53 protein-coding genes and 1 pseudogene are annotated in these 56103 nt (G+C 73.8%); 39 read left to right on the top strand and 15 right to left on the bottom strand.

Annotation, left to right across the window (positions count from 1 at the left end; all coding sequences use genetic code 11):
* Positions 1-55: 55 nt before the first annotated feature.
* A complete protein-coding gene (locus HOQ23_RS00265) occupies positions 56-1558 on the top strand; it encodes a serine hydrolase (protein WP_172210748.1) in 1503 nt (500 codons plus the stop codon).
* 34 nt (positions 1559-1592) lie between these two features.
* Here HOQ23_RS00265 and HOQ23_RS00260 read toward each other — a convergent pair whose 3' ends face one another.
* Positions 1593-2387 (bottom strand): GNAT family N-acetyltransferase, encoded by a 795-nt coding sequence (locus HOQ23_RS00260; protein WP_172210747.1) that lies wholly within the window; start codon positions 2385-2387, stop codon positions 1593-1595.
* Positions 2388-2411: 24 nt separating this feature from the next.
* Here HOQ23_RS00260 and HOQ23_RS00255 point away from each other — a divergent pair, with 24 nt between their 5' ends.
* Positions 2412-2816, top strand: coding sequence for a secondary thiamine-phosphate synthase enzyme YjbQ (locus HOQ23_RS00255; RefSeq protein WP_172210746.1), 405 nt, complete (start codon positions 2412-2414; stop codon positions 2814-2816).
* On the opposite strand, the gene HOQ23_RS00250 is transcribed toward HOQ23_RS00255, so the two are convergent.
* On the bottom strand, positions 2797-3807 hold the full coding sequence (locus tag HOQ23_RS00250; RefSeq protein WP_172210745.1) for a glycosyl hydrolase family 18 protein: 1011 nt from the start codon (positions 3805-3807) through the stop codon (positions 2797-2799). The two genes, HOQ23_RS00255 and HOQ23_RS00250, sit on opposite strands and share 20 nt — an antisense overlap.
* Before the next feature lie 198 nt (positions 3808-4005).
* Here HOQ23_RS00250 and HOQ23_RS00245 point away from each other — a divergent pair, with 198 nt between their 5' ends.
* Together HOQ23_RS00245 and HOQ23_RS00240 are read left to right on the top strand one after the other, a co-directional pair.
* The gene (locus tag HOQ23_RS00245; protein WP_172210744.1) at positions 4006-4344 is read left to right on the top strand and encodes a GNAT family N-acetyltransferase; all 339 of its coding nucleotides are present in this window, start codon (positions 4006-4008) and stop codon (positions 4342-4344) included.
* Position 4345: 1 nt separating this feature from the next.
* A complete protein-coding gene (locus tag HOQ23_RS00240) occupies positions 4346-5203 on the top strand; it encodes an LLM class flavin-dependent oxidoreductase (RefSeq protein ID WP_172210743.1) in 858 nt (285 codons plus the stop codon).
* 19 nt (positions 5204-5222) lie between these two features.
* Here the strand turns inward: HOQ23_RS00240 and HOQ23_RS00235 are convergent, their stop codons facing one another.
* The 4 genes from HOQ23_RS00235 to HOQ23_RS00220 all read right to left on the bottom strand — a co-directional run bounded on the left by HOQ23_RS00235 (position 5223) and on the right by HOQ23_RS00220 (position 8749).
* Complete coding sequence (locus HOQ23_RS00235) at positions 5223-6062, bottom strand: alpha/beta fold hydrolase (RefSeq protein ID WP_172210742.1); 840 nt, start codon at positions 6060-6062, stop codon at positions 5223-5225.
* Between the two features lie 93 nt (positions 6063-6155).
* On the bottom strand, positions 6156-7118 hold the full coding sequence (locus tag HOQ23_RS00230; RefSeq protein ID WP_172210741.1) for a protein kinase: 963 nt from the start codon (positions 7116-7118) through the stop codon (positions 6156-6158).
* A complete protein-coding gene (locus HOQ23_RS00225) occupies positions 7115-7834 on the bottom strand; it encodes an ABC transporter permease (RefSeq protein ID WP_172210740.1) in 720 nt (239 codons plus the stop codon). Before HOQ23_RS00225 ends, HOQ23_RS00230 begins: the two co-directional genes overlap by 4 nt.
* 36 nt (positions 7835-7870) lie before the next feature.
* On the bottom strand, positions 7871-8749 hold the full coding sequence (locus HOQ23_RS00220) for an ABC transporter ATP-binding protein (RefSeq protein ID WP_172210738.1): 879 nt from the start codon (positions 8747-8749) through the stop codon (positions 7871-7873).
* A 251-nt stretch (positions 8750-9000) separates the two neighbouring features.
* Between HOQ23_RS00220 and HOQ23_RS00215 the strand changes: the two genes are divergently transcribed.
* The gene (locus tag HOQ23_RS00215; RefSeq protein ID WP_172210736.1) at positions 9001-11742 is read left to right on the top strand and encodes an AAA family ATPase; all 2742 of its coding nucleotides are present in this window, start codon (positions 9001-9003) and stop codon (positions 11740-11742) included.
* Positions 11743-11775: 33 nt separating this feature from the next.
* Here the strand turns inward: HOQ23_RS00215 and HOQ23_RS00210 are convergent, their stop codons facing one another.
* From HOQ23_RS00210 to HOQ23_RS00190, 5 genes are all read right to left on the bottom strand, one after another.
* Positions 11776-12591, bottom strand: a complete 816-nt coding sequence (locus tag HOQ23_RS00210) for an ABC transporter ATP-binding protein (protein WP_172210734.1) — start codon at positions 12589-12591, stop codon at positions 11776-11778.
* Entirely contained in the window at positions 12591-13418 is an 828-nt protein-coding gene (locus HOQ23_RS20620; protein WP_216653423.1) for an ABC transporter permease, read from the bottom strand. Before HOQ23_RS20620 ends, HOQ23_RS00210 begins: the two co-directional genes overlap by 1 nt.
* Positions 13415-14407 (bottom strand): ABC transporter substrate-binding protein, encoded by a 993-nt coding sequence (locus HOQ23_RS00200; protein WP_172210732.1) that lies wholly within the window; start codon positions 14405-14407, stop codon positions 13415-13417. Before HOQ23_RS00200 ends, HOQ23_RS20620 begins: the two co-directional genes overlap by 4 nt.
* Positions 14408-14713: 306 nt before the next feature.
* Positions 14714-15112, bottom strand: coding sequence for a VOC family protein (locus tag HOQ23_RS00195; protein WP_172210730.1), 399 nt, complete (start codon positions 15110-15112; stop codon positions 14714-14716).
* 96 nt (positions 15113-15208) lie between these two features.
* Positions 15209-16510 (bottom strand): HNH endonuclease signature motif containing protein, encoded by a 1302-nt coding sequence (locus tag HOQ23_RS00190; protein ID WP_172210728.1) that lies wholly within the window; start codon positions 16508-16510, stop codon positions 15209-15211.
* 151 nt (positions 16511-16661) lie between these two features.
* Here HOQ23_RS00190 and HOQ23_RS00185 point away from each other — a divergent pair, with 151 nt between their 5' ends.
* From HOQ23_RS00185 to nusB, 6 genes are all read left to right on the top strand, one after another.
* Positions 16662-17090 carry an NUDIX domain-containing protein gene (locus tag HOQ23_RS00185; protein ID WP_172210726.1) on the top strand — a complete coding sequence of 143 codons (429 nt, stop codon included), beginning with the start codon at positions 16662-16664 and terminating at the stop codon, positions 17088-17090.
* A gap of 76 nt (positions 17091-17166) precedes the next feature.
* Positions 17167-19104: a 1-deoxy-D-xylulose-5-phosphate synthase gene (gene dxs / locus HOQ23_RS00180; RefSeq protein ID WP_172210724.1), complete on the top strand. Its 1938-nt coding sequence runs from the start codon at positions 17167-17169 to the stop codon at positions 19102-19104.
* Positions 19085-20341, top strand: coding sequence for a hypothetical protein (locus tag HOQ23_RS00175; protein ID WP_172210722.1), 1257 nt, complete (start codon positions 19085-19087; stop codon positions 20339-20341). The genes dxs and HOQ23_RS00175 overlap by 20 nt, the downstream gene beginning before the upstream one ends.
* A 71-nt stretch (positions 20342-20412) precedes the next feature.
* Entirely contained in the window at positions 20413-21924 is a 1512-nt protein-coding gene (locus tag HOQ23_RS00170; protein WP_172210720.1) for an amino acid permease, read from the top strand.
* 187 nt (positions 21925-22111) lie between these two features.
* Positions 22112-22675, top strand: a complete 564-nt coding sequence (efp, locus tag HOQ23_RS00165) for an elongation factor P (RefSeq protein WP_153322950.1) — start codon at positions 22112-22114, stop codon at positions 22673-22675.
* On the top strand, positions 22675-23079 hold the full coding sequence (nusB, locus tag HOQ23_RS00160) for a transcription antitermination factor NusB (RefSeq protein WP_172210719.1): 405 nt from the start codon (positions 22675-22677) through the stop codon (positions 23077-23079). The genes efp and nusB overlap by 1 nt, the downstream gene beginning before the upstream one ends.
* 457 nt (positions 23080-23536) lie before the next feature.
* Here the strand turns inward: nusB and HOQ23_RS00155 are convergent, their stop codons facing one another.
* From HOQ23_RS00155 to HOQ23_RS00145, 3 genes are all read right to left on the bottom strand, one after another.
* Positions 23537-23899 (bottom strand): HNH endonuclease signature motif containing protein, encoded by a 363-nt coding sequence (locus HOQ23_RS00155; protein WP_172210718.1) that lies wholly within the window; start codon positions 23897-23899, stop codon positions 23537-23539.
* Positions 23900-23910: 11 nt separating this feature from the next.
* Complete coding sequence (locus HOQ23_RS00150) at positions 23911-24726, bottom strand: DUF222 domain-containing protein (protein ID WP_172210717.1); 816 nt, start codon at positions 24724-24726, stop codon at positions 23911-23913.
* A 132-nt stretch (positions 24727-24858) separates the two neighbouring features.
* Positions 24859-26574 (bottom strand): AMP-binding protein, encoded by a 1716-nt coding sequence (locus HOQ23_RS00145; RefSeq protein ID WP_172210716.1) that lies wholly within the window; start codon positions 26572-26574, stop codon positions 24859-24861.
* A 65-nt stretch (positions 26575-26639) separates the two neighbouring features.
* Between HOQ23_RS00145 and HOQ23_RS00140 the strand changes: the two genes are divergently transcribed.
* The 23 genes from HOQ23_RS00140 to HOQ23_RS00030 all read left to right on the top strand — a co-directional run bounded on the left by HOQ23_RS00140 (position 26640) and on the right by HOQ23_RS00030 (position 51289).
* Entirely contained in the window at positions 26640-27500 is an 861-nt protein-coding gene (locus HOQ23_RS00140) for a DUF1206 domain-containing protein (RefSeq protein ID WP_172210715.1), read from the top strand.
* A gap of 31 nt (positions 27501-27531) precedes the next feature.
* The gene (locus HOQ23_RS00135) at positions 27532-28944 is read left to right on the top strand and encodes an NAD(P)/FAD-dependent oxidoreductase (protein ID WP_172210714.1); all 1413 of its coding nucleotides are present in this window, start codon (positions 27532-27534) and stop codon (positions 28942-28944) included.
* A gap of 38 nt (positions 28945-28982) precedes the next feature.
* On the top strand, positions 28983-29999 hold the full coding sequence (locus tag HOQ23_RS00130) for an NADPH:quinone reductase (protein ID WP_172210713.1): 1017 nt from the start codon (positions 28983-28985) through the stop codon (positions 29997-29999).
* 198 nt (positions 30000-30197) lie between these two features.
* On the top strand, positions 30198-30809 hold the full coding sequence (pyrR, locus tag HOQ23_RS00125) for a bifunctional pyr operon transcriptional regulator/uracil phosphoribosyltransferase PyrR (RefSeq protein WP_172210711.1): 612 nt from the start codon (positions 30198-30200) through the stop codon (positions 30807-30809).
* Positions 30806-31741 (top strand): aspartate carbamoyltransferase catalytic subunit, encoded by a 936-nt coding sequence (locus HOQ23_RS00120; RefSeq protein WP_172210710.1) that lies wholly within the window; start codon positions 30806-30808, stop codon positions 31739-31741. The genes pyrR and HOQ23_RS00120 overlap by 4 nt, the downstream gene beginning before the upstream one ends.
* Positions 31738-33039: a dihydroorotase gene (locus HOQ23_RS00115; protein ID WP_172210709.1), complete on the top strand. Its 1302-nt coding sequence runs from the start codon at positions 31738-31740 to the stop codon at positions 33037-33039. The genes HOQ23_RS00120 and HOQ23_RS00115 overlap by 4 nt, the downstream gene beginning before the upstream one ends.
* Complete coding sequence (gene carA, locus HOQ23_RS00110) at positions 33036-34157, top strand: glutamine-hydrolyzing carbamoyl-phosphate synthase small subunit (RefSeq protein ID WP_172210708.1); 1122 nt, start codon at positions 33036-33038, stop codon at positions 34155-34157. The genes HOQ23_RS00115 and carA overlap by 4 nt, the downstream gene beginning before the upstream one ends.
* Before the next feature lie 4 nt (positions 34158-34161).
* Positions 34162-37491, top strand: a complete 3330-nt coding sequence (gene carB, locus HOQ23_RS00105) for a carbamoyl-phosphate synthase large subunit (RefSeq protein ID WP_172210707.1) — start codon at positions 34162-34164, stop codon at positions 37489-37491.
* A gap of 7 nt (positions 37492-37498) precedes the next feature.
* Positions 37499-38578, top strand: a complete 1080-nt coding sequence (locus tag HOQ23_RS00100) for a quinone-dependent dihydroorotate dehydrogenase (RefSeq protein WP_367650307.1) — start codon at positions 37499-37501, stop codon at positions 38576-38578.
* Positions 38579-38585: 7 nt separating this feature from the next.
* The gene (locus tag HOQ23_RS21380) at positions 38586-39404 is read left to right on the top strand and encodes a dihydroorotate dehydrogenase electron transfer subunit (protein ID WP_172210706.1); all 819 of its coding nucleotides are present in this window, start codon (positions 38586-38588) and stop codon (positions 39402-39404) included.
* On the top strand, positions 39401-40381 hold the full coding sequence (locus tag HOQ23_RS00090) for a nitronate monooxygenase (RefSeq protein ID WP_172210705.1): 981 nt from the start codon (positions 39401-39403) through the stop codon (positions 40379-40381). The genes HOQ23_RS21380 and HOQ23_RS00090 overlap by 4 nt, the downstream gene beginning before the upstream one ends.
* Positions 40381-41226, top strand: a complete 846-nt coding sequence (pyrF, locus tag HOQ23_RS00085) for an orotidine-5'-phosphate decarboxylase (RefSeq protein WP_172210703.1) — start codon at positions 40381-40383, stop codon at positions 41224-41226. Before HOQ23_RS00090 ends, pyrF begins: the two co-directional genes overlap by 1 nt.
* Positions 41226-41696, top strand: coding sequence for a hypothetical protein (locus HOQ23_RS00080; RefSeq protein WP_172210702.1), 471 nt, complete (start codon positions 41226-41228; stop codon positions 41694-41696). The genes pyrF and HOQ23_RS00080 overlap by 1 nt, the downstream gene beginning before the upstream one ends.
* A 149-nt stretch (positions 41697-41845) precedes the next feature.
* Entirely contained in the window at positions 41846-42169 is a 324-nt protein-coding gene (gene mihF / locus HOQ23_RS00075) for an integration host factor, actinobacterial type (protein WP_172210701.1), read from the top strand.
* Entirely contained in the window at positions 42166-42747 is a 582-nt protein-coding gene (gmk, locus tag HOQ23_RS00070; protein WP_172210700.1) for a guanylate kinase, read from the top strand. The genes mihF and gmk overlap by 4 nt, the downstream gene beginning before the upstream one ends.
* 11 nt (positions 42748-42758) lie before the next feature.
* A complete protein-coding gene (gene rpoZ, locus HOQ23_RS00065) occupies positions 42759-43088 on the top strand; it encodes a DNA-directed RNA polymerase subunit omega (RefSeq protein WP_172210698.1) in 330 nt (109 codons plus the stop codon).
* 52 nt (positions 43089-43140) lie between these two features.
* Positions 43141-44391, top strand: a complete 1251-nt coding sequence (gene coaBC, locus HOQ23_RS00060; protein ID WP_367650337.1) for a bifunctional phosphopantothenoylcysteine decarboxylase/phosphopantothenate--cysteine ligase CoaBC — start codon at positions 43141-43143, stop codon at positions 44389-44391.
* Positions 44392-44560: 169 nt separating this feature from the next.
* Entirely contained in the window at positions 44561-45757 is a 1197-nt protein-coding gene (metK, locus tag HOQ23_RS00055) for a methionine adenosyltransferase (RefSeq protein ID WP_172210694.1), read from the top strand.
* Between the two features lie 101 nt (positions 45758-45858).
* Complete coding sequence (locus tag HOQ23_RS00050; RefSeq protein WP_172210692.1) at positions 45859-47904, top strand: primosomal protein N'; 2046 nt, start codon at positions 45859-45861, stop codon at positions 47902-47904.
* Between the two features lie 66 nt (positions 47905-47970).
* Positions 47971-48516 carry a peptide deformylase gene (def, locus tag HOQ23_RS00045; RefSeq protein WP_172210690.1) on the top strand — a complete coding sequence of 182 codons (546 nt, stop codon included), beginning with the start codon at positions 47971-47973 and terminating at the stop codon, positions 48514-48516.
* 8 nt (positions 48517-48524) lie between these two features.
* Positions 48525-49469 carry a methionyl-tRNA formyltransferase gene (fmt, locus tag HOQ23_RS00040; RefSeq protein WP_172210687.1) on the top strand — a complete coding sequence of 315 codons (945 nt, stop codon included), beginning with the start codon at positions 48525-48527 and terminating at the stop codon, positions 49467-49469.
* Complete coding sequence (locus HOQ23_RS00035; protein WP_172210685.1) at positions 49459-49878, top strand: MmcQ/YjbR family DNA-binding protein; 420 nt, start codon at positions 49459-49461, stop codon at positions 49876-49878. The genes fmt and HOQ23_RS00035 overlap by 11 nt, the downstream gene beginning before the upstream one ends.
* Positions 49871-51289, top strand: coding sequence for an RsmB/NOP family class I SAM-dependent RNA methyltransferase (locus HOQ23_RS00030; RefSeq protein WP_172210683.1), 1419 nt, complete (start codon positions 49871-49873; stop codon positions 51287-51289). Before HOQ23_RS00035 ends, HOQ23_RS00030 begins: the two co-directional genes overlap by 8 nt.
* A gap of 33 nt (positions 51290-51322) precedes the next feature.
* Here HOQ23_RS00030 and HOQ23_RS00025 read toward each other — a convergent pair whose 3' ends face one another.
* Entirely contained in the window at positions 51323-52039 is a 717-nt protein-coding gene (locus HOQ23_RS00025; protein ID WP_367650306.1) for an AAA family ATPase, read from the bottom strand.
* Between the two features lie 43 nt (positions 52040-52082).
* On the opposite strand from HOQ23_RS00025, the gene HOQ23_RS21375 reads away from it, so the two are divergent.
* The 5 genes and pseudogenes from HOQ23_RS21375 (at position 52083) to rpe (ending at position 56101) form a co-directional block, all read left to right on the top strand.
* Positions 52083-52358 carry a hypothetical protein gene (locus HOQ23_RS21375; RefSeq protein WP_367650305.1) on the top strand — a complete coding sequence of 92 codons (276 nt, stop codon included), beginning with the start codon at positions 52083-52085 and terminating at the stop codon, positions 52356-52358.
* A gap of 12 nt (positions 52359-52370) precedes the next feature.
* Positions 52371-52625: pseudogene (locus HOQ23_RS21370) on the top strand (ATP-dependent DNA ligase); the annotation flags it as partial.
* 72 nt (positions 52626-52697) lie between these two features.
* Positions 52698-54311, top strand: a complete 1614-nt coding sequence (locus HOQ23_RS21365) for a RecQ family ATP-dependent DNA helicase (protein ID WP_172210681.1) — start codon at positions 52698-52700, stop codon at positions 54309-54311.
* 100 nt (positions 54312-54411) lie between these two features.
* Positions 54412-55287, top strand: coding sequence for an HNH endonuclease signature motif containing protein (locus HOQ23_RS00010; RefSeq protein ID WP_172210679.1), 876 nt, complete (start codon positions 54412-54414; stop codon positions 55285-55287).
* 148 nt (positions 55288-55435) lie between these two features.
* Entirely contained in the window at positions 55436-56101 is a 666-nt protein-coding gene (gene rpe, locus HOQ23_RS00005; RefSeq protein WP_172210677.1) for a ribulose-phosphate 3-epimerase, read from the top strand.
* The last annotated feature ends 2 nt before the right edge of the window (positions 56102-56103 follow it).

Here is a 56103-nt window from a genome sequence, read left to right as displayed (position 1 = left end):
CGTGCGGTCCCGTCCGGCCCGAGCCTCGTCCCCGCCCAGCCAAAGGGAGCCAGTCATGCGCGCCTCCACCCGCCCCCGCACCCGTCTCGCCGCCGCCGTCACGAGCGGCGTCCTCCTGCTGTCCGGAGCCTTCGTCGGCCAGTCCGCGGCGCAGGCCGCCGAGGCGATCGACCCCGACGACCTCCGCGCGCAGGTCGCCGCCCTCACCACGAAGGCGGACGCCGCCGAGCACCGGGCCGCGGCCGCCGCCACCCGCGCCACCCGCGCCGCCGCCAAGGCGGAGGTGCTCGTCGCACAGGCGACGGCCGCCCGCACGAAGGCCAAGCAGGCACGCACCCGCGCCGTCGCCGCGGCCGAGGACGGTCGTACGGCGCGGGCCGAGGTCCTGCGCCAGCTGGTCGCCGAGCACCGGGCGCGCGCCGAGCGCACCCGGGCGAAGGCCGTCGAGCTGCGCGCGAGCGCCAAGCAGGCGCGCGTCCGGGCGGGTGCCCAGCGGGCCCGTCACGCGCAACTGCTCGAGCGTGCCGCCGAGCTCAGCGCCCGCGCCGACGCGCTCGAGAACCGTGCCGCCAACGAGAGCCTGCTCGCCGAGACCCTCGCCGGGTGGAACATCCCGGGCGCCCAGGTCGTGCACACCAAGGCCGGCGTCTCCGACAGCTACACCTACGGCGTGCAGAGCACCGCGACCGGTGTCGAGGTCGACGAGCACTCGCTGTTCCAGGGCGCGTCGCTGACCAAGGTCGTCGCCTCCTACCTGTTCCTCAAGCGCGTCGACGAAGGCGTCATCGACCTCGACACCCCGCTGTGGGAGTACTTCGAGTCGCCGCGGACGGTCGAGAGCGACCTGGCCAAGAAGATCACGGCGCGGATGGTCCTCAACCACACCACCGGTCTGCCCAACTGGGTCAACGGTGCCGGGCGCGAGGACAACCAGCTGGTGCCGGCGTGGGAGCCGGGCACGAGGTTCGGCTACTCCGGCGAGGGCTTCTTCCTGCTCCAGCGCACCATCGAGCACCTCGACGGCCAGCCGCTCGCGCAGACGCTGGAGGAGGAGGTCTTCGCGCCCCTCGGCATGGCGGACACCACGCTGGCGACCCGTCCCGAGGACGCGCCGCGCACCACGGTGGGCCACGGCGCCGACGGCGCCCCGGTGGCGATGAGCAACTACGTCCCGGGCAACGCGGCGTACACCCTGCAGACGACGGCGCGCGACTACGACCGGTTCATCCAGCGCGCGCTGTTCGCCGGCGAGGGGCTCTCGGCCGAGACCCACGCGCTGTGGACCGAGGTCTCCTCCGACGCCCAGCGCGACGCCAACCCCGCCGACCGGTTCATCGACTGGGGCCTCGGCGTCGGCCTGCAGACCAGCGCGAAGGGCAAGGCGCTGTGGCACTGGGGCGACAACGGCTCGCGCCGGGCGTTCTTCCTCGCCTTCCCCGAGACCGGGGAGAGTGTCGTGATGTTCTTCAACAGCGTCAACGGGCAGAAGGCGGCCGGTTCCGTGCTGTCGCAGTTCCTCGGCCCGCAGGCCCACCACGCGGTGACCTGGGTCGGCTGACCGCCGGCTGGCCGCCACCCGGACCGGGTGGCGGTCAGCGTCGCGGGTGGAGCTCGGCCTGGAGCTGGGTCTCGCTGGGCCGGAAGCCGACGTGGCGGTAGATCCGGATCGCCGGGTAGTCGGGGTCGGCGACGATCACCAGGGTGTGCGCGCCGAGGTTGTCGAAGGCGTGGCGCCCGGCGTGGTGGACCAGGCTGCCGGCGAGGCCGCGCCGCCGGTGCTCAGGGTGGGTCTCGACGCTCTGGAAGCGCGCCAGGCCGTCACCGGTGCGGAAGATCCCGAGCCCGGACAGCATCTGCTCGCCGTCGAAGGCCCCGAACCAGTCGCCGTGGCCGCCGTCGGCCAGCCGCCGCTCGGCCGCGGCACGTCGTACGGCGAACTCCGCGAAGCCCGGACCCTCCTGCGGGTCGCTGCACGCGATCGCGAGCTCGACGCGTGCGGCCCAGTCGGCGTCGCCCTCGAGGCGACGCAGGACGGCGGTGGCGTTGCCGTGCCGGGGCTCGTGGACCTCGTCGGCGGTGAGCACCGTGCAGGTCTCGACCTGGTAGCCCGCCCGGGCGAGCGGCGTCAGCGCGTGGGAGTCGGCCTCGGGGTCGTCGATGCCGAAGGCGCGGTGCCCGGCGTCCGGGAAGGCCGCGTCGAAGATCTCGGCCCAGCGGGGGAGCTCGGCGCGGGTCGGCGCCCTGCGCAGCAGCACGAAGTTGCCCCACCGGAAGGTCGGGTTGGCCGGGGTGCGCACGACCACGTGGGTGTCGAGGTGCTCGACGGTGCTGCCCGAGGCGATGAGCAGGGCCAGGTCCGTGCGCCAGGCGCACGAGAGGATCTCCATGGCGGCAGTCTCTAGCATCGGGGCATGCACTCGGAGACGCGGACGTTCCGGACCGGTGACCGTGAGACGGTGCTCGACCTGACCGAGGACTGTGCCTCGTTCGCGGCCGGGCTCGGGGACGGGCTGCTGCACGTGTTCGTGCCGCACGCGACCGCGGGGATCGCGATCCTCGAGACCGGCGCCGGCAGCGACGACGACCTGCTCGCGGCGCTGGGCGACCTGCTGCCCGCCGACGACCGCTGGCGGCACCGCCACGGCAGCCGCGGGCACGGGCGCTCCCACGTGATGCCGGCGCTGGTGCCGCCCTACGCGACGGTGCCGGTGATCGACGGGCGGCTCGCGCTCGGCACCTGGCAGAGCGTGTGCCTGGTCGACCTCAACGTCGACAACCCCGAGCGGCAGGTGCGGTTCAGCTTCCTGGCCGGGTGAGGGTGTCGGCGGAGCCGAGGCGCCACACGGCGAGCCCGTGCAGGTCGTGCTCCTCGGCCAGCCGCACCCGCGCGGCGTAGGAGCGCCGGTCCGACCACCACAGCCGGGTGCCGTCGGAGAGCCGGGCGCTCCACTCGCCCGCCCGGGGACGCCAGCGGGCGACGGCGCCGTCGCGGCGCACCAGCCGTCGGGCGGCGGCGACGGTGAGGCTGCGCCCGGTGCCGGTGCGCGGCCAGGTGTAGCCGTAGCCCGCGACGCCGAGGTCGAGGCGCTCGGGCGGTACGACGCGCAGCGCCGTGCCGAGCGCGGCGCGCTGCCAGGGCAGCGCCCCGACGGGACCCGGGCCCGACCAGCCGGGTCCGTGCTGGTCGTAGGCCATCAGCTGCACCACGTCCACGACCCCGGCGAGCTCGCCGAGGCGGTAGCCGGCCCGGCGGTAGGCGCGCAGCGAGGTGCGCGCGGAGACGTCGACCGAGACGGTGCGCTCGGAGGGCATCCGGCGCTGCAGCGCGGCGGCCAGGCGCACCAGCCCGGGCGCGTCGGCGCGGCGCAGCCGCTCCAGGTCGAGGTTGACCCCGTCCCAGCCCTGGACGCGCACGACCCGGGCGAGCTGCCCCGCGACCCGGCGGATCCGGGGCGGGGAGGAGAGCAACCGGTGCGCGGCGCGGGGGTCGAAGTCCCCGAGGCGGTCGTTCCAGCCGCTGAGCAGCAGCTCGGCGCGCAGGCCGGCGCGGTGCGCGGCGGCGAGCAGGGCACGCGGCCGGGCGCCCGGCGTACCGACTCGGCCGCCGGAGGGGTGCAGCAGGCTGGCGACCACGGTGACGGTCGTGAGCCCCTCGGCGTTGCGGTCGACCACGCGCGGGGGCGTGCTCTCCAGGGCGTACCCGGTGACGGCCGGCTCCCAGTCGTCCCGCGCGTGCGCCGGGTGCGCCGGCACGGTCGTGACGGCGAGCGCCAGCGTGAGCGACAGGGCGGCGAGGCGGGCGGTCACGGTGCCAGCGTGGCACGCGGGGCCGATCCGGTGGGCCCCGGTGGGCCCCGGTGGGCCCCGGTGGGCCCCGGTGGGCAATGCGGGATCTTCACCGATGCGAAGGCGGCGCCGACGGGGAGACCCTCGAGGTCCACAACGCGCCACGCCGGAGCCGGCGGGGCGCCGATCCGCAGCCACCCACACCGAAGGGCCGACACCATGTCCACCGACGTCACCGTGACCAACAGTCCTGCTCGCAAGCGCTACGAGGCCCTCGCCGAGGGCGAGGCGCTCGCCGGCTTCCTCGACTACCAGGAGACCGGCGAGCTGGTGGTGCTGACCCACACCGAGGTCGACGGCGCGTTCGAGGGCCAGGGGGTCGGGGGCGCGCTGGCCCGCTTCGCGCTCGACGACATCCGCGAGCGCGAGCTGAAGGCGCTGGTGGTCTGCCCCTTCGTCCTCGGCTGGCTGCGCCGGCACCCGGAGTACCGGGACCTGCTCTTCAACGCGCCGCGTCGACCCGACGCCTCGGCGGCCCCTGCGGGCGAGCACAGCTGAGATGGCCGACTACGGACACCCCCTGCGCTTCGGCTCCTTCATCACGCCGGGCGCCGCCCCGCCCCAGCGAGGGGTCGAGCTGGCGGTCCTCAGCGAGGAGCTCGGCTACGACCTCGCGACCTTCCAGGACCACCCGTACCAGCCGTCGTTCCTCGACACCTGGACGCTGATGTCGTACGCCGCCGCCCGCACCGAGCGGATCCACCTCAGCGGCAACGTGCTCAACCTGCCGCTGCGCCCGCCGGCGGTGCTGGCGAAGTCGGTGGCGAGCCTCGACCTGCTCTCCGGCGGCCGGGTCGCGCTGGGCCTGGGCGCAGGAGGGTTCTGGGACGCGATCGAGGCGTACGGCGGGACCCGGCTCGCCCCCGGGGAGTCGGTGGACGCGCTGGCCGAGGCGATCGCGATCATCCGCGGCGTCTGGGACACCTCCGAGCGGTCGGTCCTCGCCGTCGACGGCGCCCACCACCGGGTCCACGGGGCCAAGCGCGGCCCCGCGCCGGCGCACGCCGTACCGATCTGGCTCGGGGCCCTCAAGCCGCGGATGCAGCGCCTGATCGGGCGGGCCGCCGACGGCTGGCTGCCCTCGATGCCCTACCTCCGGCCCGGTGACCTCGCGCGCGGGATGCGCGTGATCGACGACGCGGCCCGCGACGCCGGCCGGGACCCTGCCGAGGTGGTGCGGCTGCTCAACATCGCTCCCGGCACCGGCGCCGACGAGCTGGTGCGCCTGGCCGTCGAGGACGGCGTGAGCACGTTCATCGTGATGGGCGACGACGAGGCGGGGCTGCGGCGCTTCGCCACGCTCGCCGACGAGGTGCGCGACCGGGTCGCCGAGGCCCGCAGCGGCAGCTCCCGCTGACGCGCCTCGGCGAGTCGGCTCAGGCGAGGAAGGCGCGCAGTGCGCTGTTGACCTCCTCGGCGTGCGTCCACAGCAGCCCGTGGGGGGCGCCCTCGACCTCGACGTACTCCGCCTCGGGCAGCGCCTTGTGGAAGCGGCGCGCGGTGGCGTCGATGGGCAGGATGTTGTCGGCGGTGCCGTGCAGGATGAGCACCGGCTTTCCGCTCGCCCGGACCGCCTCGACGTCGGTGCGGAAGTCCTCGATCCACGACGACACGACCGCGTACGCCGCGACCGGCGCGCTGGAGACGGCGACCTGCCAGCTGGCGTCGACGGCCTCCTGGCTGATCCGGGAGCCGAGGTTGTCCTCGAGGTTGTAGAAGTCCGAGAAGAACTGGGTGAACCAGGCGTAGCGATCGCCCCTGGCGGCGGCCTCGATCCCGTCGAAGACCTCCTGCGGCACGCCGTCGGGGTTGTCCTCGCGGGCGGCGAGGAAGGGCTCCAGGGAGGCGAGGAAGGCGAGCTTCGCGACCCGGTCGTGCCCGTGGCGCGAGACGTAGCGAGCGAGCTCGCCGGTGCCCATCGAGAACCCCACCAGGACGACGTCGCGCAGGTCCAGGGTCTCCAGCAGGGTGTCCAGGTCGGCGGCGAAGGTGTCGTAGTCGTAGCCGGCCCCGACCTTCGAGGACTGGCCGAAGCCGCGGCGGTCGTAGGTGATGACGCGGTACCCGGAGGCGAGCAGCTCCCGGGTCTGGCGCTCCCAGCTGTGCCCGTTCAAGGGGTAGCCGTGGATGAGGACGACGGGCTGCCCCGTCCCGTGGTCCTCGTAGTAGAGCTCGACGGGGGTGCTGTTCTCGTTCCCGACGGTGATGTGTCCCATGATCTGCTTCCTCTCCTGGGGCGGGAACCCTCGTTCCCACCGACTGGTCCCGTTGCCGGGAGCCGTCTCGCCCGGGTGGTCGAGACGGTGGATCTAGGCGCAGCGCTTCTGAGGATGGCTGCTCGGGTCGCCGGGGGCCACCCCCGGCGAGCGCGCCGGAGACGACGCCTGCGCGGCTGCCAGCGCCGTGGACCGGAGCGCCGCGCTGAACTCCCGCGCGTCCTGGAACCGGTCCTCCCGGTCCTTGGCGAGGGCCTTCGCGAGCACGGCGTCGAGCGCGGAAGGCAGGTCGGGGCGGTGGGTGCTGGCCCGCGGGGGTTGTTCGTGGACGTGCTGGTAGGCGACGGCGACCGGGTCGTCACCGCTGAAGGGCGGCCGCCCGGTCACCAGCTCGTAGAGCAGGCAGCCCGCGGAGTAGAGGTCGCTGCGGGCGTCCGCGAGCTCACCGCGGGCCTGCTCGGGGGAGAGGTACACGGGCGTTCCGAGGAACGCCTGGACCTGGGTGACGGTCGCGGTCGGAGCGTCCACGCCGCGCGCGATCCCGAAGTCCACGACCTTGACCGCGCCCTGGGGGGTGATCATCACGTTGGCCGGCTTGATGTCGCGGTGGATGACGCCCGCCCGGTGGCTGGAGTCCAGCGCCGAGAGGAGGCCCAGCTGGTGCCGGATCGACACCGCGAGGGTGGGCCGCCCCTCGCGCAGCAGCTCCTTGAGCGACCGGCCGGCGACGTGTTCCATCACGATGAACGGGACGCGGATCCCGTCCGCCGAGCCGTCGTCGAACAGGTGCTGGCCGGTGTCGTGGACGGAGACGATCGCGGGATGGCTGAGGCCGGCCAGGGTCTGCGCCTCGCGCCGGAACCGGTGGCGGAGCTGGGGGTCCCTGGCCAGGTCCTCGCGCAGCACCTTGATGGCGACGGCGTGGCCCGAGTGCAGGTCCCGGCCGCGACGTACCTCGGCCATGCCGCCGCGGCCGATGACCTCGCCCACCAGGTAGCGCCCGTGCAGGACCCGGGGCAGGGGGCCCGGGAGCACGTCGGGCAGTGAGAGGCTCATCGGCTCGGTTCCCAGCGGAACAGCCGCGTGGCGAGCGCCGTCGCTGCGACGACCCACCCGAGCGCCGGCCCGAGCAGCCGCAGCGACTCGCCGAGCGACTCGCTGCCGCTCCAGGCCTGGGCGATCAGCTCGGTGGCCGCGCCCCCGGGCAGCACCCTCTTGAGCACGGTGAGGTCCTCGGTGCCGGTGAGCCCCACCCAGCTCGCCACCGCGATCACCAGCAGGCTCACCGGCAGCGTGGTCACCTGGGCGTGCTCCGGGGAGCTGGTGAGCCCCGCGGTAGCCAGGGCCAGGCCGACCATCATGGCGGTGATGGCGAGGACCGCCACCGCGAGGAGTGGCAGGCGCGCCGGACGGCTCGCGACGACCCCGAGCACGACCAGCATCGCCACGACCTGGAGCACGGCGATGGCGACCACCGGCGCGACCAGCCCGCTGAGGATGTCGCGGTCGCTGGCGGCGGTGGAGCGCAGGCGCTTGAGGAAGAGGTTCTGCCGGCGTGAGGCGAGGGTGGTGACGGCCGTGGTGTAGAGGCCGAAGGCCATCACCGTGAACACCACGATCGCCGCGATGTAGCCGGTCCCGGCGTTCTCGGAGAAGTCGTCGTGCCGGTAGAGGAACAGCGCGCCGACGGCGACCGGGATGATGAGTCCGGTGACCAGGACGAGGCGGTTGCGGAAGATCTGGGCGAGCTCGCTGCGTGCGATCACCAGCATGAGCGCGCCTCCTTTCGAGGTGACGGGTGGGTGGGGTCAGACGCGGCTGAGGGCACGGAAGACGTCGTCGAGGCGGGTGGGGCCGGCTTCCAGGCCGCGCAGCTCCACCCCGGTGTCGTGGGCCCAGCCGAGCAGCCGGTGCAGGTCGGACTGGAGGTTGAAGGTCTCGACGTGGAAGGCGCCGTTGAGCGCTCCGACGATCGGCGGCTCGGGCGCGCCGGGCGGCAGGGCGAAGGTGATCACCGAGGGCAGGGTCTGGGTCAGCTCGAGCACCGTGCCCTCGCGCCGCAGCGTCCCCTCGTGCATCAGCCCGATCCGGTCGGCGCGCTCCTGCGCCTCCTCCAGGTAGTGGGTGGTCAGCACGACGGTGGTCCCGTCCTCGCGGAGCCGGTCCACCGCGGACCACAGCGCGTCGCGGGACTGCACGTCCAGCCCGGTGGTGGGCTCGTCGAGGATGACCAGCTCGGGCCCGCCGTACACGACGGTGGCGAAGTCCAGGCGCCGCCTCTCCCCGCCGGACAGGTGCGCGACCCGGGTGCCCGCCTTGCGGGTCAGGCCGGCGACGCCGAGCACCCGGTCGACGTCGTCGCGCCGTCCGCTCAGCGCGCCGATCAGGCCCACGGACTCGCGCACGGTCAGGTCGGGGGAGAAGCCGCTCTCCTGGAGCATGATGCCCATCCGCGGCCGCACGGCGCGCCGGTCCTGCGGGCTCGCGCCGAAGATCCGCACCGTGCCGGACGCGGCCGGACGGTGGCCCTCGACGACCTCCAGGGTGGAGGTCTTGCCGGCGCCGTTGGTGCCGAGCAGGGCGTAGAGCTCGCCGCGCTCGACCCGGAACGACAGGTCGCGGACGGCGCGGACGTCGCCGTAGGTGACGTTCAGGTGGTCGACGGCGATGACAGGACTGGCGGACATGGAGGTTCCCCTTGCGTCGGGACTTGCGTCGGGACCCGGAGCGGGTGGTGTCCTCAGGCTCGCGGTGGAGGTGGTGTCGCCGCATCGGTGAGAGCCCCGTAGGTGCTCCTCGGTACCTACGGTGCTGCGCCTAGGTGGTCGCGCCTGCTGGACCGGGTCTGGCGGATGTCACCCGGATCGGGGAAAGTGACGCTCGCGCGGTCACCCGCCCGGTCCGGTCCGGAGCGTGGGGCCGGCGGAGGGAGGCCGAGATGACCGACCTTGTGGGCCGGCGCGCCGAGATCGCAGCCGTCGAGGACCTGCTCGCCGGGGCGCGCGCGGGGCGCAGCGGAGCCCTGGTGGTGCGCGGTGAGGCCGGCATCGGGAAGACAGCGGTGCTGGAGCACGCCCGGGACATCGGGCACCGACGGGGGTTCCGGGTCGAGTCCGTGGCCGGGGTGCAATCGGAGGCGCAGTTCGCCTTCGGCGGCCTGCACCAGCTGTGCGGACTGCTGCTGGACCGCCTGGAGGTGCTGCCCGAGCCGCAACAGGCGGCTCTCGAGGTCGCGTTCGGCCTGCGGGTCGGCCCCGCGCCGGACCGGTTCCTGGTCGGCCTGGCCGTCCTCAACCTGTTGGCCGAGGTCGCCGAGGAACGGGGCCTGCTGTGCCTGGTCGACGACGCGCAGTGGCTGGACCCGGCGTCCGCGCAGGTGCTGGCCTTCGTGTCGCGCCGGGTGGCAGCCGAACGGCTGGCGCTGGTGTTCACCGTACGGGACTGCGAGGAGGCCGACCTCCTCCCGTTCTCCGGGCTCCCTGACCTGCGGCTGTGCCCGCTCGGGGAGGGCGACGCCCGCGCGCTGCTGACCGCCGCCGTCCGGACACCCCTCGACGACGCCGTCCGGGACCGGGTCGTGGCCGAGGCGCGCGGCAACCCGCTGGCGCTCCTGGAGCTCCCTCGCAGTGCGCAACCGGCGAGGCTCGCCGGCGGGTTCGAGCTGCCCGACGCGCTCGACGTCCCGCACCGCATCGAGGCGAGCTTCCACCGTCGCTCCAGCAGCCTCCCGGCGGAGACGCAGCTGTTCCTCCTGGTCGCGGCGGCCGAGCCGACCGGCGAGGTGGCCCTGCTGTGCCGAGCGACGGAGGCGCTGGGCATCGCGAGCGACGCCCACGCTCCCGCTGAGGCGGCAGGCCTGCTGGAGCTCGGCACCCAGGTGCGGTTCCGCCACCCCCTGGTGCGCTCGGCGGTGTACCGGGCAGCCCACGCGGCCGATCGTCGCCGCGCTCACGGCGCACTGGCCGTCGCGACCGACCCGGAGGTCGACCCCGACCGCCGGGCCTGGCACCGTGCCCAGGCTGTGCTCGGGGTCGACGAGGCGGCCGCTGCCGACCTGGAACGCTCGGCCGCGCGAGCCCGGGCCCGCGGCGGGTCGGCCGCCGCTGCGGCCTTCCTGCATCGGGCCGTCGAGCTGACCCCCGACCCCGCCGACCGGGCCCGACGGGCGTTGGAGGCGGCGCAGGCCAAGCACGAGGCGGGTGCCTCCGACGTCGCCCTGGACCTGCTGGCCGCCGCGGCGACCGGCCCGGTGGACGACCTGCAGGCAGCCCGGATGGCGCTGCTGCGCGCCCAGATCGCGTTCCACACCACGCGCGGGGGCGACGTACCGGGCTTGCTGCTGGACGCCGCCGAGACGCTCGCGCCGCTGGACCCGGCGCTCGCCCGCGAGACCTACCTGCACGCGCTCGACGCGGCGACCCACGCCGGTCGGCTGGCTCGCGGACGCGGGTTGCCGGAGGCGGCGAAGGCCGCCCACCACGCCCCGCCGCCGTCGGGTCCGCCGGGGCCTGCGGACCTGCTGCTGGATGGCCTGGCCACCAGGTTCACCGACGGCTTCGAGGCGAGCGTCCCGACCTTGCAGCGAGCCCTCGCGGCGCTCGCCGACCGGGACTCCCCAGCGGGCGACGGCGATCGCCGCTGGCTCTGGCTGGCCTCCCACGTCGCGGCGATGCTGTGGGACGACGAGGCCCTCTACTCGGTGGCCTGCCGCGGGGTCCGCCTCGCCCGCGAGGCCGGCGCCCTGGCCACCCTCCCCGCCGCGCTCAACGGGGTGACCTACGTGCTGGTGCTGCGCGGGGAGGTCGCCCGGGCCGCCGAGCTGGCCGCCGAGGAGGCGGCGATCACGGAGGCGACGGGCGCCCCGCCGCTGCTCAACGCCCGCCTGATGCTCTCCGCCTGGGGCGGTCGGGAGCGGGAGACCGTGGAGCTCTACGCGACCATGGTCGAGGAGGCGACGGAGCGCGGCGAGAGCACCAAGATCGACCTCGCCCAGGCCATGCTTGCAACGCTCCACAACGGCCTGGGCAACTACCCGGACGCCCTCGCCGCGGCGATGCCGCCGTGTGAGCACGACGTGGCGTTCAGCAGCCTGGCCCTCCCCGAGCTCGTCGAAGCCGCGTCGCGTGCCGGACAGCCGGAGCGGGCCGCCGCCGCAGCCGACCTGCTCGATCGGCGGGCGCGTGCCAGCGCGACGCCGTACGGGTTGGGGCTGGCGGCATACGCCCGCGCCCTGGTCAGCTCCGGGCCCGCTGCCGAAAAGCACTATCGCGAGGCGATCGAGCGGCTCCGGGGCTGCCGGATCGCCGCCTACCTCGCCCGCGCCCACCTGGTCTACGGCGAGTGGCTGCGCCGCGAGCGCCGACGCCAGGAGGCCCGCGAGCACCTCCGCACCGCCCACGAGATGCTGAAGGCGATGGGAGCGGACGCGTTCGCCGAGCGCGCCGCCCGCGAGCTGCGTGCCACCGGCGAGCACCCGCGCAGCCGGACCGAGCAGCCGACCGACGCGCTCACCGCCCAGGAGCTGCACATCGCGCGGTTCGTGGCCACCGGGGCGACGTCCCGGGAGATCGGCGCGCAGCTGTTCCTCAGCCCGCGCACCATCGAGGCCCACCTGCGCAACATCTTCCGCAAGCTCGGCATCAGCTCGCGCCGCCAGCTCAAGGAGCTGTCGCTTCCCTGACCGGTCCGGGCGGCCTCGCGTGCCACGGCCGACTCAGTGGACGCCGGCGTGCACCCGCTCGGAGATGCGGCGCTCCAGGGCGTTGAAGTCGGGGGCGTTGACGTCCCGCTCGCCGGCGAGGTCGATCCGCACGATCTCGGCGACGTGGCCGGGTACGCCGTGGGAGGCGCCGCCGGCCATGACGACCACCCGGTCGGCGAGGTAGACCGCCTCCTCGATCGAGTGGGTCACGAAGACCACCGTGGTGCCGGTGTCGAGGTGGATGCGGCGCAGCTCGTGCTGCATCTGGGTGCGGGTGAGGGCGTCCAGCGCGCCGAACGGCTCGTCCATCAGCAGCACCGCCGGGTCGGTGGCCAGCACCCGCGCGATCGCGACCCGCTGCTGCATGCCACCGGACAGCTCGCCGGGGAACCGGTTCGCGAAGCGGGTCAGCCCGACCACCTCGATGAACTGCGCCGCGCGCTCCCGGCACACGCCGCGCGGCAGGCGCTGCTGGCGCAGGCCGTAGCGCACGTTCTCCGCCACGGTCAGCCACGGGAACAGTCCGTAGTCCTGGAAGACCACGCCGCGGTCCGGCCCGGGCCGGGTGACCGGCCGGCCGCCGACCTCCACGCGGCCACGGGTCTGGGACTCGAAGCCGGCGAGGATCCGCAGCAGCGTGCTCTTGCCGCAGCCGCTCGCGCCGACGACGGCGACGAACTCGCCGGCCCCGATCTCGAGGGACACCCCGGCGACGGCGTCGACACCGCCGGCGCCGGAGCCGCCGTACCGCTTGCCGAGGTCCTCGATCAGGACCCGGCCGACGTCGGCGGAGCGGGTGAGGTGGGAGAGGGGGCTGGTCGTCGTCATCAGGACCTCACGAGGGGACGGCGACCGAAGAGGCCGCGGAAGCCGTACAGAAGGATGCGGTCGGAGAGGAAGCCGGCCATGCCGATCACGATCATCCCGACCACGACGCGGTCGGTGCGGACCTGCTCGCGGGCCAGCGTGATCATCGAGCCCAGGCCCCACTCGATGCCGTTGCTCTCGCCGAGGACGAGGATCACCCAGGCCAGGCCGAGGCCGAGGCGGAGCCCGGCGACGATGCCGGGGGTGGCGGCCGGGACGACGACCTTGAGCAGGACCCCGAGCCGGCTGGTGCCGAGCATCTGGGCGGCCTCGACGAGGCGGTCCGGGACCTGCTGGACGGCCCCGAGGGTGTTGAGCAGGATCGGGAAGAACGCCGAGAGCGCGATCAGGAAGATCGTGGCCTGGCTGCCGAAGCCGATGATCAGCAGGACCAGCGGCACCCAGGCGGTGGCCGGGATCGGGCGGAACAGGTTGATCGCGGGGTCCAGCGCCGCGAGGACGAGCCGGTAGCGGCCCATCAGCACGCCGAGCGGGATGGCGATGGCGGCCGCGACACCGAACCCGGCGAGGACCCGGCCGGTGCTCGCCCACAGGTGCTGCCACAGCGTCGCGCTGAAGGCGTCGTCGTGGACGCCGCCGAAGGCGAAGTCCCACAGCAGGGTGGCCACGTCGGCGGGCGGTGGCAGGAAGCCCATCTTGATGTCGAAGACGAGCACCCAGCCGCCCCGGACGCCGAGGTCCCACAGCGCGACGATGAGCGCCAGCACCGAGATGCCGAGGAGGCCGCGGCCGGCCTTCGCGAGCCGAGCGGCGCCCGCCTCGCTCACGAGCCCGCTCCTGCGGAGTCGGCCGGCTCCTCGCGGGAGGCGAAGGAGGTGTCCACGAGGTCCTCGACGGCGGGGGCGGCGTCGATCATCTTGAGGCGGGCCATCTGGGTCGCGAGCGCCGCGATCTGCGTCTCGTAGGTGGGGGAGAGGTCGGCGCGCATCCAGAAGTTGTCCAGGGCGGTGGCGAAGACGTCCTCGTCCCCGCCGTACTGCTCGACCATCTCGGGCAGCCACTCGTCCTGGTGCTCGGCCATGTACGTCGTGGTGGCGGCGTGGGTGTCGACGACCTGCTGGACCAGGCCGGCGTCCTCCTCGACGGTCTCGCCGGTGGCGAGGAGGGCGATGTTGAGGCGGCCGATCTCGGTGGAGTACGGGTCGGCGATCGGGGTGCCGCCGGCGCCGATGGCCAGCGACACCCCGATCTCCGGGGCGGCGAACGCGTCGATCTGACCGGTGTTGAAGGCGTTGAAGAACTCCGGCGCGGCCAGGGAGACCAGCTGGAGGTCGGCCACGTCCACGCCCTCGCGCTCGAGGATCAGCCGCAGCGCGACGAGCTGGGCGCTGGACTCCAGGTAGCCGACCTTCTTGCCGACCAGGTCCTGCACCGAGTCGATGCCCGTGCCCCCGACGATGCCGCTGCCACCGTCGGCGGCGCCCGCGAGGATCTTGACGTCGCGTCCCGCCGCGGCGCCCGCGATGGTCGCGGTGATGCTGCCGACGGCGAAGTCGATGGACCCGCTGGCCAGGGCGTCGTTCAGCGCGGGCGCGGTGTCGAGCGCCACGACCTCGAAGTCGAGGTCGCCGTCGCTGTGCTCCTCGTAGAGGTACGGCGCGTAGAAGTGCGGCTGGCCGCGCAGCGTGCCGATCTTGATGGTGGTCGAGTCCTCGCCGTCCGGCTCCGCGCTGGTGCCGGTGGAGGTGCATGCGGCGAGGGACAGGGAGACAGCGAGGGCGGCGGCGAGGCCCGCGGCCCGACGTGGTGAGCGCATGCCTCATCGTGCGCAGCGATTGTTGCCGGACCGTGTGGCGTGCGTTGCGGGCGAGCACCCATCTGCGGCGCATGTGTTTCGGACGCCGACGGCTGCTCACCGACCCGGGACTGCTGGCCCAGTGGCTCGGCCGACTGCTACCTGGAGGCCGCCGCACTCGGTACGCCGCTGCCGCCGTCGATGTTCTGGCCGCTGCACGCCACCGTCGCGGCGTTGCACGGGGAGCCGACTGCGAGTGCGCCTGTGGCGGGAGGACAGCGTTCCCAGACCCGGGCGGTGAGTGTGAGACCTGTGTTCCCCTCCTTCTCAGCTCGAGGCGGCCAGTTCGGCGGCGGAGCGCAGGATGCAGAACTCGTTGCCCTCCGGGTCGCTCAGCACCACCCACCCGGAGCCGGGACCGTGCTTCCCACGCAGGTCCGTGACGACGGCGGCGCCGTGGGCGAGCAGCGTCTCGAGCTCCTCGTCGCGGGTGCCCGCACGCGGCCGCAGGTCGAGATGCAGCCGGTTCTTGCCCGCCTTCGGGTCGGGCACCTCGATGAAGAGCAGTTGGTGGCCGGTCTCCGGGTCGAGGATCATGCATTCCTCGTCCCCCTCCTGGTTCGGGTCGTCCTCGATGTCGACGTAGCCGAGCACCGGCTTCCACCACTCCGAGAGGGCATGGGCGTTCGCACAGTCAACGGTCGTGTGGGAGATGAAGGCGGTCATCGCGTCAGCGTCGCCATGCGTCGCGCCGAGCCCAAATCGTCGGGGCATGGGTGTGGCCCCGCCGGCTGGGTGCTGGCGGGATCCGGGGCGGTCGATCTACTCGTCGGGTGGGTGGGCGCAGACGAGCCGGGTCTCGCCGCTCTCTTTCACGAGGTGCAGGCCGTGGGGTGATCGCCAGAGGTAGGTGGCCGCGTCGGTGGTGTCGTAGGTCCACGCCGTGTGGGTCTTGGCCCGATGGTGTCGTCGGCAGAGCGGGGCGAGGTTGCAGCTGCACGTCGGCCCGCCGTCACCGTGGGCGGTGACGTGGTCGGTGTCGCAGCGGCGGGCTGGCCGCTCGCACCATGGGAACGCGCAGACCGGCTGGGTCAGGCGGGACTGCTCGACCAACCGGTCGGGGATCGCGTAGGCGTCGGTGTGGTGGTGGGCCTCGAGGTCGATGACCGGCTTGATCACGACCTGGGCGTCGCCGCTGCACCAGTGGCGGACCTGCTCGGTGGACACGATGGATCGGGTCTCGTCCACGTGTGCGATGCCAGCCTCGTTGCGGGAGATCGCGGCGTGCGAGAGGTGGACGTGGATGACGACCTGGCGGGGCTTCACCACCGATGCGGCGCCGTCGCCGGCTTCTGCCCGGAGGTCGAAGGCGAGCTGGCGTCGGGCGAGCTCGCCGGCGGCCATCGAGCGGCGTACGCCGAGGGACTCGGTCGACCCGAGGGTCGCGAGCTCCTCCGCGCCTTGGCGGATCGCGGTGTCGAGGTCGATCGCGTCGGCGAGGTCGAGGACGCCTTCGACGTGGACGGTGCCCTCGTGGGTCGCCTGGTCGGTGTGGAGGTCGAACCGACGTGCGTCTGCGGCTTCGCGGCGCTGCTTGTCGGCGCTCTCGGGGTCGAAGGTGACGCGGGCCTGGTCGACGAGGCGCTCGATCGCTGCCCAGCTGATCTTCCCGACGAAGGCGGCGAGCTGGCGGTCCACGAACTCCGCACCATCCAACGGCAGGGTGGTGGTCAGCTGCGCAAGGCGCCGCGCCTTCCAGAGCGGCACCCTGCCGGCGCGGACCAGCTTCCACGTGCGCTTCAGCCGGTGCGCCAGCTCGAGCGCGTCACCGACCAGCGCTCGGGCGGAGTCGGTCGACATGCCCAGGGCGGCGCCGAACTCCATGGGTGCGAACTCCGCCACCAGCGGTGCCCCCTCGCCCGCGAGCGGGACGGCAAGCTCGCCGAACACCAGTCCGGTCATCGGTGTCGCGTCGGCGACCGACTCCTCGGGGTGCATCGCCGCCCACACCAGCGCGGCCTCAAGGACGTCGATCTCCGCCCGCTGGGCGGCGGCCCTGCGGCGCTGTGCGAACGCCAGCACGGCGGCTGGGGTGTCGCAGTCGGGGAGTTCGGGGGAGGCCATGCCTCATCTTACTCGAACGTACGTTCGACGACAAGGAGTTTCTCCACCGGTTTTCCGGCGGCTCGGCGGTGGTCTCGACGAGCTCGACCGACGGCCCCCGCTCGGGCCGGCGGCACGGAACGGCCGGCACCGCCCCACTACATTCGGCGCCATGCGCCGATTCGCCTCAGTCCTTCTGATCGACCCAGCGGGCCGGCTGCTGTTGCAGGAGCGCGACGAGCACGCGCTGATCGACCCGGAGCGGTGGGGCCTGCCGGGCGGGCACGTCGACCCGGGGGAGCAGGTCGAGGCGGCGGCGTACCGCGAGCTGGCCGAGGAGACCGGCCTGGTCCTGGCGCCTCCGGCGCTGCGTGCCTGGCGCACGTTCGAGGTCTACCACCGCGCCTACGACTCCGTGGACGCCGTGCACGTCTACGTCGGCGCGACGGAGGCGGACGATGCCGACATCGTCGTCGGCGAGGGCCGCCGGATCGTGTTCGTGGAGCCGGCCCGGGCCCGTGAGCTGCCGCTCACCGCGTCGGCGAGCCGGATCGTTCCGGAGTTCCTGGACTCTGCGGAGTACGCCGGCCCGTGTGCGTGAGCCCGGCAACGGCCACGGCGAGGGGCGCGGCCCAGCGATCACGGCTCGCTCGTGGCCACCATCTATTGTGACGGGCATGGGTCTCCTCGAGTCGATCACGGGACCGCGCGATCTGCGCGGCCTCTCCGACGACCAGCTCTCGGCGCTGGCGACGGAGGTACGCGACCTCATGGTGCGGACCACCTCGCTCAGCGGTGGTCATCTCGGTCCCAACCTGGGCGTCGTCGAGCTGACGATCGCGATCCACCGGGTCTTCGACTCCCCGCACGACCGGGTGGTCCTCGACACCGGCCACCAGTCCTACGTGCACAAGCTGCTCACCGGGCGCGTCGGCGACTTCGCCGGGCTGCGCACCGAGGGCGGGCTGTCGGGCTACCCGAGCCAGGCCGAGTCCGAGCACGACCTGGTCGAGAACTCCCACGCCTCCACCGCGCTCAGCTACGCCGACGGCCTGGCCAAGGCCTACGCCATCCGTGGCGAGGGCCGCCACGTCGTCGCGGTCATCGGCGACGGTGCGCTCACCGGCGGCATGGCGTGGGAGGCGCTGAACAACATCGCCATCGCGCGCGACTCGCGTCTCGTGATCGTCGTCAACGACAACGGCCGCTCCTACACCCCGACCATCGGCGGGCTCGCCAACGCCCTCACCACGCTGCGCACGAACCCGCGCTACGAGCAGGTGCTCGACGCGGTGAAGAAGCGCCTCAACGCCGTGCCCGGCGTCGGACCCGCGACGTACGACGCGCTGCACGCGATGAAGAAGGGGCTCAAGGACGCCCTCGCCCCGCAGGGCCTCTTCGAGGACCTCGGCCTGAAGTACGTCGGCCCGGTCGACGGCCACGACCGCGCCGCCATGGAGCAGGCCCTGACCCAGGCCAAGCGCTTCGGCGGGCCGGTCATCGTGCACGCGATCACCCGCAAGGGCTTCGGCTACGACGCCGCGGAGCGCCACGAGGCCGACCAGTTCCACAGCCCCCAGCCCTTCGACATCGAGACCGGCGAGGAGCGCGCGCGGGGTCGGATCTGGACCGACGTCTTCGCTGAGGAGATGGTCCACCTCGGGCAGCGCCGCAAGGACGTCGTCGCGATCACCGCGGCGATGATGCACCCGGTCGGGCTCGACAAGTTCCAGGCTCGCTTCCCCGAGCGCACCTTCGACGTCGGCATCGCCGAGCAGCACGCCGCGACCTCCGCCGCGGGCCTCGCGATGGGCGGCCTGCACCCGGTGGTCGCCGTCTACGCCACCTTCCTCAACCGTGCCTTCGACCAGGTGCTGATGGACGTCGCGCTGCACCGCTGCGGCGTCACCTTCGTGCTCGACCGCGCCGGCGTGACCGGCGACGACGGCGCGAGCCACAACGGCATGTGGGACATGTCCTTCCTCCAGCTCGTGCCCGGGCTGCGCCTCGCCGCGCCGCGCGACGCCCAGCGGCTGCGCGAGCTCCTCGACGAGGCCGTCCTGGTCGACGACGCGCCGACGGTCGTGCGCTTCCCCAAGGGCCCGCCGCCCGCGGACATCGAGGCGGTCGGCAAGGCCGGCGGCTGCGACGTCCTGGTGCGCTCCGGGACCAAGGACGTGCTGGTCGTCGCCGTCGGCGCGATGGCCGAGACGGCCGTCGACGTCGCCGGGCGCCTGGTCGACCAGGGCATCGGCGTCACCGTCGTCGACCCGCGCTGGGTCAAGCCGGTCGATCCCGCGATCGTCGACCTCGCCCGCGAGCACCGCCTCGTGGTGAGCATCGAGGACAACGGCCGGGTCGGCGGTGTCGGCGCCACGATCCTGCAGACCCTCAACGATGCCGGCGTCTCCACGCCGTTCCGTCTCCACGGCATCCCCCAGGAGTTCCTCGCCCACGCCAAGCGGGCGGCGATCCTCGAGCGGGTCGGGCTGACCGCCCAGGCGATCGCCCGCGGCATCGTGGAGGACATGTCCACGCAGGCCGGCGCCTCGGGTGACACCATGACCTCGGCGGTCACGGATCGTTCACCTGTTGATGCCGACCGTCCCAGCTGAGCGACTCCGCACTCTCGCTCCTCTCCTGCTGCTGGTCCTCCTGATCGGGGGCCTGCTGCCGGCCTGCTCGCTGCTGGGCGACGACCGCGACGAGGCCGACCGGCCCGCCGCCGTGCCCCAGGACGTGGTCGCCGGGCTCACCGGCGTCCTGGAACGCCGTGCCGCCGCCGTACGACGCGGGGACCGGGCGGCCTTCCTGCGCCAGCTCGCCCAGCGCCCGAGGCTGCGCGAGCAGCAGCTGACCCGCTTCGAGAACCTGCGCCAGCTGCCGATCGCGGACTACCGCTACACCTTCGACCGGGCCGACCTGGTGCGCGAGGGGGACGCCTACTGGCTCACCGTCGAGCTCCACCTCCAGCTCGAGGGGTACGACGCGGTGCCGGTCGTCACCCGTGACCGGTTCCGCTTCGTCCCGGCCCGGGCCGGGCGCTACCGGCTCGCCTCGGTCTCCGACCCGGAGTGGGAGCGGCGTGCAGGGGTCCGCCCCGAGCCCTGGGACAGCGGACCGGTGGTGGTGCGCTCGGGCCACGGGGTGTTGGGCATCTTCGACGCGGACAGCGTGGCCGCCGCGCCGGACCTGATCGCCTCGGTCGAGGACGGCATCCTCGACGTCTCCGCGCACGTGCCCTACGGCTGGTCGCGCACGGTCGTGGTCTACGCGCTGTCCGGCGAGGAGTTCCTGCGCGCGCTGCCGCGCCCGGGCGGCGGGGGGCTGGGCGACCTCGACGGGCTGGCCTTCCCGGTGGCGGCCGCCCCGGACGACCCCACCCTCGCCGCGACCCGGTTCGTGCTGCACCCGCGGATGCTCCTCGCCGCCGGCGCGGAGCGCGACCGGCTGGTGCGCCACGAGATCACCCACGTGGCCGTGGCGGAGCGCGACGACGCCGCACCCGTCTGGCTCAGCGAGGGGATCGCGGAGTACGTCTCCGTGCAGCCGATGCCGCTCGAGGAGCGTCGGCTGGTGACCGCGGCGGTGGGCGCCGCGCATGCCGGGTTCCGGTGGCTGCCGCGCGACGAGGACTTCAACGGCGCCGACTCGGCTCTGAGCTACGCGCTGTCGTGGTGGGCCGTCGAGGCGCTCGCCCGACGGCACGGCCCGGACGCGCCGTTCGCGCTGCTGGACGCCGCCGGGCAGGACGGGACCCCGATGCCGCGGCTCCTCGCGCGCATGTTCGACACCACGCCGCGCGAGCTCGCCGCGGAGGCGGCCCGGCTGATCCGCACGACGTACTCCTGAGAGGTGCCCCACACGGCTTCTCCAGGGCGTCGGGTGTGGTGGGCAGGCCCCGAGCGGGGTATCAAGGACCGGTGAGCCTCTTCCGCACGAAGTCGATCGAGCAGTCGATCCAGGACACCGACGACCCCGACACCAAGCTCCGAAAAGACCTCGGGGCGCTCGACCTCGTCGTCTTCGGCGTCGGCGTGGTCGTCGGCGCGGGGATCTTCGTGCTCACCGGCCAGGTCGCCGCCACCAACTCCGGCCCGGCCCTCGCCCTCTCGTTCCTCATCGCCGCGGTCGCGTGCGGCCTCGCCGCGCTGTGCTACGCCGAGTTCGCCTCGACGGTGCCGGTCGCCGGCAGTGCGTACACCTTCAGCTATGCGACGTTCGGTGAGTTCATCGCCTGGATCATCGGCTGGGACCTGGCGCTGGAGTTCACCATCGGCGCCTCCGCGCTGTCGGTGAGCTTCTCGGGCTACCTCCAGAACATCCTGGACGGTACGCCGTTCGAGGTCCCGCGCGAGCTGGGCTCCGCGGCCGAGGGGTGGGTCGACCTCCCCGCGATCGTGCTCGCCCTGCTGGTGATGGGGCTGCTGATGCGCGGCACCAAGCTGTCCAGCCGGGTCAACCAGATCGTCGTGGCGATCAAGCTCGCCGTCGTCGCGGTCGTCATCGTCGTCGGCATCTCGCTGGTCGACGTGGACAACTGGATCCCGTTCATCCCGCCGTCGGAGCCGACGCCGGCGTCGGAGGGCGGCTTCCTGCAGCTCCCGCTGATCACGAGCCTGCTCGGGATCGAGCCGGCGGTCTTCGGCATCGGCGGCGTGATCGCCGGCGCCTCGATCGTGTTCTTCGCCTTCATCGGCTTCGACGTGGTCGCGACGACCGCGGAGGAGGCGCGCAACCCCAAGCGTGACGTTCCGATCGGCATCCTGGGCTCCCTGGCCATCGTCGCGGTGCTGTACGCCGCGGTCGCGCTGGTCGTCACCGGCGTGCAGGACTACCGCGAGATCGACCCCGACGACACTGCGCCGCTGGCGACGGCCTTCGACGCGGCGGGGGTCTCCTGGATGGGCGACCTGATCTCGGTGGGTGCCTGCATCGGACTGATCGTGGTCGCGATGATCCTGATGCTCGGCCAGAGCCGCATCGCCTTCGCCATGGCTCGCGACGGCCTGCTGCCGCGCAAGCTCGCCCAGGTGCACCCCACGTACGGCACCCCGCACCGGATCACGCTGATCACCGGCCTCGCGGTTGCCGCCATCGCCGGTTTCGTCGACCTGGCGACGCTGGCCTCGCTGGTCAACATCGGCACCCTGTTCGCGTTCATCCTGGTCAGCATCGGCGTGGTGATCCTGCGCCGCACGCGCCCGGACCTGCCGCGGGCCTTCCGCACGCCGGTCGCGCCCCTGGTCGCGGTGCTGGCCACCCTGCTGTGCTTCTACCTGATGCTCAACCTGCAGGGCGAGACCTGGGTGCGGTTCGGGGTCTGGATGGCGCTGGGCGTGGTCATGTACTTCGTCTACGGCCGCCGCCACAGCCGGCTCGGCCTGCGCGAGGCGGAGGCCGCCCGCAACGAGGCCGCGGCGGCGAAGGACTGACGGCGGCGCAGGGGGTCGACGGGCGCGGTCGCCGGGTCGCCACGTGGGCGCGCTCTGGGGGATCTGAGCGGGCGGGGAGCCCGCCGGCTCACGCCGTACCGGCCCGTCCCGTTAGAATGACGGGCTGTTGCCCGGCCACTGGCCGAGAGACATCCGATCCGGCGAGACGAAGGCTGACAACGCGCGCATGGCTACGACCAACGACCTGAAGAACGGCATGGTTCTCAACATCGACGGGCAGCTCTGGGCCGTCGTGGAGTTCCAGCACGTCAAGCCCGGCAAGGGCCCGGCGTTCGTGCGTACGAAGCTCAAGAACGTCGAGTCCGGCAAGACCGTCGACAAGACCTTCAACGCGGGCACCAAGGTCGAGACCGCGAACGTCGACAAGCGGACCATGCAGTACCTCTACAACGACGGCACGTCGTACGTCTTCATGGACATCCAGAGCTACGACCAGCTCGAGATCGCCCCCGAGGTCGTCGGCAAGGCCAGCGACTTCCTCCTGGAGAACCAGGAGGCGATCGTCGCCACCAACGACGGCCGCGTACTGTACGTCGAGCTCCCGGCCTCGGTCGAGCTCGAGGTCACCTACACCGAGCCCGGCATGCAGGGCGACCGCTCCACCGGCGGCACCAAGCCCGCGACGGTCGAGACCGGCGCCACCGTGCAGGTCCCGCTGTTCATCACCACCGGCGAGAAGATCAAGGTCGACACCCGCGACTCCTCCTACCTGGGGCGTGTCACCAGCTGATGGCTGCTCGCTCCAAGGCCCGCAAGCGGGCGCTCGACATCCTCTACGCCTCCGACATGCGGGGCGAGTCGCCGAACGATGCGCTCGACCGCGCGATCGCGGACGGCGAGGCTCCGACGAACCCCTACACCGTGACCCTGGTGCGGGGCGTGATCGAGCACCAGGAGCGCATCGACGCCCTGCTCTCGGAGTACTCCGAGGGCTGGACGCTGGGGCGGATGCCGGCCGTCGACCGCAACGTGCTGCGCCTGGGCCTCTTCGAGCTGCTCTACGCCGACGACGTCCCCGACGCCGTCGCGGTCTCCGAGGCGATGGCGCTGGTCCGCGACCTCTCGACCGACGAGTCGCCGCAGTTCGTCAACGGCGTGCTCGGCAACCTGATGCGCAAGAAGTCCGAGCTCTGAGAGCTCACCTCGTCATCACCTGACGCCCCCGGCTCCTCGAGCCGGGGGCGTCGTCGTGTCCGGAGGGTCCACACCACCTGAGCGGGTGTCGGCCGACACCTCGGTCGAGGGCGGGTCGAAGGCGGTCGCGGGGCGGCAACGGTTGCTCTCCCACGGTGGCCGACGCGGTCGACGGTCGCGGCCACGTGCTGCACGAGAAGGACACCCGCTGGTACGCACTGCGCTGGCCGCAGCGGTCGTCGCCGGTCGTGAGCTGCGTCCCCTGACCCGGGGCCACGCGTGCCGGTGCCCCGCCAGCGGGGTGCTGCCGGGGTCCGGGGCGGTCGATCTACTCGTCGGGCGGGTGGGCGGTGACGAGTCGAGTGGTGCCGTGGTCCTTGACCAGGTGGAGCCCGTGGGGTGAGCGCCAGAGGTAGGTCGCGGCGTCGGTGGTGTCGTAGGTCCAGGCGGTGTGGGTCTAGGCCCGGTGATGTCGGCGGCACAGCGGTGCGAGGTTGCAGCTGCACGTAGGTCCGCCGTCGCCGTGGGCGGCGACGTGGTCGGTGTCGCAGCGCCGGGCGGGTCGTTCGCACCACGGGAAGGCGCACACCGGTTGGGCGAGACGGGCCTGCTCGGTGAGTCGGTCGGGGACGGCGTAGGCGTCGGTGTGGTGGTGGGCGTCGAGGTCGATGACCGGCTTGATCGTCACCGCCGTGTCGGTGTTGGCGCACCACTCGCGGACCTGCTCGGTCGACAGGATGGACCGGGTCTCCTCCACGTGGGCGGTGCCGGCCTCGTCGCGGGAGATGGCGGCGTCGGAGAGGTGGACGTGGATGACCACCTGCCGCGGCTTCACCACCGACGCGGCGCCGTCGCGGGTCTCGCCCGCAGGTCGAACGCCAGTTGCCGCCGGGCGAGCTCACCGGCGGCCATGGAGCGGCGCACGTCCACCGACTCGGTGGCCCCGAGCGCTGCGAGTTCTTCGGCGCCCTGGCGGATCGCGGTGTCGAGGTCGAGGGCGTCGGCGAGGTCGAGGACCCCTTCGACGTGGACGGTGCCGTCGTGGGTGGCCTCGCGGGTGTGCACGTCGAAGCGACGCCCGTCAGCCGCGGCGAGGCGGTCCTTCTCCGCGGCCTCGGGGTCGAACATCACGCGGGCCTGGTCGACGAGCCGCTCGATCGCAGCCCAGCCGATCCTGCCGACGAAGGCGGCGAGCTGGCGGTCGACGAAGTCCGCACCGTCCAGCGGCAGGGTGGTGGTCAGCTGGGCGAGTCGGCGGGCCTTCCAGAGCGGGACCTGGCCGGCGCGGACCAGCTTCCAGGTGCGCGTGAGCCGGTGCGCGAGCTCGAGGGCGTCACCGACGAGCGCCCGGGCGGAGTCGGTGGACATGCCGAGAGCGGCGCCGAACTCGATCGGGGCGAACTCCGCCACCAGCGGCGCCCCCTCGCCAGCCAGCGGCACCGCGAGCTCGCCGAACACCAACCCGTTGGTCGAGCCGGCCCCGTCGGTTGAGCCTGTCGAGACCGACTCCTCGGGGTGCATGGACGCCCACACCAGAGCGGCCTCCAGGACGCCGATCTCCGCCCGCTGGGCGGCGGCCCGGCGGCGCTGTGCGAACGCCAGCACGGCGGCTGGGGTGTCGCAGTCGGGGAGCTCGGAGTCGGCCATGCCTCATCCTGCTCGAACGTGCGTTCGAAACGAAGAGGGAGAACGGTTCCTCAAGGTAAAGACTTCGGGCCGCGCGCCGCCGTCGGGGTGGCAGTGTCTCGACAATCTCGACCAACGATCCGCGCGGGTAGGTCAGGTGTGGTCGCCGAGGATCTTGTCGCGCACGAGGCGGCGCATGACCTTGCCGATCTGGGAGCGGGGGAGCTCCTCGAGGACGTGCACCGAGCGCGGGAGGGCGTAGCGGGGCAGGCGCTGCTCGGCGTAGCGGCGCAGCTCCTCGATGGTGGGCGGGGTGGTGCCCGGCTCGAGCACCAGGGCGACCGCGACCTGCTCGTCGTCGCCGTCGGGCAGGCCCACGGTGGCGACGTCGACGACGCCGTTCATCCCGCGCAGGTGGTCCTCGACCTGCGAGGGGTACACCTTGAAGCCGCCGACGATGATCATCTCCTTGACCCTGTCCACCAGGGTCACCCACCCGTCGGCGTCGACGCGGACCACGTCGCCGGTGCGCAGCCAGCCGTCGTCCATCAGCTGCTCCGCGGTCTCCTCGGGGCGGTTCCAGTAGCCGTCGAAGACCTGCGGCCCGCGCACGAGCAGCTCGCCGCGGCGGCTGCCGTCCTCGGCGACCTCGGCCTCACGTAGCGGGTCGTCCTGGTCGACCACGCGCATCTCGGTGTTCGGGAACGGCACGCCCAGGGTCCCGGGCCGCCGGGCGTGCGAGACCGGGTTGCCCAGCGCGATCGGGGCGCACTCGGTCATGCCGTAGCCCTCGATCAACAGGCCGCCGGTCGCGGCCTCCCAGCGGTCCACGGTGCGCTGCGGGATCGGCATCGCACCGGCGAACCCGAGGCGGAAGGAGCGCAGCCCGTCGGCCGGCGGCTTCTTCGCGGCCTCCAGGGCGTCGACGATGCGGTCGAACATCGGCGCCACGCCGGCGATGAAGGTGCCGGGGCGCCGGCCCTGGGCGTCGATGACCGCGGCGGGGTCGAAGTTCGGGAACGCCACGAGCGTCGCGCCGAGGTGGCCGGGCAGCGTGAGGCAGAAGGTCAGGCCGAAGGCGTGGAAGAACGGCAGCACGCCGTACACCGTCTCGGTGCCCTCGCCGAAGCGGGCCCAGGCCTGCCCGTGCACGATGTTCGCGACCAGGTTGCGGTGGGTCAGGCGCGCGGCCTTGGGGGTGCCGGTGGTGCCGCCGGTGTACTGCAGCAGGGCGAGGGAGTCGCCCGCCGGCCGCTCGGTGCCGGTGTGCTCCGCGGCCCGGGCGAGCAGGGCGTGCCAGTCCTGGACCCCGGCGGGCACCGGGCCGCCGAGGGCGCGGGCCTTCGCGCGCGCGGCCGGCACCGGCAGGCGGAGCAGGAACCGGGAGAGGCCCGGCAGGTCCTTGGCCACGTCGACGCTGACCACGGTGCGCAGCGTGGTGTCGGCCCGCGCGGTCGCGACGTTGACCAGCGCGTGGCGGAAGACCAGCGCGACGCCGGCACCGCTGTCGGCGAGCAGCCCCTGCAGTTCGGCCGCGGTGTAGGTCGGGTTGAGCTCCACGACCACGGCGCCCAGGCGCAGCGTGGCGTGGAAGGCGATCACGTGGGCGGTGCAGTTGGGCAGCACCAGCGCGACCCGCTCGCCGGGGCCCACGCCGAGGTCGGCCAGCACCGTCATCGCGCGGCGGATCGCGGCGTCGAGTTCGGCGTACGTCGTCGTCGCGCCGAGGAAGTCGACCGCGACCCGGTCGGGCCAGCGCTGGGCCGCGCGCTCGAGCGCCGCGGTCACGGGGTCGTCGGGGATGTCCAGCACTGCCGGTACCCCTGCGGGGTAGTGGGTCAACCAGGGGCGCTCGTCATGGATGTCCATCAAGGACAAGTGTGCCTCTCCCCACGGCCCGGGTGCAGCACCAGTCGATCGGGTAATGCCCGATCATGACGCGTATCACGGACCGGGCCGAGCAGATCGGCGAACGGGCACACGGCAGCGACTGGCTCGACCACGCGGTGCGGGCGGGGCTGGTGGCCTACGGCCTGGTGCACCTGATGATCGGCTGGCTGGCCCTCCAGCTGGCCTTCGGCGACCGGGAGGGGGAGACCTCCACCACCGGCGCCCTGCAGGAGCTCGCCCAGCAGCCCTTCGGCAGCGTGCTGGTCTGGCTGGTGGCGCTCGGCCTTGCCCTGCTCGTCGTGTGGCGCCTGCTCGAGGCCTTCGCTGGCCACCAGGACGAGGACGACGACGACCGCTGGAAGAAGCAGGCCTCCTCGGTCCTCAAGGCGGTCGTGTACGCCGCGCTGTCGATCAGCGCCATCCGCGTCGCGACCAGCTCGGGCGACTCCGGCGGCGGCAAGGGCGGCGGCAAGGGGTCCGGCGGCTCCGGCGGGGAGACCACGACGCTCACCGCCGAGGTGATGTCGTGGCCCGGCGGCCAGCTGCTCATCGGCGCGGTCGGCCTCGCGATCATCGGCTACGGCCTGCACCACCTGTGGCGCGCCTGGACCGACGACTACCGCGAGGAGCTCGACGCCGAGGGCCGCAGCGGCGACACCGGCACGGCGTACCTCTGGTTCGGCAAGATCGGGTACGCCGCCAAGGGCCTCGCGGTCGGGCTGGTCGGCGCGCTCTTCGTGTACGCCGCCGCGACCCACGACGCCGGCCGCACCGGCGGCCTCGACGAGGCGCTGCGCGAGGTGCTGGACCAGCCGTTCGGCCAGTTCCTGCTGGGCGTGATCGGCGTCGGGATCGGCTGCTACGGGCTGTTCGCCTTCGCCCGGGCCCGCCACCTGTCCCGGTGACGTCCCGGCTCTCCTCTGGCACGCTGGGCCGATGAGCGAGCAGCAGGCCGGGTCCGGCAAGTCCGAGCAGGTCGACGTCGTCGTCATCGGGCTGGGCCCCGGCGGCGAGTACACCGCGCAGAAGCTGGCCGAGGCGGGCCTCTCCGTCGTGGGCGTCGAGCGCGACCTCGTGGGCGGGGAGTGCCCGTTCCACGGGTGCATCCCCTCGAAGATGATGATCCGCGCCGCCGACGCGCTCGCCGAGGCCCGACGCGCCACCACGCTCGCGGGCGCCGTCGAGGTGACCCCCGACTGGAGCCTGGTGGCCGAGCGGGTGGATCGGCAGGCCACCAGCCACTGGGACGACTCCTCCCACGTCACCCGCCTCGAGGACGCCGGGGTGCGGGTCGTGCGCGGCCAGGGCCGCCTCGACGGTCCCGGCCGGGTCGTGGTCGAGGAGCGCGACGGCCACACCCGCACCTTCGTCGCCTCGCGCGGCGTCGTGCTCAACACCGGCACCGCCCCGGCCGTGCCCCCGGTCGAGGGGCTGGCGGACACGCCGTACTGGACCAACCGCGAGGTCATGCACCTCACCGAGCTGCCGCGCAGCCTCGCCGTGCTCGGCGGCGGGCCGATCGGGGCGGAGCTCGCGCAGGCGCTGGCGCGCTTCGGGGTCGAGGTCACGGTCCTCGAGATGGCGCCGCGGATCCTCGGGCCGGTCGAGCCCGAGGCGAGCGCCGTGATCACCGACGTCTTCGAGCGCGAGGGCATCACCGTGCTGACCGGGGTGGAGGTCCGCCGGGTGAGCCACGACCACGACACCTTCCGCATCGAGACCGACGGCCCCGTCGTCGAGGCCGACCGGCTGCTGGTGGCCGCGGGACGGCGCCTGCACCTGCACGGGCTCGGACTGGAGACCGTGGGCCTGGACCCCGACGTCCGCGCGCTCGCCACCGACGACCGGCAGCGGGCCGGGGAGCGGCTGTGGGCGGTCGGCGACATCACCGGCAAGGGCCAGTTCACCCACGTCTCGATGTACCAGGGCGAGATCGTGGTCGACGACGTCCTCGGCCGCGACGGGCGCCGCGCGGACTACCGGGCACTGTCGTGGGTGACCTTCACCGACCCCGAGGTCGCCGCGGTCGGCATGAGCGAGCGACAGGCCCGCGAGGCCGGGCTGACGGTGCGCGTGGGCCACGCGGACATCCCCGAGTCCAGCCGCGGCTGGATCCACCAGGCCGGCAACGAGGGCATCGTCAAGGTCGTCGCCGACGCCGACCGCGGGATCCTGGTCGGCGCCACCGTCGTCTCGCCGGCAGGCGGTGAGGTGATCGGGCTGCTCGCCACCGCGATCCACGCCGAGGTGCCGGTCTCCACCCTGCGCGGCATGCACTTCGCCTACCCGACCTTCCACCGCACGATCGAGTCGGCGCTGGACGACCTGGGCGACCTCGGGAGCGAGTGACCCGGCCCCGGCTGGCACCGCTCGGTAGCGTCATGCACATGCGCGCTGTGGTCTACCGGGAAACCGGCCCCTCCTCCGTCCTCTCCGTCGTCGAGCGCGAGCTCCCCGAGCCCGGCCCGGGGGAGGTCCGGATCCGCCTGGTGCGCTCCGGGGTGAACCCCACCGACTGGAAGTTCCGCACCACCACGATGAACGGCCAGGACGAGGTGACGCCGGGCCAGGACGGCGCCGGTGTGGTCGACGCGGTCGGCCCCGGCGTGGAGGGCTTCGGCATCGGCGACCGGGTCTGGACGATGCTCGCCCAGCACGGGCGCGCGTACGGAACTGCGGCGGAGCAGACCGTCCAACCGGTCGACAACGTCGTGCACCTGCCCTCCGGCGCCTCCTACGACCTCGGGGCCAGCCTCGGGGTGCCGGCGGTGACCGCCCACCGGGCGCTGACCTGCGCGTGGGGCGGTCCGCGCCGGCTCGGCCCGGGCGCGCTCGCGGGGCGCACGGTGCTCGTCGCCGGGGGAGCGGGGGCGGTCGGCAACGCCGCGATCCAGCTCGCCCGCTGGTCCGACGCCACCGTGATCGCCACCGTCAGCAGCCCCGAGAAGGCCGCGCTGGCGATGGCGGCCGGCGCCGACCACACCGTCGACTACACCGAGGGCGACACCGCCCGCCGGGTGCTCGCCCTCGCCCCCGACGGCGTCGACCAGGTCGTGGAGGTGGCCCCGGCGGTCAACATCGACCTCGACCTCGAGGTCCTCAAGGTGCACGGCACGCTGGCGATCTACGCCAACAACGGCGGCGAGGACATGACCGTCCCGCTGCGCTCGGCGTTCTCGAAGAACCTGCGCTTCCAGTTCCTCATCCTCTACACCCTCGACCGCGGGCTGCTGGCCGCCGCCGCGGAGGACGTGTACGCCGCCGCGGAGGTGGGCGCCCTGCGGGTCGGGGAGGACGCCGGCCTCGCGGTCCACCACTTCGCCCTCGAGGACGCTGCCGCCGCGCACGACGCGGTGGAGGGCGGGCTGGTCGGCAAGGCGCTGCTCGACATCGCCGCCGACTGAGCCACGCCTGCCCGCCCGCCCGACCACGGACCGACCCGTGCGTCGGGCGAGCGCGCCGACGTGACGAGCGCGACGTCCGACACTCGGGACCGGAGGGGTCCGCGGTCGGCGGGCGGGTCCGGCGACCGCTAGGGTGAGAGCCGTTCGACATCCTTTAACGAGCCGTCCCGTGAGGCGGAGAAGGAGGTCAGCGCACTCATGTGTGCTCAGCCTGCGCCTGTCCCCGAACCATCCAGCGGATCCGCCGGCCGCGTGGTCCTCGACGCCCGTGACATCTCCCGGGCGCTGACCCGCATCAGCCACGAGATCCTCGAACGCAACAAGGGCGCCGACGGCCTCGTGCTGCTCGGCATCCCGACCCGCGGCGTGGGCCTCGCCCGCCGGATCGCGGAGCGGATCGCGGAGACCGAGGGCGTCGAGGTGCCGGTCGGCAGCCTCGACATCACCCTCTACCGCGACGACCTGCGCCGCCACCCGGCCCGCGGTCCGCAGCACACGGAGGTGCCGTCCGGCGGCATCGACGGCTGCACCGTGGTGCTGGTCGACGACGTGCTCTACTCCGGTCGCACCGTCCGCGCGGCGCTCGACGCGCTCGCCGACCTCGGCCGCCCGGACGCCGTCCGGCTCGCCGTGCTGGTCGACCGCGGCCACCGCGAGCTGCCGGTCCGTGCCGACCACGTCGGCAAGAACCTCCCCAGCGCCCGCAGCGAGCGGGTGATGGTGCGCCTGAGCGAGACCGACGGTCTCGACGAGGTGCGCATCGCCGGTCGCCCCGGCGAGGGCTCCGAGCAGGACGGGGAGCGCGCGTGAGGAAGCACCTGCTGAGCGTCGACGACCTGAGCCTCGACGACGTCAACACCCTGTTCACGACCGCCGCGGAGATGCACGACGTGCAGCGCCGCGAGGTCAAGAAGCTCCCCGCGCTGCGCGGCCGCACGGTGATCAACCTCTTCTTCGAGGACTCCACCCGCACCCGCTCCAGCTTCGAGCTCGCCGGCAAGTGGCTCTCCGCCGACACCATCAACCTCACCGGCAAGGGCTCCTCGGCGTCCAAGGGCGAGAGCCTGCGCGACACCGTCCTGACGGTGGCCTCGATGGGCGTCGACGCCCTGGTCATCCGCCACTCCGCCTCCGGTGCCTGCCACCAGGTGGCCGAGTGGGTCGACTGCGCGGTGGTCAACGCCGGCGACGGCACCCACGAGCACCCCACCCAGGCGCTGCTCGACGCCTACACGCTCGTACGCCGCCTCGGCACCCTCGAGGGCAAGCACGTCGTGCTGGTCGGCGACCTCACCCACAGCCGGGTGTTCCGCAGCAACGTCGGGCTGCTCGGGCGCCTCGGCGCCCGGGTCACCGTCGTGGCCCCGCCGACCCTGATGCCCAGCGGCGCCGAGGCGTGGGCGGCGGCGAGCGGCTTCGCGCTCTCCTACGACCTCGACGAGGTCCTGCCCAAGGCCGACGCGGTGATGATGCTGCGCGTCCAGCGCGAGCGGATGAGCGGCGGGTTCTTCCCCACCGCCCGCGAGTACACCGTCGGCTACGGCCTGACCCGCGACCGGCTCGCCACCCTCGGCGAGGAGGTCCCGATCTGCCACCCCGGGCCGATGAACCGTGGCCTCGAGATCGCCGCCGACGCGGCCGACGCGGCCCAGTCGCTGATCCTGGAGCAGGTCTCCTCCGGCGTCGCGGTCCGCATGTCCGTCCTCTACCACCTGCTCGCCGGCGAAGGAGCCTCCGCATGACCGACCCGATCCTGATCCAGGGCGGATCGCTGCTCGGTGGCGCCGCAGCCGACGTGCTCGTCGCCGACGGCGTCGTCGCCGCTGTGTCCACCACCCCCGGTGAGCTGTCCGCCGACGGCGTCCGCGTGATCGACGCCGACGGCCTCGTCGTGCTGCCCGGCCTCGTGGACCTGCACACCCACCTGCGCGAGCCCGGCCGCGAGGACGCCGAGACGGTCCGCACCGGCTCGCACGCGGCTGCCCTCGGCGGCTACACCGCGGTGCTCGCGATGGCGAACACCAACCCGGTCACCGACACCGCCGAGGCCGCCGAGCGCGTCCACGAGCTCGGCCGCCAGGTCGGCGTCGTCGACGTGCAGCCGGTCGGCGCCGTCACCAAGGGCCTCGCGGGCGAGGAGCTCGCCGAGCTCGGCCTGATGGCCCGCTCCCGCGCCGGCGTCCGGGTCTTCTCCGACGACGGCCGCTGCGTCCAGGACGCCCGGGTGATGCGCCGCGCGCTGGAGTACGTCAAGGCCTTCGGCGGCGTGATCAGCCAGCACTCCCAGGACTCCTCGCTGGCCGGCGCCGGCGCCTGCTGCCACGAGGGCGAGATCTCCGGCCGCCTCGGGCTGCCGGGGTGGCCCGGCGTCGCCGAGGAGGTCATCGTCGCGCGCGACGTGATGCTCGCGCGGCACACCGGCAGCCGGGTGCACGTCGCCCACGCCTCCACCGCCGGCACCGTCGAGGTGCTGCGCTGGGCGCGCAGCAAGGGGATCGCGGTGACCGCCGAGGTCACCCCGCACCACCTGCTGCTCACCACCGAGGAGCTGCTCGGCTACGACCCGACGTACAAGGTCAACCCGCCGCTGCGCCCCGCCGAGGACGTCGAGGCGCTGCGCGACGCGCTCGCCGACGGCACCATCGACGCCGTCGCGACCGACCACGCGCCGCACGCGCGCCACGACAAGCAGCACGCCTTCGGCGACGCCGCGTTCGGCATGCTCGGCCTGGAGACCGCGCTCGGCGTGGTCGCGACCGTGATGGTCGAGTCCGGCCGGCTGGACTGGGCCGGCGTGGCCCGGGTCATGTCGCACAACCCCGCCCGGATCGCCGGGCTCGGCGGCCACGGCCGACCCATCGAGGTCGGCGAGCCCGCCAACCTGACGCTGATCGACCCGGCCGCCTCGGTGGTCGTGGACCGCGACGCGTCGGCCTCCCTGTCCCGTAACAACCCCTGGCACGGCCGCACCCTCTCCGCGGCCGTGCACACCACTGTGCTGCGCGGTGTCCCCACCGTGCTGGAAGGAAAGCTGGCATGACCGAGGCCCTGCTCGTCCTGGAGGACGGGCGCACCTTCCGCGGCGAGGCGTTCGGCGCCGACGGCGAGACCTTCGGCGAGGCGGTCTTCAACACCGGCATGACCGGCTACCAGGAGACCCTCACCGACCCCTCCTACCACCGCCAGGTCGTCGTGATGACCGCCCCGCACGTCGGCAACACCGGCGTGAACGACGAGGACCCCGAGAGCAAGCGGATCTGGGTCGCCGGCTACGTCGTGCGCGACCCCGCCCGGGTCTCCTCCAACTGGCGCGCCCAGCGGACCCTCGACGAGGAGCTGCGCGAGCAGGGCGTCGTCGGGATCTCCGGCGTCGACACCCGCGCCCTGACCCGCCACCTGCGCGAGCGCGGCGCGATGCGCGTCGGCATCTCCACCACCGAGACCGACCCCGAGGCGCTGCTGTCTCGGGTGCGCGGCTCCGCCGAGATGGCCGGCCTCGAGCTCGCCGACGAGGTCACCACCCCCGAGGCGTACGTCGTCCCGGCCCAGGGCGAGAAGCGGTTCACGGTCGTCGCCCTCGACCTCGGCATCAAGACCATGACGCCGACCCGGATGGCCGAGCGCGGCATCGAGGTGCACGTGCTGCCCGCGACCGCCTCGCTCGAGGACGTCCTCGCGGTCTCCCCGGACGGGCTCTTCTACTCCAACGGACCCGGCGACCCGGCGGCCACCACCCAGCAGGTCGAGGTGCTCCAGGGCGCGCTCGAGCGCGGGCTGCCCTACTTCGGCATCTGCTTCGGCAACCAGCTCTTCGGTCGCGCGCTCGGTTTCGGCACCTACAAGCTGAAGTACGGCCACCGCGGCATCAACCAGCCGGTCATGGACCGCACCACCGGCAAGGTCGAGGTCACCGCGCACAACCACGGCTTCGCCGTGGACGCACCGCTGGACCGCGCCACCGAGACGCCGTACGGCACCGCCAGCGTCAGCCACGTGTGCCTCAACGACGACGTCGTCGAGGGCCTCGAGCTGCGCTCGCCGGAGGGCGACCTCCGCGGCTTCTCGGTGCAGTACCACCCCGAGGCCGCGGCCGGCCCCCACGACGCCGCGTACCTCTTCGACCGTTTCGTCCAGCTCCTGACCGACCGGAAGGCCTGACCCCGTGCCGAAGCGCGAAGACATCAAGTCGATCATGGTGATCGGCTCCGGGCCGATCATCATCGGCCAGGCCGCCGAGTTCGACTACTCCGGCACCCAGGCGTGCCGGGTGCTGAAGGAGGAGGGCCTGCGGGTCATCCTCGTGAACTCCAACCCGGCCACGATCATGACCGACCCGGAGTTCGCGGACGCGACCTACGTCGAGCCGATCACCCCCGAGTTCGTCGAGAAGGTCATCGCCAAGGAGCGCCCCGACGCGCTGCTGGCGACCCTCGGCGGCCAGACCGCCCTCAATGCCGCGATGTCGCTTGCTGAGAACGGCGTGCTGGAGAAGTACGGCGTGGAGCTCATCGGCGCCAGCATCGAGGCGATCGACCGTGGCGAGAACCGCCAGGTGTTCAAGAAGATCGTCGAGGAGCTGGGCGGCGAGTCCGCCAAGTCGGTCATCTGCCACACCATGGAGGACTGCCTCGCGGCCGCCGGCGAGCTCGGATACCCGATGGTGGTGCGCCCCTCGTTCACGATGGGCGGCACCGGCTCGGGCATGGCCTACGACGAGACCGACCTGCGTCGCATCGCCGGCGCCGGCCTGGCCGCCAGCCCGACCACCGAGGTGCTCCTGGAGGAGTCCATCCTCGGCTGGAAGGAGTACGAGCTGGAGGTGATGCGCGACAAGGCCGACAACGTCGTGATCATCTGCTCGATCGAGAACCTCGACCCGATGGGCACCCACACCGGCGACTCGATCACCGTCGCGCCGGCGATGACGCTCACCGACCGCGAGTACCAGAAGATGCGCGACCTCGCGATCGGCATCATCCGCGCCGTCGGCGTGGACACAGGCGGCTGCAACATCCAGTACGCCGTGAACCCGGTCGACGGGCGCCTGATCGTCATCGAGATGAACCCGCGCGTGTCCCGCTCCAGCGCGCTGGCCTCGAAGGCGACCGGCTTCCCGATCGCCAAGATCGCGGCGAAGGTGGCCATCGGCTACACCCTCGACGAGATCCCCAACGACATCACCACCCGCCCCGGCGGCCAGAGCACGCCGGCCAGCTTCGAGCCGACGCTGGACTACGTCGTGGTCAAGGTCCCGCGCTTCGCCTTCGAGAAGTTCCCCGGTGCCGACCGCACGCTGACCACGCACATGAAGTCGGTCGGCGAGGCGATGGCGATCGGGCGCAACTTCACCGAGGCGCTGCAGAAGGCGCTGCGCTCCCTGGAGAGCAAGGACGCCGTCTTCGACTGGCGCAAGGAGTACGTCGACCTGGACAAGGCCGCGCTGCTCGAGGAGATCAAGACCCCCACCGACGGCCGGCTCAAGCGGGTGATGGACGCGCTGCGCGCCGGCGCGACGGCGGAGGAGATCTTCGAGGCCACCGCGATCGACCCGTGGTTCGTCGACCAGCTCGTGCTGATCAACGAGATCGCGGTCGAGGTCACCGAGGCCCCCGAGCTCACCCCCGCGGTGCTGCGCAAGGCCAAGCGGCACGGCTTCTCCGACGAGCAGATCGGCCGGATCCGCGGCATGTCCGCCGACGTGGTGCGCGGCGTGCGCCACGCGCTGGGCATCCGCCCGGTCTACAAGACCGTCGACACCTGCGCGGCGGAGTTCGCCGCCCAGACGCCGTACCACTACTCCTCCTACGACGAGGAGACCGAGGTCGCGCCCCGCGAGCGCCCCGCGGTGATCATCCTGGGCTCCGGCCCGAACCGCATCGGTCAGGGCATCGAGTTCGACTACTCCTGCGTCCACGCCTCCCTGGCGCTCGCCGAGGCCGGCTACGAGACGGTGATGGTCAACTGCAACCCCGAGACGGTCTCCACCGACTACGACACCTCCGACCGGCTCTACTTCGAGCCGCTCACCCTCGAGGACGTCCTGGAGATCGTGCACGCCGAGCAGCAGGCCGGCCCGGTCGCCGGTGTCCTGGTGCAGCTGGGCGGCCAGACCCCGCTCGGCCTCGCCGCCGGGCTCAAGGCCAACGACGTGCCGATCGTGGGCACCTCGCCCGAGGCGATCCACCTCGCCGAGGACCGCGGCTCCTTCGGCCGGGTGCTGGCCCAGGCCGGGCTGACCGCGCCGAAGCACGGCACAGCCACCTCGTTCCCCGAGGCCCAGCAGATCGCCGCCGAGATCGGCTACCCGGTGCTCGTGCGCCCGTCGTACGTCCTGGGCGGTCGCGGCATGGAGATCGTGTACGGCGAGGACGCGCTGCGCACCTACCTGGACAAGTACGTCGCGGCCGGGCTGATCTCCGCCGAGGCGCCGGTCCTGGTCGACCGGTTCCTCGACGACGCGGTCGAGATCGACGTGGACGCGCTCTTCGACGGCGAGGAGCTCTTCCTCGGCGGCGTGATGGAGCACATCGAGGAGGCCGGCATCCACTCCGGCGACTCCTCGTGCGCGCTGCCGCCGATCACCCTGGGCGCCCGCGAGATCGCCGACATCCGCCGGGCCACCGAGGGAATCGCCCGCGGGGTCGGGGTGCGCGGCCTGATCAACATCCAGTTCGCGCTCAGCGCCGACATCCTCTACGTCCTCGAGGCCAACCCGCGCGCCAGCCGCACGGTGCCGTTCGTCTCCAAGGCGACCGCCACCCCGCTGGCCAAGGCCGCGGCCCGGGTGATGCTCGGCGAGTCGATCGCCGACCTGCGCGCCGCGGGCGTGCTGCCCGCGACCGGCGACGGCGGCGACCTGCCCGCCGACCAGCCGATCGCGGTCAAGGAGGCGGTGATGCCCTTCAACCGGTTCAAGACCCCCGACGGGCAGAACGTCGACACGGTCCTGGGTCCGGAGATGAAGTCGACCGGCGAGGTGATGGGCTTCGACGCCGACTTCGGCACCGCGTTCGCCAAGAGCCAGGCGGCGGCGTACGGCCCGCTGCCCACCGGCGGCAAGGTCTTCGTCTCGATGGCCAACCGCGACAAGCGGCACATGATCTTCCCGATCAAGGTGCTCGCCGACCTCGGCTTCGAGATCCTCGCGACCCAGGGCACCGCGGAGGTGCTGCGCCGCAACGGCGTCACCGCCCAGATCGTGCGCAAGCACTTCGAGGGCGAGGGCGAGCACGGCGAGCCCACCTCGGTGCAGCTCATCGACAGCGGCGAGGTGCGGCTCATCGTCAACACCCCCGACGGCTCCGACGGCACGGGCCACGCCCGCTACGACGGCTACGAGATCCGCACCGCCGCGGTGCGCGCCAACGTCCCGTGCATCACCACGGTGCAGGGGCTCGGCGCCGCGGTGCAGGGCATCGAGGCCTCGCGCCGCGGGGACATCGGGGTGCGCAGCCTGCAGGACTGGGCCGCGATCGTGCGTCAGGCCCGGTGAGCGCGGCGTGATCTACCGCAGCCTCTTCGACCGCGTCCTGACCCGCACCGACCCCGAGCAGGCCCACCACGTCGCGTTCCGGGCGATCCGCACGGCACGCCCGGTGCTGGCGGGGCTGGACCGGCTCGACCGGCGCACGCCGGCCGGGCCGGGCGGGCCGGTCGAGGTGATGGGGCTGCGGTTCCCGCACGTGGTCGGCCTCGCGGCGGGCTTCGACAAGAACGCCGTGGGGATCGACGCGCTCGGGGCGCTCGGCTTCGGGCACGTCGAGATCGGCACGGTCACGGGGGAGGCCCAGCCGGGCAACCCCCGGCCGCGGCTGTTCCGGCTGCCCGAGGACGGCGCGATCGTCAACCGGATGGGCTTCAACAACGACGGCGCGGAGGCGGTGGCGGTCCGCCTCGCCGAGCGCCGGCGCCGCCGGGCCCTGCGCGGCGCGGGGCCCGGCCCGGTGCTCGGCATCAACATCGGCAAGACCAAGCTGGTCCCCGAGGACGACGAGGCGGCGGTGCTCGCCGACTACCGCAAGAGCGCCGGGCTGCTCGCGGCGTACGCCGACTACCTGGTGGTCAACGTGAGCTCGCCGAACACGCCCGGCCTGCGCAACCTCCAGGCGGTCGAGCGCCTCGGGCCGCTGCTGGCCGCGGTGCGCGAGACCGCCGACGCCGTGGTCACCGCGCGCCGGGTGCCGCTGCTGGTCAAGATCGCTCCCGACCTGGCCGACGAGGACGTGCGCGAGGTGGCGGACCTGGCCCTCGCCAGCGGCCTGGACGGCATCATCGCCACCAACACGACGATCTCGCGCGAAGGGCTGCGCTCCTCGGCCGAGGACGTCGCCGCGATCGGTGCCGGCGGGCTCTCGGGGCGCCCGCTCACCGCCCGCTCGCTGGAGGTGCTGAGGCTGCTGCGCGCGCAGGTCGGCGACGGGCTCGCGCTGGTCTCGGTCGGCGGCATCACGACCGTGGCCGACGCCCGGGCGCGCCTGGAGGCGGGTGCGGACCTGCTGCAGGGCTACTCGGCCTTCGTCTACGAGGGCCCGCTGTGGCCGCGCCGGATCGTCTCGGGTCTCGCGAGCCGTCAGGCATGATGCGCAGGTGAGTCCCGTACACGCGACCGGCGAGCTGCTGGCCAGCCGCAAGGTCGGCGCGTACCACCACCTCAGCGTCGTCGCCCGCGGCGTCGCGGAGCAGTTCCGCCCGGGCACCTTCGTCGCGGTCGCGGTCGGCACGCCCGGCACCTCCGCGGTGCTGGCGCCGCGGCCGCTGTGGATCCACCGGGTCCGCCCGGTCGGCGGCTACGGCCTCGCTCTCCAGCTGGTGCTGGACGTGCGCGGACCCGGGACCCGCTGGCTGGCCGAGCAGCCGGTCGGCGCGCGGCTCGCGCTCACCGGCCCGCTCGGGCGCCCGTTCGCGCTCCCGAAGGAGCCGGTCGCGTGCGTGCTCGTCGGCGAGGGCTACTCCGCCGCGCCCCTGTTCCCGCTCGCCGATCGGCTGCGTGAGCGCGGCTGCGCGGTCACCCTGCTGCTCGGCGCCCCGGACGAGGCGCACCTGCTCTCCGCATTGGAGGCGCGCCGCTCCGCCCGCGCGGTCACCGTGGTCACCCGCGACGGCTCGGTGGGCCAGCGCGGCGAGATCGCCGGCGCGGTCGCCGAGGTGCTGCGCCGCGCCGAGGCCGCGGTCGTCTATGCCGCCGGCCCCGAGCCGATGCTGCACGCGGTCGCCGCCGCCGCCGAGGCCCACGGCGCCTGGAGCCAGTGCGCGGTCGAGCAGCCGCTCGCCTGCGCCACCGGGCTGTGCCACGGCTGCCCGGTCCCGGTGGTGGGGGAGGACGGCGTCGCCCGCACCGTGCGGGCCTGCGTCGACGGACCCGTCTTCCGCGGGGACCGGGTGCGCTGGGAGGAGCTGGGCCGATGACCGGACCGATCCGCGAGGTCCCGCAGATCCCGGGACTGGCGCTGCGCAGCCCGGTGCTCACCGCCGCCGGGTGCGGCGGGACCGGCCGCGAGCTCGCGGCGTACTCACCCCTGGACGCGCTCGGCGCGTTCACCACCCGCACGATCACGCTCAACCCGCGCCGCGGCGGCCCGGCGCCCCGGGTCGTCGAGACCCCGTCGGGCCTCGTGCACTCCACCGGCTGCCCGAACCCCGGCCTCGAGGGCTTCCTGGCCACCGAGCTGCCGCCGCTGGTGCAGTCCGGCGCCCGGGTCGTGGTCTCGGTGGCCGCCGCCTCGGTGCAGGAGTACGCCGACCTGGTGCGCCGCCTCGGGCGCGCCCCGGGCATCGCGGCGGTCGAGGTGAACCTCTCGGCGCCGGACGCCGCCGCCCACGGGCTCTTCGACGTGCGCGAGCCCTTCCACATGACCAGCGTGCTGACCGCCGTGCTCCGCGAGCTGCCCCCGGGCATCCCGGTGCTGGCCAAGCTGCGCCCGGACGTGCTGCGCGTCGTCGAGGCGGCCCGCACCGCGGCGGAGTCCGGCGCGGTCGCGGTGGTCGTGGGCGGCCCCCAGCCCGCCGCGCTCCCGGACGGCCGCCCCGCCGGGCTCAGCGGCCCTGCCGTGCGACCGCTCGCACTGCGCTGCGTGACCGAGGTGCGCGCCGCGCTGCCCGCGCTGCCGGTGATCGGGGCCGGCGGCATCGCCACCGCCGCGGACGCGCGGGACTTCCTGCGCGCCGGCGCCACCGCGGTCCAGGTCGGCAGCGCGCTGCTGCACGACCCCACCACCGCCGGGCGCCTGGTCGCCGAGCTGGCCTCCGACGGGGACGAGGGCCGCACCGGACCCGGACCCGCTGCCGGACCCGCAGACGCCTCCCTGGACGCCCCAGACGCCCCGTCCCGCCCGGCGCGGCCCGTCCAGATCAACACCGACCCCAGCCAGGAGCAGCACCGATGATGAGCACCACCGTCCCGTTCGGCACCCGTCTGCACGCGGCCGTCGCCGAGCGCGGCCCGCTGTGCGTGGGCATCGACCCGCACGCCGCCCTGCTGGAGTCGTGGGGACTTGGCGACGACCTCGCCGGCCTGGAGCGCTTCGCGCTGGGGGCCGTGGAGGCGGTGGCGCCGCACGCCTCGGTGATCAAGCCGCAGTCGGCCTTCTACGAGCGCTTCGGCAGCCGCGGCGTCGCGGTGCTGGAGCGGGTGGTCGCCGAGTCGCGCGCCGCCGGGGCGCTGGTCCTCCTCGACGTGAAGCGCGGCGACATCGGCTCCACCTCGCAGGCCTACGCCGACGCCTACCTCGACCCGACGTCACCGCTCGCGGTGGACGCGATCACCGCCAGCCCGTTCCTCGGGTTCGGCTCGCTGGACCCGATGGTGCGCACCGCCCAGCGCCACGGCGGGGGAGTCTTCGTGCTCGCCCTGACCTCCAACCCCGAGGGCGCGCAGGTGCAGCACGCCGTGGCCGCCGACGGGCGCACGGTGGCCGGCACGGTGCTCGACTCGCTGCGCGACCTCAACGCCGCGGAGGTCGCGGCCGAGGCGCCGACGGGCAGCTTCGGCGCGGTCGTCGGCGCCACCATCGGGGAGAGCGCGGAGGACCTCGACATCGCCGGGCCGCTGCTCGCCCCCGGGTACGGCGCCCAGGGCGGCACCCTCGAGGACGTGCGCCGCATCTTCGGCGCGGCCGCGCGCCACGTGCTGCCGAGCTCCTCGCGCGACGTGCTGCGCCTGGGCCCCGACGTCGCCGCCATGCGCGACGCGGTGCTGCGCGCGAACGACGAGCTGGCGGCGCTGCGCTGATGCGGCCGCGCGCGGGCGGGCGCCGCTGGGCCGTCGGGCTGGCCGGTCCGCTCGCGCTCGCGCTGCCGCTCGTGCTCGGTGGCTGCGGCGGCGACGCGACCGAGTCCTACTGCACGGAGGTCTCCGCGCGCCAGGACGAGCTCGCCGGGCTGCTCGACGACGGGGGACCGGACGCGCTGCTGCGCGCGCTGCCGGTGCTGGAGGACCTGGCCGCCGAGGCGCCCGGCGACCTCGCCGACGAGTGGCAGCAGGTGCTGGGTCGCCTGCAGGCGCTGGACGCCGCGCTCGACCAGGCCGGCGTGGACCCCGCGTCGTACGACCGGGAGCGGCCGCCGGCCGGCCTGGCCGCCGCGCAGCGCAGCGCGATCGACGGCGCGGCCCGCGAGCTGGCCTCGGAGCGGACCGCCGTCGCGATGGCCGGGCTCGAGCAGCAGGCCCGGGACGTGTGCAAGACCCCGCTCGTGCCCTGAGCGCGGTGTGACCAGCGGCGCACGCGGGGCCCCCGCCGGGGCAGCCGATTGCCGTGTCCTCCGCGTTCTGACTACATTGAGCGTCACCAGGCCAGTGGGCGCGCCCGTCGATCGCACGGCCGCCCCCGACACCGACGAGAAGGACGCCCGTGGCTCTGCCCCCGCTCACCCCCGAACAGCGCCAGGCAGCACTCGAGAAGGCGGCCGCGTCCCGCCGGGAGCGGGCCGAGGTGAAGAACCGGCTGAAGAACTCCGGTGCCTCCATCGTCGACGTGCTGCGCGAGGGCCAGGTCAACGAGGTCGTCGGCAAGATGAAGGTCGTCGACCTGCTCCAGTCCATGCCCGGCCTGGGCAAGGTCCGTGCTCGCCAGACCATGGAGCGGCTGGGGATCGCCGAGAGCCGCCGCGTGCGCGGCCTCGGTGCCAAGCAGGTCGCGGCCCTCGAGGCCGAGTTCGCCTCGCGCGACGCGTGAGCACCCCCGAGCGCCGCTCCCGTCTCGTCGTCCTCGCGGGTCCGACCGCGGTGGGCAAGGGCACGGTGGCGGCGGCGGTCCGCGCTGCCCACCCGGAGGTCTGGATCTCCGTCTCCGCCACGACGCGCCCGCCGCGGCCCGGCGAGGAGAACGGCCTCCACTACTGGTTCGTCTCCGACGAGGAGTTCGACCGGATGATCGCCGACGACGACCTGCTCGAGTGGGCGGTCGTGCACAAGGCGGCCCGCTACGGCACTCCCCGGCAGCCGGTCGAGCTCGCCCTGGCCAGCGGACAGCCCGCGATGCTGGAGATCGACCTGCAGGGCGCACGCCAGGTCCGCCGGACCATGCCGGACGCCTTGTTCGTCTTCCTGAGCCCCCCGTCGTGGGAGGAGCTGGTACGCCGCCTGGTCGGACGCGGCACCGAGACGGCCGAGGAGCGCGAGCGCCGGTTGGAGACCGCGCGCGGGGAGCTGGCGGCCGAGTCGGAGTTCGACATCACCATCGTCAACCACGAAGTTCACGAGGCAGCCGAGCAGTTGGTAGCCTTGCTGAAGCAACCACCGACAGATCTGTGAGGCGTTTTAGCGTGCCTGGACCCATCATCGACGCTCAGGGTGTCACCAACCCTCCGATCGACGACCTGCTCACCAAGACCGACAGCAAGTACAAGCTGGTGCTCTACAGCGCCAAGCGCGCCCGGCAGATCAACGCCTACTACTCCCAGCTGGGCGAGGGCCTGCTGGAGTACGTCGGCCCGCTCGTGGACACCCACGTGCAGGAGAAGCCCCTCTCGATCGCGCTCCGCGAGATCAGCGAGGACCTCCTGACCTGCGAGGACGTCGACCCGGCCGAGCTGGCCGCCGAGGCTGCCGCCCAGGCCGCCGCCGCGGACTCCGGCTTCAACGCCGAGGCATGACCCACCCCGCGTCTCGCCGGTGAACCCCACCAGCGACCCCGGCTCCGAGGCCGTGTCCCCTGAGGGGGCACGGCCTGTTGCGCGTCCGCAGGTCGTGCTGGGGGTCTCCGGCGGCATCGCGGCGTACAAGGCCTGCGAGCTGCTGCGCCGCCTGACCGAGTCCGGTCACGACGTCACGGTCGTGCCGACCGCCTCCGCGCTGCGCTTCGTCGGCGCGCCGACCTGGGCGGCGCTGTCGGGCCGCCCGGTGGCCACCGAGGTCTGGGACGGCGTGCACGAGGTGCCGCACGTGCGCATCGGCCAGTCCGCCGACCTGGTGGTGATCGCCCCGGCGACCGCCGACCTGATGGCGAAGGCCGCGCACGGCCAGGCCGACGACCTGCTCACCAACACGCTGCTCACCGCGCGCTGCCCGGTCGTCTTCGCCCCGGCGATGCACACCGAGATGTGGGAGCACCCCGCGACCCGCGACAACGTCGCCACCCTGCGCCGCCGCGGCGCGCTCGTCGTCGAGCCGGCCGAGGGGCGGCTCACCGGCAAGGACACCGGCAAGGGCCGGCTGCCCGACCCGGGGGAGATCTTCGAGCTCGTCGTCGACCTGCTGACCCGCGCGCGTGGCACGGCCGCACCGGTCCAGGACCTCGCCGGCCGTCAGGTCGTCGTGTCCGCCGGCGGCACCCGGGAGTACCTCGACCCGGTGCGCTTCCTCGGCAACCGCTCCTCCGGCCTCCAGGGCGTGGCGCTGGCCCGGGCCGCGGTGGCCCGCGGCGCCGACGTCACGCTGGTCGCCGCCAACGTCGCGCTGCCCGACCCGGCCGGCGCGAAGGTGGTGCGGGTCGAGACCACCGCGCAGCTGCGCGACGCCGTCGTGGTCGCCGCGGCCGGCGCCGACGCCGTCGTGATGGCCGCGGCCCCCGCCGACTTCCGGCCCGCGAACGTGAGCCAGGCGAAGATCAAGAAGTCCGGGGACGGCTCCGCGCCGGCGCTGGAGCTGGTGCAGAACCCCGACATCCTCCACGAGATCAGCACCCGGCGGGTGCGACCCGAGAGCGTGGTGGTCGGCTTCGCCGCCGAGACCGGCGACGACACCGGCTCGGTGCTCGACCTGGCCCGCGCCAAGCTGGCCCGCAAGGGCTGCGACCTGCTCGTCGTCAACGACGTCAGCGGGGGAGCGGTCTTCGGCCAGCCCGACAACGAGGCGGTGATCCTGGCCGCCGACGGCGCCGCCGTCGAGGTGCCCAGGGGGTCCAAGGCCGCCCTCGCGCACGCGATCTGGGACCAGGTGGCCGCGCGCCTGGGCTGACGCCGCTGCGCCCGTTCCTCGCGGATACGTCTCGAGGCGCGGACGTGCGGCTACCCTGAACGGGAATGCACGATCCTCAATCATCTTTCTGCACGATTCTCCACCGTCGCCCCGGGGCACCGGGCGGCACATGACGACCGACCGGGACCGAACGGGAGCGAGCACGACTGTGGCTGGACGACTCTTCACCTCTGAGTCGGTGACCGAGGGTCACCCCGACAAGATCGCCGACCAGATCAGCGACTGCGTCCTCGACGCGATGCTCGCTCAGGACCCCACGAGCCGGGTGGCCGTGGAGACGCTGCTGACCACCGGCCTCGTCGTCGTCGCCGGGGAGGTCACCACCTCCGGCTACGTCGACATCAAGCAGAAGGTGCGCGAGCGCATCCTCGAGATCGGCTACGACTCCTCGGAGAAGGGCTTCGACGGCCACTCCTGCGGCGTCATGGTCGCCATCGGCGGGCAGTCCGGCGACATCGCCCAGGGCGTCGACGAGGGCCACGAGAGCCGCGTCGGCTCCTCCGAGGACGCGCTCGACCGCCAGGGCGCGGGCGACCAGGGCCTGATGTTCGGCTACGCCTGCGACGACACCCCCGAGCTGATGCCGCTGCCGATCAAGATCGCGCAGACGCTGTCCGAGCGGCTCTCCCAGGTCCGCAAGGACGGGACGCTGGACTACCTGCGCCCGGACGGCAAGACCCAGGTGACCATCGAGTACGACGAGGCCAACCGGCCGGTCCGCATCGACACCGTGGTGCTCTCGACCCAGCACGCCGAGGAGATCGACCTCGAGTCGACCCTCCAGCCGGACATCAAGAAGCACGTCATCGACCCGGTCCTGGCGATGTTCCCCATCCCCTCCGACGGCTACCGCCTGCTGGTCAACCCCACCGGGCGCTTCGTGGTCGGCGGCCCGATGGGCGACGCCGGCCTCACCGGCCGCAAGATCATCGTCGACACCTACGGCGGCATGGCCCGCCACGGCGGCGGCGCGTTCTCCGGCAAGGACCCCTCGAAGGTCGACCGCTCCGCGGCGTACGCCATGCGCTGGGTGGCCAAGAACGTCGTCGCCGCGGGCCTGGCCACGCGCTGCGAGGCCCAGGTCGCCTACGCCATCGGCAAGGCCAAGCCGGTGGGCGTCTTCATCGAGACCTTCGGCACCGGCACGGTCTCCGACGAGCAGATCCAGCAGGCCGTGCTGGAGGTCTTCGACCTGCGCCCGGCCGCGATCATCCGCGACCTGGACCTGCTGCGCCCGATCTACGCCAAGACCGCGGCGTACGGCCACTTCGGCCGCGAGCTCCCCGAGTTCACCTGGGAGCGCACCGACCGCGCCGACGCGCTGCGGGCCGCGCTGCGCGACTGAACCACGTGAGCGGCGGGCCCTTCTCGGCGACGAGGAGGGCCCGCTGCGACGTGGGACGCCCCCGCTCGGCGGTGGGGGTGGGCGCTGGTAGACATCTGTCCATGACCGCGCCGCTGGAGCACCCCGAGCTGCCGGGCATGGTGCGGGCGACGGCGGCGGAGTCCCAGGCCAAGGCGCGCGCGACCCGTGCGCGCAAGGTCGCCGAGGCCGAGATCACCACCACCGACCCGGTCGCCCGGGTGCTGGTCGACGTGCCGCTGGCCCACCTCGACCGGCCCTTCGACTACGCCGTGCCGGTCGCGATGGCCCAGGCCGCCCGGCCCGGCGTGCGGGTCAAGGTCCGCTTCGCCGGCCAGGACGTCGACGGCTACGTCGTGGCCCGCGCGGCGTCCTCCGAGCACACCGGCCGGCTCGCGCCGCTGCGCCGGGTGGTGAGCGCCGAGCCGGTGCTGAGCCCGGCGGTCGCGGCACTGAGCGCCGACGTCGCCGAGCGCTACGCCGGCACCCGCTCCGACGTGCTGCGCCTGGCCGTCCCGCCGCGCCACGCGAGCGTCGAGAAGACCCCCACCCCGCCGGAGCCGCCCCTCGACGCGCTCGGCGAGGCCGTACGCCGCGCGGTCGGCGCGCTGACGCCGGGGGCGGCCCACCTGGAGCCGTTCCTGCGCCGGTTGCGCGAGGGCGCGTCGCCGCGCGCCGTCTGGGGTCCGGCACCCGGCGAGGACTGGGCCCACCTGGTCGCCCTGGCCGCCGCGGTGACCCGCCTCGCGGGGCGCGGCAGCGTGGTGTGCGTGCCCGACGGACGCGACGTCGACCGCCTCGACGCCGCGCTGCGCGCGCTGCTCGGCGAGGGCCACCACGTGGTGCTGCGCGCCGACGCCGGCCCGGCGGCGCGCTACCGCGACTTCCTCGCCGTCGCCCGCGGCGAGCGCCGCATCGTCGTCGGCACCCGATCGGCGGCCTTCGCCCCGGTGCGCGACCTGGGCCTGGTCGCGATCTGGGACGACGGCGACGACCTGCACGCCGAGCCGCGCGCGCCGTACCCGCACACCCGCGAGACGCTGCTGCTGCGCGCCGAGCGCGAGGGCACCGCGGTGCTCGTCGGCGGGTTCGCGCGCACCGTGGAGGCCTCCTACCTGGTCCGCACCGGCTGGGCCGAGGACCTCGTCGCGCCGCGTGCGGTGGTGCGTGAACGGGTCCGCGTCGCGGTTGCCGGCGCCACCGACTTCGACCTGCTGCGCGACCCGATGGCCCGCGCCGCCCGGATGCCGCGCCAGGTCCACGACGCGGTGCGCATCGGGCTGGCCGAGGGGCCGGTGCTGGTGCAGTCGCCCCGCTCGGGCTACGTCCCGTCGCTGGCCTGCGAGCGCTGCCGCACCCCGGCGCGCTGCGGCGCCTGCACCGGTCCGCTGCAGCTGCGCGGCCCGACCCTGCCGCCGGCGTGCCGCTGGTGCGGCGTGGTCGCCGAGCAGTGGGCCTGCCCGACCTGCGGGCACCGCGGGCTGCGCGCGCCGGTGGTCGGCCAGGAGCGCACCGCCGAGGAGCTCGGGCGCGCCTTCCCGGGTGCCCGGGTGGTGACCTCCGCCGGCGACCGGGTGCTCGCCGAGGTCGACGAGCGTCCCGGGATCGTGGTCGCGACGCCGGGCGCCGAGCCGGTCGCCGCGGGCGGCTACGCCGTGGTGGTGCTGCTCGACGCGTGGCTGACGCTGGGTCGCACCGACCTGCGCACCGACGAGGAGGCACTGCGGCGCTGGACCAACGCGGTCGCGCTCGTGCGCCCCGGCGGGCGGGCGCTGATCGTGGGCGACCCGGCGCACCCGTCGGTGCAGGCGCTGGTGCGCTGGGACCACGCCGGGTTCGCCGAGCGCGAGACCACCGAGCGGGTCGAGGCCCACCTCCCGCCGGCCTCCCGGATGGCGACCATCACCGGCGAGCCCGGGGCCGTCGACGACGCGGTCACCCTGCTCGACCTGCCGCCCGCCACCGACGTGCTCGGCCCGGTGCCGGCCGAGGAGGAGTGCCGGGTGGTGCTGCGCGCGCCCCGCCTGCACGGCGCCGCGCTGTCCCGGGCGCTCGGCGAGCTGCAGCGGATCCGGTCGGCGCGCAAGCTCGACGCCGTACGGATCCAGGTGGACCCGCCGACGCTCTGAGGCTCGGCTCTAGACTGTTGCGCGACCCGACCACCACCCCGCACCGCACGAGGAGCACATCCGCCTGTGGCGATCCAGCCCATCCGTCTCTTCGGCGACCCGGTCCTGCGGCGTCCGGCGATCGAGGTCGTCGACTTCGACCGCGAGCTGCGCACGCTGGTCGCGGACCTCACCGACACCATGCGCAACGCGCCAGGGGCCGGCCTGGCCGCCCCGCAGATCGGGGTCGGCCTGCGCGTCTTCACCTGGTGGGTGGACGGCGAGGTCGGCCACCTGGTCAACCCGGACCTCTCACTGTCGGAGGAGACCCAGGACGGCCCGGAGGGCTGCCTGTCCCTGCCGGACCTGAGCTACGACTGCCGCCGCGCGCGCTCGGTCGTCGCCCGCGGCTTCGACATGCACGGCGAGCCGGTGGTCATCGAGGGCTCGGACCTGCTGGCGCGCGCGATCCAGCACGAGACCGACCACCTCGACGGAGTCCTGTTCATCGACCGCCTCGATCCCGAGGCACGCAAGGCCGCCATGCGCGAGATCCGCGAGGCGGAGTGGTTCGGCCTGGGCAAGCCCACCGTCAAGGTCAGCCCGCACCCCACCAACGGATTCGGAGTCTGAGAGCCCACATGCGCATCGTCTTCGCGGGGACCCCCGAGGTCGCCGTTCCCGCCCTGAACGCCCTGGCCGAGTCCGGCCACGAGCTCGTCGGCGTCGTGACCCGTCCCGACGCCCCCGCCGGCCGCGGTCGCAAGCTGGTCGCGAGCCCGGTGGCCCAGCGGGCCGAGGAGCTCGGCGTCCCGGTGCTCAAGCCCGAGCACCCGCGCGACCCCGAGTTCCAAGAGCAGCTCAAGGCGCTGCGCCCCGACTGCTGCCCGGTGGTCGCCTACGGCGCGCTGCTGCCGCAGTCCGCCCTCGACATCCCCGAGCACGGCTGGGTCAACCTGCACTTCTCCTGCCTGCCCGCCTGGCGCGGTGCGGCGCCGGTGCAGCACTCGATCTGGGCCGGCGACGAGGTCACCGGCGCGACGACGTTCCGCATCGTCAAGGCGCTCGACGCCGGGCCGACGTTCGGCGTGATGACCGAGCGGATCCGCCCCACCGACACCGCCGGCGACCTGCTCGAGCGCCTGGCCGAGGGCGGCGCGGGCCTGCTCGTCGCGACCCTCGACGGCATCGAGGACGGCTCGCTGGTCGCCCGCGAGCAGCCCGAGGACGGCGTGAGCTTCGCGCCCAAGATCCTGGTCGAGGACGCCCGCATCGACTGGACCCTCCCGGCCGTGCAGATCGACCGGCAGGTGCGCGCCTGCACCCCCGGTCCGGGTGCCTGGACGACCTTCGAGGGCGAGCGGTTCAAGATCGCCCCGGTGACCCTCCTGGACGCCGACGGCGATGAGGCGCCGGCGCTGGCGCCGGGCACCCTCGAGGTCCGCAAGAACGCCGTCCTGGTCGGCACCGGCACCACCGCGGTGCGCCTGGGCGAGGTCAAGGCGTTCGGCAAGAAGCAGATGCAGGCGGCCGACTGGGCGCGCGGGACGCGGGTGGAGACCGGTGCCGTCCTCGGTGCCGAGTGACGAGCGTCCGGCGCGTGCGTCGGACGTCGACGAGATCTGCCTGGGCCTGCCGCAGGTGGAGCTCGGCACGTCCTGGGGCGACGTGCCGACGTACCTCGTCGGCGGACGCGGCTTCCTGCTCTTCCGCAAGCCGCACCGGTCGGCGCTGGACCCGGCGACCGGCGAGCCCTACGACGATCTGCTGGTGGTCGTGACCCCGGGGCCGGCGGAGAAGGCCTCCCTCGTCGAGGACGAGCGCCTGCCGTTCTTCACCATCGACCACCTTGCGCGCACCAACGCGGTGCTCGTGCAGCAGTCGCGCCTGGGCGAGATCAGCCGCGCCGAGCTCGCCGAGGTGATCACCGACGCCTGGGCCGCGCGGGCGCCGAAGCGCCTCGTGCGCGAGCACCTGGGGTCCGAGCATGGCTGAGCCGCGCCGCCGGGGTCGGCGCCCCGGCCAGGGCCCGCGCCCCGGCCAGCGTCCCGCCGCCCGGACCAGCCGTCCACCGACCGACCCCGCCCGCACCGCCGCGCTCGCGGTGCTCCAGGCGGTGCGGGTCGACAACGCCTACGCCAACCTGGCGCTGCCTGCCGCGCTGCGCGACCACGGCCTCAGCGGTCGCGACGCCGCCTTCACCACCGAGCTGGTCTCCGGGACCCTGCGGATGCGCGGCACGTACGACGCGGTGCTCGGCGCCTGCGTGGACCGCTCGCTGAACAAGGTCGAGGCGAAGGTCCTCGACGCGCTGCGCATCGGCGCCCACCAGCTGCTCTCGATGCGGGTCCCGCCGCACGCCGCGATCAGCACCACCGTCGACCTCGCCCGGGCCCGGGTGGGGGCCGGCGCCGCCGCCTTCACCAACGCGGTGCTGCGCAAGGTCTCCGAGCACGACCTGGACACCTGGGTCGAGCGGGTCGCCCCCGACCGGGACAAGGACCCCTCCGGGCACGCCGCCGTCGCGCACTCCCACCCGCGCTGGGTGGTCGACGAGCTGCGCAAGGCGGTCGGCCCCGACGAGCTCGAGGCGCTGCTCGCCGCGGACAACGCGGCCCCCCGGGTGACCCTGGTGGCCCGCCCCGGACGCGCCACGCCCGCGGAGCTCCCGGGCGAGCCCACGGCGTACTCGCCGTACGGCGTGGTGCTCGAGGGCGGCGACCCCGCGAGCGTGCCGGCGGTGGCCGACGGTCGCGCGGGCGTGCAGGACGAGGGCTCCCAGCTGGTCGCCGTGGCGCTCGCCGCGGCGCCGCTCGAGGGCCCGGACAACACCTGGCTGGACCTGTGCGCCGGCCCTGGCGGCAAGGCCTCGCTGCTCGCCGCGATCGCCGCCGGGCGCGGCGCGGGACTGGTCGCCTCCGAGCGTCAGCCCCACCGCGCCCGCCTGGTCGCTCGCGCGCTGCAGGGCTCCGACGGGGTGCTCGGCGTGGTGGCCGCGGACGGGGTGCGCCCGCCGTACCGTCCGGGGTCCTTCGACCGGGTGCTGGTCGACGCGCCGTGCACCGGGCTGGGGGCGCTGCGGCGCCGCCCGGAGGCCCGCTGGCGCCGCCGGCCCGACGACCTGCTGGAGCTGGTGCTTCTCCAGCGCGGCCTGGTCGGCGCGGCGCTGGAGCTGGTGCGACCCGGCGGCGTGGTGCTCTACGCGACCTGCTCGCCGGTGCTCGCGGAGACCGCGGGCGTGGTGCGCTCCGTGCTCACCGGGCGCAGCGACGTCGAGCTGGAGGACGCCGCGCCGCTGCTGCCGCAGGTGCCGGACGCCGCCGGCCCGCTGCCGGGCACGCTGCAGCTGTGGCCGCACCGCCACGGCACCGACGCGATGTTCCTCGCGCTGCTGCGCCGCCGCTGAGCAGGGAGCCCCGGGTCCGCCGCTGGGCCGGGGTCAGTCCAGCACGTGGCGCAGGTAGCGCTGCGGGGCCTCGAGGTAGGCGCGCCAGTGCTGGACCAGCTCGAGGTCCTCCCAGTGGACCTGCTGGTAGCCCCACTCGCCGACCTCGAGGACCGTCGCGCCCGGCAGGGCGGCCAGCACCGGCGAGTGGGTCGCGCAGAGCACCTGCCCGCCCTCCTCGGCCACGCGGTGCAGGGTGTCGATCAGGCCCAGGGTCGAGGAGAACGACAGCGCGGCCTCCGGCTCGTCGAGGCAGTAGAAGCCGGGGGAGTCGAAACGGGTGCGCAGCACCTCCAGGAACGACTCGCCGTGGCTCATCTCGTGCAGGGCGGTGCCGCTGCCGCTGTCCTCGAGGTAGGAGTAGAGGCCGTGCATGGTCTCCGCCCGTAGGAAGTATCCCCAGCGCCCCGCGCCGATCCCGCGGCGCAGCCGCAGGTGCTGGCCCAGCGGTGACTCGCTGGGCCGGGTGCGGTGCCGGGCGCCGGTGGAGCCGCCCTCCGGGTTCAGGCCGTACGCCATGGCGACCGCCTCGACCAGCGTCGACTTGCCCGAGCCGTTCTCCCCGACCAGGAACGTCACCCCGCGCGGCAGGTCCAGGCCCTCGCGCGCCAGCTGGGCCACGGCCGGGATGGTCATCGGCCAGCTCTCCTCGTCGAGACCCTCGCCGGGCACGACCTCGACGCGTACGACGGGCGGCTGGTCGAAGTCCACGGCGTCCACGGTAGGGCGTCCCACCCCCGGCTACCTTGGCCCCATGCCAGCGTCGAAGCCGCCCGCGGTCGAGCTCGAGGTCGAGGACCGCGTCGTACGCATCAGCAACCCCGACCGGGTGTACTTCCCGGAGAGCGGGGCGACCAAGATGGACCTGGTCGAGTACTACCTCGCGGTCGGCCCGGGCATCGTCAACGCGCTGTGGGAGCGCCCGTGCATGCTGCACCGCTTTCCCAAGGGCCTGGCGGGGGAGAAGGTGCACCAGAAGCGCCTGCCGGCCGGGGCGCCGCCGTGGGTGGAGACGGTGCAGCTGCACTAGAACACCCGCGACCACACCATCGCCGCGGCGTACTCGGTGCGCGGGCTGCCCGACGCCCGCGTGTCCACCCCGCTGCCCTGGGACGAGGTGCCCGACGTGGACCCCCGCGACCTGACGATCTTCACCGTCCCGCAGCGCTTCGCCGAGCTCGGTGACCTGCACGCCGACATCGACGACCACGTCTTCGACCCCGCCCCGCTGCTGGAGTGGGCCGCGCGCGACGAGCGCGAAGGGGGCGAGGAGCCCGAGCCGCCGGCCGAGGGCTGAGCCCCGCCGCGGTGCCCGGGATCACCCGTTCGGGCTCGCGTGCCCGCGGTGGGCGCCGGGTAACGACCTGCGGTGAACGACTCCGCACGCGCCCGGGTCCGTGAGACCGCCCGCACCCGCTTCGGGCACGACTCGCTGCTCCCGGGACAGACCGAGACGGTGTACTCGCTCCTCGAGGGCCACGACGTCCTGCTCGTGGCGCCGACCGGCTCGGGCAAGTCGCTGGTCTACCAGCTGGCGGGGGTGCTCTCCGGCGGCTGGACCCTGGTCGTCTCGCCGCTCCTCGCGCTCCAGCAGGACCAGGTCGACGCCCTGCACGCCGCGCCCGGCGGGCTCCGTGCGGCCCGGGTGAGCTCCGCGGAGAGCGCCGCGCAGCGCGAGGAGGTGCTCGCCGGCACCGAGGGCGGGCGGGTCGACTTCCTGTTCTGCTCGCCCGAGCAGCTCGCGAACGACGAGGTCCGCGCGCGCCTGGCCGCCGCGGCCCCGGCCCTGGTCGCGGTGGACGAGGCGCACTGCGTCTCGGCCTGGGGCCACGACTTCCGGCCCGACTACTTCCGCCTGGGCGAGCTGGTCGCCGAGCTCGGCGACGGTGGGGCCCCGCGACTGGTCGCGATGACCGCCACCGCCGCGCCCCCGGTCCGCGACGACATCGCCGAGCGGCTGGGCATGCGCGACCCGCGCACCATCGTCACCGGCTTCGCCCGCGACAACCTGACCCTCGACGTGGTCCGGGTGGTCACGCCCCGCGAGCAGCAGGACCGGGTCCTCGAGCTCGCCGCCCGGACACCCGGATCGGGCATCGTCTACTGCCGCACCCGCCCCGCCGCCCAGGAGTACGCTGACGCGCTCGCCGCCGCGGGCCGGCGTACGGCGGTCTACCACGCGGGCCTCTCTCACGCGCGCCGCGCGCGCACCCACGAGGCGTTCATGGCCGACGAGGTCGAGGTCGTCGTGGCCACCTCCGCGTTCGGGATGGGCATCGACAAGCCGGACCTGCGGTTCGTGGTGCACGCCCAGGTCCCGGAGTCCCCGGACACCTACTACCAGGAGGTCGGCCGCGCGGGCCGCGACGGCGAGCCCGCCACGGTGACTCTCGTCTACCGCTCCGAGGACCTCTCGCTGGGCCGGTTCTTCTCCGGTGGGGTGCCCAGGCGCCGCGACGTCGTGGCCGTCGTCGACGCGGTCGCGCAGGTGGGTGAGGACCCGCGCGACGTGCAGGAGCACACCGGTCTCGGGCGCCGCCGGGTCGGGCGGATCCTCAACCTGCTGGCGGTCGTCGCGGACACCGGGGGAGCCGGGGAGGCCGGCACCGCGTCGGCACGCGTCGAGGCCGCGATCGGGCTGGCGGAGTCCCACCGCCGCCTGGAGCGCTCCCGGGTGGACATGATGCGGGCCTACGCCGAGACCGACCGGTGCCGCGCGGAGGTCCTCGTCGGCTACTTCGGCGAGCAGCTCGAGGAGCGCTGCGGGGTCTGCGACAGCTGCCGGGCCGGCACCGCCCCGGAGCCGGCACCCGCGGCCGACGTGGCCTTCGGGGTGCAGGAGGAGGTGGTGCACGCGGAGTTCGGGCGCGGCACGGTGACCGACCTGGAGGAGGACCGGGTGACCGTGCTGTTCGAGGCGGTCGGCTACCGCACCCTGTCCCTTGAGGTGCTCGAGGAGCACGAGCTGCTCACCCCCGCCTGACTGGCTGTATCCCTCTTGCCGGGGCGACTCGCGTGGTCACCGTGCGGGGCATGCCGCACCCGAGTGACCGACGACCCTGCCGCAGGAGGGCGCGGACTTCGTGGACCGTCAGCTCGCCGGCTTCGTGGGGAAGGTCAGCTGGGCGGGGATCGAGCGGCTCGTCGACCATGCCCGCGTCGCCTTCGATCCCGAGGGCGCGGAGAAGGAACGCCACGAGGCGGCCGACCGTCGCCGCTTCGACGTGCACACCCGCGAGGCGACCCACGCCGGCACCGTCCACGTCGAGGGGGTCCTCGACCTGGGCGACGCACTCGACCTGGACACCGCGATTCGCCACGGCGCCGAGGAACTTGCCGCACTCGGATCCACCGAGTCGTTGGACGTGCGCCGTTCCATGGCTGCCGGTGAGCTGGCTCGCCGGCAGCTGGCGTTCGACCTCCGTACCGAGGCGGGAGACGGCGCCGCCTCGGTGGTCAAGCCGCGCCAGGTCGTGATCCACGTGCATCTCTCGCACGCCGCGATCTCCCGTGACGAGACCGGGATCGCGCAGGTCGAGGAGACCCGGTCCATCGTGTCGACCGACCAGGTCCGCCGGTGGTGCGGCTCTGACACCCAGGTCGTCGTGAAGCCGGTCATCGACCTCGAGGCGCACCACCACGCCGACGCCTATGCGATCCCCGACCGGCTCGCCGAGCAGACCAGGCTCGCCGCGCCGGTCTGCGCCTTACCGTGGTGTGAGCGCCTCGCTCGACGCTGCGACATCGACCACGTCACCGCCCACGGCGACGGTGGCCCGACGTGCGGTTGCAACCTCGCCCCGCTGTGCCGCCGACATCACCGCGCGAAGACCCACGCGGGGTGGGTCTATGACACGACCGACGCCGCGACGTACGTCTGGCGCTCGCCGCATGGGTTGCACCTCGTGAAGGACCGGGGCGCCACCCGGCTCGTCACTGCGCACCCGCCCGACGAGTAGATCGACCGCCCCGGACCCCGCCGGCACGCGGCTCGAGGTCGTCTTGGTGATCCGGTGACTGACGTCGCCACGAGGGACACACCCAGTGCCCGAGGCGGGTCGAGCCCGCGGCCGGGGAGGCCGGGTCCGGTCACTAGACTTCGGCTCCGTGGGCCACATCCAGATCACGCCGAGCATCCTCAACGCCGACTTCGCACAGCTCGGGGCGGAGGTGGGTCGCATCGGGAGCGCCGACTGGGTGCACGTGGACGTCATGGACAACCACTTCGTCCCCAACCTCACCTTCGGCCCGACGATGGTCGAGGCGCTCGCGCGCAGCACCGACATCCCGCTCGACGCGCACCTGATGATCGAGGACCCCGACCGCAACGCCGTCACCTACGTCGAGGCCGGTTGCTCCTCGGTCACCTTCCACGTCGAGGCGGCCAAGGCGCCGGTGCGCCTGGCCCGGGAGATCCGCAGGGCCGGCGGGCGCGCCAGCATGGCGCTCAAGCCCGCCACCCCGATCGACCCCTACGAGGACCTGCTCCCCGAGCTCGACATGCTGCTGATCATGACCGTCGAGCCCGGCTTCGGCGGTCAGAAGTTCCTCGACCTGTGCCTGCCCAAGATCCGCCGGGCCCGGGCGATGATGGACAAGCACGGCGTGGAGACCTGGCTCCAGGTCGACGGCGGCGTCTCCCTGGAGACCATCGAGCGTTGCGCCGAGGCCGGAGCCGACGTGTTCGTCGCGGGCTCTGCGGTCTACTCCGCCGAGGACCCCGACCGGATGGTGGCCGACCTGCGCGCCGCCGCCGAGGCCGCCCGCGCCTGAGC

The organism is Nocardioides sp. zg-DK7169, assembly GCF_013155365.1.
GTDB lineage: Bacteria > Actinomycetota > Actinomycetes > Propionibacteriales > Nocardioidaceae > Nocardioides.
Note: the sequence above shows the minus strand (reverse complement) of the source record. Positions and strands in the feature narration are given on the sequence as shown.

What these genes read in the sequence shown, in the direction of transcription:
- HOQ23_RS00245 (WP_172210744.1), top strand. Translation starts at nt 4,006, where the DNA reads ATGTCCACCGACGTCACCGTGACCAACAGTCCTGCTCGCAAGCGCTAC.
- HOQ23_RS00130 (WP_172210713.1), top strand. Translation starts at nt 28,983, where the DNA reads ATGCGCGCTGTGGTCTACCGGGAAACCGGCCCCTCCTCCGTCCTCTCC.
- fmt (WP_172210687.1), top strand. Translation starts at nt 48,525, where the DNA reads ATGCGCATCGTCTTCGCGGGGACCCCCGAGGTCGCCGTTCCCGCCCTG.
- HOQ23_RS00135 (WP_172210714.1), top strand. Translation starts at nt 27,532, where the DNA reads ATGAGCGAGCAGCAGGCCGGGTCCGGCAAGTCCGAGCAGGTCGACGTC.
- nusB (WP_172210719.1), top strand. Translation starts at nt 22,675, where the DNA reads ATGGCTGCTCGCTCCAAGGCCCGCAAGCGGGCGCTCGACATCCTCTAC.
- HOQ23_RS21375 (WP_367650305.1), top strand. Translation starts at nt 52,083, where the DNA reads ATGCCAGCGTCGAAGCCGCCCGCGGTCGAGCTCGAGGTCGAGGACCGC.
- efp (WP_153322950.1), top strand. Translation starts at nt 22,112, where the DNA reads ATGGCTACGACCAACGACCTGAAGAACGGCATGGTTCTCAACATCGAC.
- HOQ23_RS00215 (WP_172210736.1), top strand. Translation starts at nt 9,001, where the DNA reads ATGACCGACCTTGTGGGCCGGCGCGCCGAGATCGCAGCCGTCGAGGAC.
- HOQ23_RS00090 (WP_172210705.1), top strand. Translation starts at nt 39,401, where the DNA reads ATGACCGGACCGATCCGCGAGGTCCCGCAGATCCCGGGACTGGCGCTG.
- HOQ23_RS00220 (WP_172210738.1), bottom strand. Translation starts at nt 8,749, where the DNA reads ATGTCCGCCAGTCCTGTCATCGCCGTCGACCACCTGAACGTCACCTAC.
- HOQ23_RS00265 (WP_172210748.1), top strand. Translation starts at nt 56, where the DNA reads ATGCGCGCCTCCACCCGCCCCCGCACCCGTCTCGCCGCCGCCGTCACG.
- HOQ23_RS00260 (WP_172210747.1), bottom strand. Translation starts at nt 2,387, where the DNA reads ATGGAGATCCTCTCGTGCGCCTGGCGCACGGACCTGGCCCTGCTCATC.
- HOQ23_RS00240 (WP_172210743.1), top strand. Translation starts at nt 4,346, where the DNA reads ATGGCCGACTACGGACACCCCCTGCGCTTCGGCTCCTTCATCACGCCG.
- HOQ23_RS00080 (WP_172210702.1), top strand. Translation starts at nt 41,226, where the DNA reads ATGCGGCCGCGCGCGGGCGGGCGCCGCTGGGCCGTCGGGCTGGCCGGT.
- HOQ23_RS00190 (WP_172210728.1), bottom strand. Translation starts at nt 16,510, where the DNA reads ATGGCCTCCCCCGAACTCCCCGACTGCGACACCCCAGCCGCCGTGCTG.
- HOQ23_RS00195 (WP_172210730.1), bottom strand. Translation starts at nt 15,112, where the DNA reads ATGACCGCCTTCATCTCCCACACGACCGTTGACTGTGCGAACGCCCAT.
- HOQ23_RS00150 (WP_172210717.1), bottom strand. Translation starts at nt 24,726, where the DNA reads ATGGCCGACTCCGAGCTCCCCGACTGCGACACCCCAGCCGCCGTGCTG.
- HOQ23_RS00140 (WP_172210715.1), top strand. Translation starts at nt 26,640, where the DNA reads ATGACGCGTATCACGGACCGGGCCGAGCAGATCGGCGAACGGGCACAC.
- HOQ23_RS00175 (WP_172210722.1), top strand. Translation starts at nt 19,085, where the DNA reads ATGCCGACCGTCCCAGCTGAGCGACTCCGCACTCTCGCTCCTCTCCTG.
- HOQ23_RS00185 (WP_172210726.1), top strand. Translation starts at nt 16,662, where the DNA reads ATGCGCCGATTCGCCTCAGTCCTTCTGATCGACCCAGCGGGCCGGCTG.
- pyrR (WP_172210711.1), top strand. Translation starts at nt 30,198, where the DNA reads ATGTGTGCTCAGCCTGCGCCTGTCCCCGAACCATCCAGCGGATCCGCC.
- dxs (WP_172210724.1), top strand. Translation starts at nt 17,167, where the DNA reads ATGGGTCTCCTCGAGTCGATCACGGGACCGCGCGATCTGCGCGGCCTC.
- HOQ23_RS00235 (WP_172210742.1), bottom strand. Translation starts at nt 6,062, where the DNA reads ATGGGACACATCACCGTCGGGAACGAGAACAGCACCCCCGTCGAGCTC.
- HOQ23_RS00230 (WP_172210741.1), bottom strand. Translation starts at nt 7,118, where the DNA reads ATGAGCCTCTCACTGCCCGACGTGCTCCCGGGCCCCCTGCCCCGGGTC.
- HOQ23_RS00115 (WP_172210709.1), top strand. Translation starts at nt 31,738, where the DNA reads ATGACCGACCCGATCCTGATCCAGGGCGGATCGCTGCTCGGTGGCGCC.
- HOQ23_RS00145 (WP_172210716.1), bottom strand. Translation starts at nt 26,574, where the DNA reads ATGGACATCCATGACGAGCGCCCCTGGTTGACCCACTACCCCGCAGGG.
- pyrF (WP_172210703.1), top strand. Translation starts at nt 40,381, where the DNA reads ATGAGCACCACCGTCCCGTTCGGCACCCGTCTGCACGCGGCCGTCGCC.
- HOQ23_RS00030 (WP_172210683.1), top strand. Translation starts at nt 49,871, where the DNA reads ATGGCTGAGCCGCGCCGCCGGGGTCGGCGCCCCGGCCAGGGCCCGCGC.
- HOQ23_RS00210 (WP_172210734.1), bottom strand. Translation starts at nt 12,591, where the DNA reads ATGACGACGACCAGCCCCCTCTCCCACCTCACCCGCTCCGCCGACGTC.
- carA (WP_172210708.1), top strand. Translation starts at nt 33,036, where the DNA reads ATGACCGAGGCCCTGCTCGTCCTGGAGGACGGGCGCACCTTCCGCGGC.
- HOQ23_RS00225 (WP_172210740.1), bottom strand. Translation starts at nt 7,834, where the DNA reads ATGCTGGTGATCGCACGCAGCGAGCTCGCCCAGATCTTCCGCAACCGC.
- HOQ23_RS00255 (WP_172210746.1), top strand. Translation starts at nt 2,412, where the DNA reads ATGCACTCGGAGACGCGGACGTTCCGGACCGGTGACCGTGAGACGGTG.
- HOQ23_RS00050 (WP_172210692.1), top strand. Translation starts at nt 45,859, where the DNA reads ATGACCGCGCCGCTGGAGCACCCCGAGCTGCCGGGCATGGTGCGGGCG.
- HOQ23_RS00200 (WP_172210732.1), bottom strand. Translation starts at nt 14,407, where the DNA reads ATGCGCTCACCACGTCGGGCCGCGGGCCTCGCCGCCGCCCTCGCTGTC.